Origin of the sequence: Ramlibacter sp. WS9, assembly GCF_003797765.1 — a bacterium.
Lineage (GTDB): Bacteria > Pseudomonadota > Gammaproteobacteria > Burkholderiales > Burkholderiaceae_C > Ramlibacter.
The window spans coordinates 1-55,903 of record NZ_RKMB01000010.1 but is presented as its reverse complement, the minus strand read 5'-3'; the positions used below and the strand labels follow the sequence as shown (position 1 = coordinate 55,903).

54 protein-coding genes, 3 tRNA genes and 1 pseudogene (1 of these 58 cut by a window edge) are annotated in these 55,903 nt (G+C 63.9%); 24 read left to right on the top strand and 34 right to left on the bottom strand.

All coding sequences use genetic code 11. The annotated features are described in order from the left end of the window. A protein-coding gene (locus EEB15_RS16320; RefSeq protein ID WP_141510933.1) for a hypothetical protein crosses the window boundary here: on the top strand, nt 1–720 show its 3' portion. It extends 414 nt beyond the left edge of the window; only the last 720 of its 1,134 coding nucleotides appear in the window; its start codon lies beyond the left edge, outside the window; the stop codon is at nt 718–720. A gap of 78 nt (nt 721–798) precedes the next feature. Here the strand turns inward: EEB15_RS16320 and EEB15_RS34620 are convergent, their stop codons facing one another. Together EEB15_RS34620 and EEB15_RS34615 are read right to left on the bottom strand one after the other, a co-directional pair. Then, the gene (locus tag EEB15_RS34620) at nt 799–1,470 is read right to left on the bottom strand and encodes a LuxR C-terminal-related transcriptional regulator (RefSeq protein WP_370283660.1); all 672 of its coding nucleotides are present in this window, start codon (nt 1,468–1,470) and stop codon (nt 799–801) included. 142 nt (nt 1,471–1,612) lie between these two features. After that, nucleotides 1,613–2,104 (bottom strand): annotated as a pseudogene (locus EEB15_RS34615) (helix-turn-helix transcriptional regulator); the annotation flags it as partial. A 1,565-nt stretch (nt 2,105–3,669) separates the two neighbouring features. On the opposite strand from EEB15_RS34615, the gene EEB15_RS34240 reads away from it, so the two are divergent. The 3 genes from EEB15_RS34240 (at nt 3,670) to EEB15_RS16295 (ending at nt 6,690) form a co-directional block, all read left to right on the top strand. Then, nucleotides 3,670–4,320, top strand: coding sequence for an ATP-binding cassette domain-containing protein (locus EEB15_RS34240; RefSeq protein ID WP_233259511.1), 651 nt, complete (start codon nt 3,670–3,672; stop codon nt 4,318–4,320). Nucleotides 4,321–4,556: 236 nt separating this feature from the next. After that, the gene (locus EEB15_RS16300; protein ID WP_141510932.1) at nt 4,557–5,036 is read left to right on the top strand and encodes a hypothetical protein; all 480 of its coding nucleotides are present in this window, start codon (nt 4,557–4,559) and stop codon (nt 5,034–5,036) included. A 16-nt stretch (nt 5,037–5,052) separates the two neighbouring features. Next, the gene (locus EEB15_RS16295) at nt 5,053–6,690 is read left to right on the top strand and encodes a 3-(methylthio)propionyl-CoA ligase (RefSeq protein WP_141510931.1); all 1,638 of its coding nucleotides are present in this window, start codon (nt 5,053–5,055) and stop codon (nt 6,688–6,690) included. A gap of 136 nt (nt 6,691–6,826) precedes the next feature. On the opposite strand, the gene EEB15_RS16290 is transcribed toward EEB15_RS16295, so the two are convergent. The 4 genes from EEB15_RS16290 to EEB15_RS16275 all read right to left on the bottom strand — a co-directional run bounded on the left by EEB15_RS16290 (nt 6,827) and on the right by EEB15_RS16275 (nt 10,977). Next, nucleotides 6,827–7,183, bottom strand: a complete 357-nt coding sequence (locus EEB15_RS16290) for a hypothetical protein (RefSeq protein WP_141510930.1) — start codon at nt 7,181–7,183, stop codon at nt 6,827–6,829. A gap of 212 nt (nt 7,184–7,395) precedes the next feature. Then, entirely contained in the window at nt 7,396–8,628 is a 1,233-nt protein-coding gene (locus EEB15_RS16285; RefSeq protein ID WP_141510929.1) for a hypothetical protein, read from the bottom strand. Nucleotides 8,629–8,816: 188 nt separating this feature from the next. Continuing rightward, nucleotides 8,817–9,458, bottom strand: a complete 642-nt coding sequence (locus EEB15_RS16280; protein ID WP_158290128.1) for a GIY-YIG nuclease family protein — start codon at nt 9,456–9,458, stop codon at nt 8,817–8,819. 37 nt (nt 9,459–9,495) lie between these two features. Next, a complete protein-coding gene (locus tag EEB15_RS16275; protein ID WP_141510927.1) occupies nt 9,496–10,977 on the bottom strand; it encodes a phage integrase N-terminal domain-containing protein in 1,482 nt (493 codons plus the stop codon). Nucleotides 10,978–12,067: 1,090 nt separating this feature from the next. On the opposite strand from EEB15_RS16275, the gene EEB15_RS16270 reads away from it, so the two are divergent. From EEB15_RS16270 to EEB15_RS16250, 5 genes are all read left to right on the top strand, one after another. Continuing rightward, nucleotides 12,068–13,144, top strand: coding sequence for a plasmid segregation protein ParM domain-containing protein (locus EEB15_RS16270; protein WP_141510926.1), 1,077 nt, complete (start codon nt 12,068–12,070; stop codon nt 13,142–13,144). 12 nt (nt 13,145–13,156) lie between these two features. Beyond that, nucleotides 13,157–13,465, top strand: coding sequence for a hypothetical protein (locus EEB15_RS16265; RefSeq protein WP_141510925.1), 309 nt, complete (start codon nt 13,157–13,159; stop codon nt 13,463–13,465). A gap of 84 nt (nt 13,466–13,549) precedes the next feature. Then, nucleotides 13,550–13,864 carry a hypothetical protein gene (locus tag EEB15_RS16260; protein WP_141510924.1) on the top strand — a complete coding sequence of 105 codons (315 nt, stop codon included), beginning with the start codon at nt 13,550–13,552 and terminating at the stop codon, nt 13,862–13,864. 400 nt (nt 13,865–14,264) lie between these two features. Beyond that, nucleotides 14,265–15,563 (top strand): IS1182 family transposase, encoded by a 1,299-nt coding sequence (locus EEB15_RS16255; RefSeq protein WP_141510923.1) that lies wholly within the window; start codon nt 14,265–14,267, stop codon nt 15,561–15,563. Between the two features lie 237 nt (nt 15,564–15,800). Continuing rightward, nucleotides 15,801–16,721, top strand: a complete 921-nt coding sequence (locus tag EEB15_RS16250) for a PD-(D/E)XK nuclease-like domain-containing protein (RefSeq protein WP_158290127.1) — start codon at nt 15,801–15,803, stop codon at nt 16,719–16,721. A gap of 195 nt (nt 16,722–16,916) precedes the next feature. On the opposite strand, the gene istB is transcribed toward EEB15_RS16250, so the two are convergent. The 7 genes from istB to EEB15_RS16215 all read right to left on the bottom strand — a co-directional run bounded on the left by istB (nt 16,917) and on the right by EEB15_RS16215 (nt 24,847). Further along, nucleotides 16,917–17,717, bottom strand: a complete 801-nt coding sequence (gene istB / locus EEB15_RS16245) for an IS21-like element helper ATPase IstB (RefSeq protein ID WP_141510921.1) — start codon at nt 17,715–17,717, stop codon at nt 16,917–16,919. Then, nucleotides 17,714–19,207 (bottom strand): IS21 family transposase, encoded by a 1,494-nt coding sequence (gene istA / locus EEB15_RS16240; protein WP_141510920.1) that lies wholly within the window; start codon nt 19,205–19,207, stop codon nt 17,714–17,716. The genes istB and istA overlap by 4 nt, the downstream gene beginning before the upstream one ends. A gap of 407 nt (nt 19,208–19,614) precedes the next feature. After that, nucleotides 19,615–20,346, bottom strand: a complete 732-nt coding sequence (locus EEB15_RS16235) for a hypothetical protein (RefSeq protein WP_141510919.1) — start codon at nt 20,344–20,346, stop codon at nt 19,615–19,617. A 26-nt stretch (nt 20,347–20,372) separates the two neighbouring features. After that, nucleotides 20,373–21,554, bottom strand: coding sequence for an SAVED domain-containing protein (locus EEB15_RS16230; RefSeq protein ID WP_141510918.1), 1,182 nt, complete (start codon nt 21,552–21,554; stop codon nt 20,373–20,375). Continuing rightward, the gene (locus EEB15_RS16225) at nt 21,529–22,035 is read right to left on the bottom strand and encodes a Mov34/MPN/PAD-1 family protein (RefSeq protein WP_141510917.1); all 507 of its coding nucleotides are present in this window, start codon (nt 22,033–22,035) and stop codon (nt 21,529–21,531) included. The genes EEB15_RS16230 and EEB15_RS16225 overlap by 26 nt, the downstream gene beginning before the upstream one ends. Continuing rightward, nucleotides 22,032–23,765 carry a ThiF family adenylyltransferase gene (locus EEB15_RS16220; protein WP_141510916.1) on the bottom strand — a complete coding sequence of 578 codons (1,734 nt, stop codon included), beginning with the start codon at nt 23,763–23,765 and terminating at the stop codon, nt 22,032–22,034. The genes EEB15_RS16225 and EEB15_RS16220 overlap by 4 nt, the downstream gene beginning before the upstream one ends. Then, nucleotides 23,762–24,847 (bottom strand): nucleotidyltransferase, encoded by a 1,086-nt coding sequence (locus EEB15_RS16215; protein WP_199236554.1) that lies wholly within the window; start codon nt 24,845–24,847, stop codon nt 23,762–23,764. Before EEB15_RS16215 ends, EEB15_RS16220 begins: the two co-directional genes overlap by 4 nt. A gap of 174 nt (nt 24,848–25,021) precedes the next feature. On the opposite strand from EEB15_RS16215, the gene EEB15_RS16210 reads away from it, so the two are divergent. Together EEB15_RS16210 and EEB15_RS16205 are read left to right on the top strand one after the other, a co-directional pair. Next, nucleotides 25,022–26,089: an XRE family transcriptional regulator gene (locus tag EEB15_RS16210; RefSeq protein WP_141510915.1), complete on the top strand. Its 1,068-nt coding sequence runs from the start codon at nt 25,022–25,024 to the stop codon at nt 26,087–26,089. 9 nt (nt 26,090–26,098) lie between these two features. After that, a complete protein-coding gene (locus tag EEB15_RS16205) occupies nt 26,099–26,584 on the top strand; it encodes a hypothetical protein (protein ID WP_141510914.1) in 486 nt (161 codons plus the stop codon). A gap of 1,171 nt (nt 26,585–27,755) precedes the next feature. On the opposite strand, the gene EEB15_RS16200 is transcribed toward EEB15_RS16205, so the two are convergent. From EEB15_RS16200 to gltX, 4 genes are all read right to left on the bottom strand, one after another. Next, nucleotides 27,756–27,832 (bottom strand) — tRNA-Asp (locus tag EEB15_RS16200). A 91-nt stretch (nt 27,833–27,923) separates the two neighbouring features. Then, nucleotides 27,924–27,999: transfer RNA gene (locus EEB15_RS16195), tRNA-Glu, on the bottom strand. Nucleotides 28,000–28,031: 32 nt separating this feature from the next. Continuing rightward, nucleotides 28,032–28,107 (bottom strand) — tRNA-Ala (locus tag EEB15_RS16190). 70 nt (nt 28,108–28,177) lie between these two features. After that, nucleotides 28,178–29,584 carry a glutamate--tRNA ligase gene (gene gltX, locus EEB15_RS16185; RefSeq protein WP_141510913.1) on the bottom strand — a complete coding sequence of 469 codons (1,407 nt, stop codon included), beginning with the start codon at nt 29,582–29,584 and terminating at the stop codon, nt 28,178–28,180. A 75-nt stretch (nt 29,585–29,659) separates the two neighbouring features. Here gltX and EEB15_RS16180 point away from each other — a divergent pair, with 75 nt between their 5' ends. Continuing rightward, nucleotides 29,660–29,941 (top strand): AbrB/MazE/SpoVT family DNA-binding domain-containing protein, encoded by a 282-nt coding sequence (locus EEB15_RS16180; RefSeq protein ID WP_141510912.1) that lies wholly within the window; start codon nt 29,660–29,662, stop codon nt 29,939–29,941. A 4-nt stretch (nt 29,942–29,945) separates the two neighbouring features. Here EEB15_RS16180 and EEB15_RS16175 read toward each other — a convergent pair whose 3' ends face one another. From EEB15_RS16175 to EEB15_RS16135, 9 genes are all read right to left on the bottom strand, one after another. Beyond that, nucleotides 29,946–31,157, bottom strand: a complete 1,212-nt coding sequence (locus EEB15_RS16175) for an O-succinylhomoserine sulfhydrylase (protein ID WP_141510911.1) — start codon at nt 31,155–31,157, stop codon at nt 29,946–29,948. A gap of 2 nt (nt 31,158–31,159) precedes the next feature. Further along, a complete protein-coding gene (gene purF, locus EEB15_RS16170; RefSeq protein WP_141510910.1) occupies nt 31,160–32,668 on the bottom strand; it encodes an amidophosphoribosyltransferase in 1,509 nt (502 codons plus the stop codon). 29 nt (nt 32,669–32,697) lie between these two features. Then, complete coding sequence (locus EEB15_RS16165) at nt 32,698–33,186, bottom strand: CvpA family protein (RefSeq protein WP_141510909.1); 489 nt, start codon at nt 33,184–33,186, stop codon at nt 32,698–32,700. Nucleotides 33,187–33,199: 13 nt separating this feature from the next. Next, the gene (locus tag EEB15_RS16160) at nt 33,200–33,922 is read right to left on the bottom strand and encodes an SPOR domain-containing protein (RefSeq protein WP_141510908.1); all 723 of its coding nucleotides are present in this window, start codon (nt 33,920–33,922) and stop codon (nt 33,200–33,202) included. 26 nt (nt 33,923–33,948) lie between these two features. Beyond that, entirely contained in the window at nt 33,949–35,232 is a 1,284-nt protein-coding gene (gene folC, locus EEB15_RS16155; RefSeq protein WP_141510907.1) for a bifunctional tetrahydrofolate synthase/dihydrofolate synthase, read from the bottom strand. Between the two features lie 48 nt (nt 35,233–35,280). Continuing rightward, the gene (locus EEB15_RS16150) at nt 35,281–36,123 is read right to left on the bottom strand and encodes a carbohydrate ABC transporter permease (RefSeq protein ID WP_141511078.1); all 843 of its coding nucleotides are present in this window, start codon (nt 36,121–36,123) and stop codon (nt 35,281–35,283) included. A 32-nt stretch (nt 36,124–36,155) separates the two neighbouring features. Further along, complete coding sequence (locus EEB15_RS16145) at nt 36,156–37,055, bottom strand: carbohydrate ABC transporter permease (RefSeq protein WP_141511077.1); 900 nt, start codon at nt 37,053–37,055, stop codon at nt 36,156–36,158. Nucleotides 37,056–37,129: 74 nt separating this feature from the next. Further along, on the bottom strand, nt 37,130–38,458 hold the full coding sequence (locus EEB15_RS16140) for an ABC transporter substrate-binding protein (RefSeq protein ID WP_141510906.1): 1,329 nt from the start codon (nt 38,456–38,458) through the stop codon (nt 37,130–37,132). 39 nt (nt 38,459–38,497) lie between these two features. Continuing rightward, nucleotides 38,498–39,571: an ABC transporter ATP-binding protein gene (locus EEB15_RS16135; protein WP_141510905.1), complete on the bottom strand. Its 1,074-nt coding sequence runs from the start codon at nt 39,569–39,571 to the stop codon at nt 38,498–38,500. A 186-nt stretch (nt 39,572–39,757) separates the two neighbouring features. Here EEB15_RS16135 and EEB15_RS16130 point away from each other — a divergent pair, with 186 nt between their 5' ends. The 5 genes from EEB15_RS16130 to EEB15_RS16110 all read left to right on the top strand — a co-directional run bounded on the left by EEB15_RS16130 (nt 39,758) and on the right by EEB15_RS16110 (nt 44,612). Next, complete coding sequence (locus EEB15_RS16130; protein WP_233259510.1) at nt 39,758–40,546, top strand: FadR/GntR family transcriptional regulator; 789 nt, start codon at nt 39,758–39,760, stop codon at nt 40,544–40,546. After that, nucleotides 40,543–41,559 (top strand): D-erythronate dehydrogenase, encoded by a 1,017-nt coding sequence (gene denD / locus EEB15_RS16125; protein WP_141510904.1) that lies wholly within the window; start codon nt 40,543–40,545, stop codon nt 41,557–41,559. The genes EEB15_RS16130 and denD overlap by 4 nt, the downstream gene beginning before the upstream one ends. After that, entirely contained in the window at nt 41,556–43,358 is a 1,803-nt protein-coding gene (locus EEB15_RS16120) for an IlvD/Edd family dehydratase (RefSeq protein WP_141510903.1), read from the top strand. Before denD ends, EEB15_RS16120 begins: the two co-directional genes overlap by 4 nt. Before the next feature lie 12 nt (nt 43,359–43,370). Further along, the gene (locus tag EEB15_RS16115; protein ID WP_141510902.1) at nt 43,371–43,724 is read left to right on the top strand and encodes an ArsC family reductase; all 354 of its coding nucleotides are present in this window, start codon (nt 43,371–43,373) and stop codon (nt 43,722–43,724) included. 105 nt (nt 43,725–43,829) lie between these two features. Further along, entirely contained in the window at nt 43,830–44,612 is a 783-nt protein-coding gene (locus tag EEB15_RS16110; RefSeq protein WP_141510901.1) for a glycine zipper 2TM domain-containing protein, read from the top strand. 728 nt (nt 44,613–45,340) lie between these two features. Here EEB15_RS16110 and EEB15_RS16105 read toward each other — a convergent pair. Beyond that, complete coding sequence (locus tag EEB15_RS16105) at nt 45,341–45,916, bottom strand: hypothetical protein (RefSeq protein ID WP_141510900.1); 576 nt, start codon at nt 45,914–45,916, stop codon at nt 45,341–45,343. Between the two features lie 102 nt (nt 45,917–46,018). On the opposite strand from EEB15_RS16105, the gene EEB15_RS16100 reads away from it, so the two are divergent. Beyond that, nucleotides 46,019–46,336, top strand: coding sequence for a pyrimidine/purine nucleoside phosphorylase (locus EEB15_RS16100; RefSeq protein ID WP_141510899.1), 318 nt, complete (start codon nt 46,019–46,021; stop codon nt 46,334–46,336). A 44-nt stretch (nt 46,337–46,380) separates the two neighbouring features. Beyond that, on the top strand, nt 46,381–47,721 hold the full coding sequence (gene argG, locus EEB15_RS16095) for an argininosuccinate synthase (RefSeq protein WP_141510898.1): 1,341 nt from the start codon (nt 46,381–46,383) through the stop codon (nt 47,719–47,721). Between the two features lie 4 nt (nt 47,722–47,725). Here argG and EEB15_RS16090 read toward each other — a convergent pair whose 3' ends face one another. After that, on the bottom strand, nt 47,726–48,790 hold the full coding sequence (locus EEB15_RS16090) for a hypothetical protein (RefSeq protein WP_141510897.1): 1,065 nt from the start codon (nt 48,788–48,790) through the stop codon (nt 47,726–47,728). A gap of 86 nt (nt 48,791–48,876) precedes the next feature. Continuing rightward, on the bottom strand, nt 48,877–49,542 hold the full coding sequence (locus tag EEB15_RS16085; protein ID WP_141510896.1) for a TetR/AcrR family transcriptional regulator: 666 nt from the start codon (nt 49,540–49,542) through the stop codon (nt 48,877–48,879). 66 nt (nt 49,543–49,608) lie between these two features. On the opposite strand from EEB15_RS16085, the gene EEB15_RS16080 reads away from it, so the two are divergent. Then, nucleotides 49,609–49,962, top strand: coding sequence for a DUF1304 domain-containing protein (locus tag EEB15_RS16080; protein WP_141510895.1), 354 nt, complete (start codon nt 49,609–49,611; stop codon nt 49,960–49,962). Nucleotides 49,963–49,977: 15 nt separating this feature from the next. Here EEB15_RS16080 and EEB15_RS33695 read toward each other — a convergent pair whose 3' ends face one another. From EEB15_RS33695 to EEB15_RS16060, 5 genes are read right to left on the bottom strand one after another with little or no spacing between them, the layout of a single operon-like run. Next, nucleotides 49,978–50,136: a hypothetical protein gene (locus EEB15_RS33695; protein ID WP_158290126.1), complete on the bottom strand. Its 159-nt coding sequence runs from the start codon at nt 50,134–50,136 to the stop codon at nt 49,978–49,980. Continuing rightward, nucleotides 50,133–51,209, bottom strand: a complete 1,077-nt coding sequence (locus EEB15_RS16075) for an MBOAT family O-acyltransferase (RefSeq protein ID WP_141510894.1) — start codon at nt 51,207–51,209, stop codon at nt 50,133–50,135. Before EEB15_RS16075 ends, EEB15_RS33695 begins: the two co-directional genes overlap by 4 nt. Continuing rightward, a complete protein-coding gene (locus EEB15_RS16070) occupies nt 51,206–52,021 on the bottom strand; it encodes a hypothetical protein (protein WP_141510893.1) in 816 nt (271 codons plus the stop codon). The genes EEB15_RS16075 and EEB15_RS16070 overlap by 4 nt, the downstream gene beginning before the upstream one ends. Next, a complete protein-coding gene (locus tag EEB15_RS16065) occupies nt 52,018–53,808 on the bottom strand; it encodes an AMP-binding protein (protein ID WP_141510892.1) in 1,791 nt (596 codons plus the stop codon). Before EEB15_RS16065 ends, EEB15_RS16070 begins: the two co-directional genes overlap by 4 nt. Further along, nucleotides 53,805–54,452 (bottom strand): acetyltransferase, encoded by a 648-nt coding sequence (locus tag EEB15_RS16060; protein ID WP_158290125.1) that lies wholly within the window; start codon nt 54,450–54,452, stop codon nt 53,805–53,807. The genes EEB15_RS16065 and EEB15_RS16060 overlap by 4 nt, the downstream gene beginning before the upstream one ends. A gap of 275 nt (nt 54,453–54,727) precedes the next feature. On the opposite strand from EEB15_RS16060, the gene EEB15_RS16055 reads away from it, so the two are divergent. The 4 genes from EEB15_RS16055 to EEB15_RS16040 are packed head-to-tail and all read left to right on the top strand — an operon-like array spanning nt 54,728 to nt 55,900. Next, entirely contained in the window at nt 54,728–54,925 is a 198-nt protein-coding gene (locus EEB15_RS16055; RefSeq protein ID WP_141510890.1) for a hypothetical protein, read from the top strand. A 45-nt stretch (nt 54,926–54,970) separates the two neighbouring features. After that, nucleotides 54,971–55,240, top strand: a complete 270-nt coding sequence (locus EEB15_RS16050) for a RebB family R body protein (RefSeq protein WP_141510889.1) — start codon at nt 54,971–54,973, stop codon at nt 55,238–55,240. Between the two features lies 1 nt (nt 55,241). Continuing rightward, nucleotides 55,242–55,499, top strand: coding sequence for a RebB family R body protein (locus EEB15_RS16045; RefSeq protein ID WP_141510888.1), 258 nt, complete (start codon nt 55,242–55,244; stop codon nt 55,497–55,499). After that, complete coding sequence (locus tag EEB15_RS16040) at nt 55,496–55,900, top strand: RebB family R body protein (protein ID WP_141510887.1); 405 nt, start codon at nt 55,496–55,498, stop codon at nt 55,898–55,900. Before EEB15_RS16045 ends, EEB15_RS16040 begins: the two co-directional genes overlap by 4 nt. Nucleotides 55,901–55,903 lie beyond the last annotated feature (3 nt).

Below are 55,903 nucleotides of genomic sequence, written 5' to 3'. Positions count from 1 at the left end.
CGACCCGGGTTGTCCAATCCCGCGCTGCTCTACTTATTAGCTCACGAGCTGGGGCACATCCTGCAGCGGCGCCCGGGTGAATATGCTGGGCGTGTGGAGCCTATTGACCTCGCGCTGCCGCAGGCCGGAAAGCTAATGTTGCTGCGCGAGTCCTGCGAGCCTGGTATGACGAAGGCCGAGGAAGACGCCGATCGACTTGCGGTGCAGGTACTTGCCAGGTTGCTACCCGAACCACCCTATCGCGAACCGATGTTCTCCGCTCGCGGGTCCGTCCTTTGGGGAGCAGATCAACTGAACCTGGCCGCGAACACTTGGCGCAAGACCAGTCTGGAGCGCGAGTTCATCAGCCAATCCAAGCCGCACAAGAGCTTCCTGGCTACGGAGTTCCCAACGCCGGCGAAGTCGGTTCAGGCGAATGCCAAGCGATTTGTCTGTGACGTGCTGACGAAGAAGTCGGGCGTCATCAACTATCCCGGACGGGCTGCAACGCATCCCGTGCTGGAAGTGCGCATTCAGCAGGTCGCAGAAACCTTGCGCCCGCTCGCTGCGGAACTGCCGCAGGCGGGCGCCCGGCAGGAGTATCAGCCGGTGGCTGTACTACAGGAGCAGCTGAGCGGAATCTTCAGCTTCATGTATCGGGAGAACGGGGTCTATCTTCAGGCGGTGCAGGGGGCGATTTGCACTCGGGTGAACAGCGAGAAGCCGGCGGCAGGATGTTAAGGTTGACTCGCGCAAAAGGTTGAACGCCCTCGGGCCGCCGAACACGGAGCGAGCCGCCGACACCAGCCAGCCCGCTGCTCAGGTAATCAACCCCAGCTTGCGTGCGATCGCAACGGCCTGCGTGCGGCTATGCGCGCCCAGCTTCATGTTGATGCTGCGCAGGTGGGTCCGCACAGTGCTTTTTGACACGAAAAGTCTTTCGGCCATGGCATTGTTGGAGTAACCCTCGACCAGTAATTGCAGCGCAACCAGTTCCTTGCGCGTCAACGGGTCCAATGCGCCCCGGGGGCGTTCGGTCAATGACTCCGCCTCCGAGGGCAACGGACCGAACGCTTGCAGCAGGCGCTGCAGGTAATCGCTCAGCAGCGGGTCGCGGGCGGCTGCGCTCTCGTGCACGGCCTGGAAGCGTTGCACGAGCGCGCCCATGGCAGGCCCTTCGTCCAGCACCAGCCGCATGAAGCCCTCCTGCGCGGTGAACTGCATGGCCGCGGCCATCAAAGCCAATGCGGCCGGGACGTCGCCGGTGCGCTGCAAGGCCAACGCGCGAAGCAGGCGCAACACCAGCAGGCGACGCTGCCGGCCTGAGGCGTTGGCGTGCTGGATCTCGGCGTCCAGCCGAGCCAGGCAGCCGGCGGTGTCGCCAAAAGCGATGTCCCACCGCAGCCGGGCCAGCGCCATGTACTGGATGTCGTGGGAGACCAGCCGTTGCCTCTGCTCTCGCGCCCACAGTGTCGGATCGGCCGCGCGCACGAGTTCGTCGTGCGCGGCCGGGCCATTGCCCTGCAGGATCAGCAGCCGCGCCCGTTCCAATGGCCGCCGCCGTTACGCGCGGCAGCTTGCGCTGGCTGCCCAGTGACTCCAATTCGGCCAACGTCAGCAATGCGGCGTCCACGTCGCCATTGATGAACGCTATCCGGGAGCGCACCGCGTGGCACTCGATCATGTGGTCGGGCAGTCCCACATCACGCGCGAGCGGCAGGTAGACGTTCAGCAGATGATCGGCCTGGTCGATCTGATTGGCCTCGTAGACCACGCTGGCGTAGAACACACCGGCCCAGGCATTGCCGTGCGTGTGGTGAAAGTTCACCGCATGTGTTGCATCCACGGCCAACCGGAAGCGTGCCGTCGCGAGGCGCAACCGCCCCTGCAACAGGTCCAGCAGCCCTTCGGTGGATTCGCTGTACATGCGGTTGAAAGCGCCGCTACCGCTGTGCTGCCGGCGAGCCGCGTCCAGCAGCTGCTGCGCTTCGCGTGGCTGCCCGGCGATAGCGGTGAGGTGGGCCATGACATTGAGCAGCGTCGTGTCTGGGAATTCATGGCCCGTCGGCAGTCGCTTGAGCGCCTCGCGTCCGACCTCCAGTGCCTGCTCGTTGCGGTCCTGCATGGCCAGCAGCATGGGGCGCATGCCGTTGCCATGGGCGCGAAGGAAGGTATCTTCGCTCTCTCCCAGGCCGGAGCGCTCCAGCATCTCCATTGCCTCCCACGGGCCGCGTGTGAAGCCCGTTGCCCACATGGCGATCATCGCCAGCCGCGGCCGCTGGCGCAGTTGCTCCGCCGGCAAGCAGGCAAACCAGCGCGAGAGCAGGCGCATGCGGCCCGCGGCGAGGAAGTGCTCGGCCTGGCCTTGCAGCAAGTGCATGGCGTGGGGGAAGTCACCCCCCTCGATGGCGTGGTCGATGGCGGGAACGGGTCGGCCCTGCGATTCGTACCAGGCTGAAGCACCCAGGTGCAGCCGCGCCACCTCGGCGGGTTGCTCGCGTTCCAGCCGCTTGCGCAGGTAGTTGGCGAACAGGCTGTGATAGCGCCAGGTCGGCTGCACCCCGGACACTTGGGTCAGGAACAGGTGGTCGGCATCCAGCTGCTCCAGGATCGCGGTGGAGTCGACACGCGGATTGAGCGCGGCACAGACCGAGGCGTCCAGTTGCCGCAACACACTGGTTCGCAAAAGGAAGCTGCTGATGTGTGAGGGCTGGTGCGCCAGCACCTCCTCTGCCAGGTAATCAGCTACCCCGCGGTCCGACCCTGAGAACCGCTCGATGAACTCGTCCGCGTCGGCGGCACGCTCAAGCGCCAAGGAGACAAGCCACAGCGCGGCCACCCAGCCCTCGGTCTTCTGGTCCAGCCGGAACAGCTGGTCGGCGGAAAGGGTACGGGGCTTCAGCCGCTGCTCAAATAAGGTCTGCGTGTCCTCCAGGCCGAAGCGCAGCCGCGCCTCGTCGATTTCCACCAACAGGCCGCGCACCCTCAGGCGCGACAACCCCAGTTGCGGCAAGCTGCGCGAGCCGATCACCAGATGGCCGCCACGGGGCAGGCGTCCGGCAATCTCGCGCACCAGGCCCAGCACTGCGGCCTCGTGCACGCTTTCGCACTCGTCGACAAACAACGCAAACGAGGCATCCGCGCCAGTGAGCGAACTGACGGCGTCGCTTCCGGCCTCAGTGAGCCCCAAGCGAGCCACGGCTTCGTCAAGGCAACTCATGAAGCGAGACACGTCATTGTCCGCCCGGTCCAAGGCCAGCCACACCGTGGGAACGCCGGCATCTTCCATGCGAGCTCGCGCCTGCATCATGAGCGTGGTCTTGCCGAATCCCGCCGGCGCGCTGACCAACACCAGCTGGCCGGCGGCGCGCCAGACGGTATCGCACAGGCCTGGACGCAGTACTTGGCCAGCCACGCGGGTGGGCGGGTTGAACTTGCTGTCCACGCCAATGGTGTTCAACGGTCGGGCGTTGGATGGTTCGTTGGCGTGGATGGCGTGCATGGCGTGGATAGGAAATTCGTAATGCTCGCCGCAAAGGGCTCGTGTCGTGCCGTCGGTTCGGACAATTCGCGTGTTCATTGTCCGCGATGGAGCGGCACGGTTGGATCGCCCAATTTCGTCCCTTCGGACGACGCGGAGTCTCTCGCCGGCGACGAAGAATCACCGGTTGGCAACCCCAAGGAAAGTCCATGCCCCGAGCCCGGACGGATCATGGAGAAAATACGCTGCTGCGCATCGAAGGCGTGACAGTCCGGTTTGGCGGCATCGTCGCGCTGGATGGCGTATCGTTCGAGGTGCGGCGCGGAGAAATCTGCGCGCTGATTGGCCCCAACGGCGCCGGCAAGAGCACGTTGTTCAACTGCCTGTCTCGCCTGTACGATTCCAATGCAGGCCACATTGCGTTCGATGGCCATGTTTTTACCCACATGCCGCGACACCGTATGGCTGGCATCGGGATCGGGCGCACCTTCCAGAACCTGGCGCTGTTTCGCAGCATGACGGTGCGTGACAACGTTCTGGTGGGCTGCCACAGCCATCACCACGCCGGATTCCTGCGCAACGCGTTCAGGTTGCCAGGTGTTGCGGGCATCGTCTCGCGCCGGCGTCGGCCACGTGCCCGACGGCCGCGGCACATTCATGGGGCTGACAACGCTGGAAAATCTCCGCGTGGGGGCCTATGGCCGTGCCGCCAGCGACGCCCGTCGGTGTTCCTCGATCCGCACACGATGACCGGGGTGCTGCTGTACGCCTTTGCAGGCGCCTTGGTTGGCGGCATCGACAGCCCTGTGGGCGAGGCGCAGTGCTGGGCGGCTTCATCGTCGGCATGCCGGAAAACCTGATGGGCTCCTACGTACGGCCTGGTACTGATCGCCGTGATTTACGTCATGCCCGGCGGCGTGGTGGGCCTGCTGCGCCGGGTGCGAGGCTTCATAAAACGCAGCGCGTTCTAACCGCTGATGTCGGCGATGTCGCGCTGACGTCAGACCAATCTCGTCACTTCAGACGATGTTGCGACAGAGCCATCTTCCTACGATGGTTTGGTCCGAACCCCATGAAAAAGACCAGGAGACCTGCCATGACCCAACCAATCGACGCCAGCTTGCGCCGTTCCCTCCGACTCGGTGCCGGCCTGCTGCTGGCAAGCGCGCCGCCACTCTCCGTGCGCGCCCAGAAGAAGGACGACCCGGGCGCGACCGACACCGAGATCAGGCTGGGCAACCTCATGCCGTATTCCGGCCCGGCTTCGGCCTACGGCACCCTCGGCAAGGCCATGGCGGCGTACTTCGACAAGGCCAATGCCGCTGGCGGCATCAACGGGCGCAAGGGATACTCCATGGCTGCCACGATGGTGCAGGTGCTGCGCCGGGTCGGCGACAACCTCACGCGCGAGAACGTGATGAAGCAGGCCGCAAGCCTCAGCTTCGCCCCGCCCATGCTGTACCCCGGCATCGAGGTGAAAACCTCGGCCGACGACTTTTCCCCGATCGCCAAGAAAGTCCTGCAGCGCTTCAATGGCAAGTCGTATGAAGCCATCGGCGCGGCGATCAGTGGCTGAACCTGGAGAAAAACCTATGCAAGGACTGATGCAGGACCGGCCGCTGTTGATCTCGTCGCTGATCGAGCACGCCGCCACCTTCCACCCCCACACCGAAATCGTCTCGCGCCTGCCAGAGGGGCAGGTGCACCGCACCACATGGCAAGGCATCTGCCTGCGCTCGCGGCAAGTGGCCAACGCGCTGCACCAGCTCGGCATCCAGCAGGGTGACCGCGTCGGCACGCTGGCGTGGAACTCTTACCGCCACCTGGCGCTGTATTACGGCGTGTCGGGCAGCGGCGCGGTGCTGCACACGGTGAATCCGAGGCTGTTTCCCGAGCAGATCGACTACATCGTCAACCACGCGGAGGACCAGGTGCTGTTCTTCGACATCAACTTCGCCAAGCTGGTGGAGCAACTGGCGCCATCGATGAAGTCGGTGCGGGCTTTCATCGCGATGACCGACCGAGCACAAATGCCGGACATCCAGGTGCCCAACCTGCTGTGTTTCGACGAACTGTTGGACGCCCAGCCCACCGAGTACGCTTGGCCGGAGTTCGACGAGCGCAGTGCTTCGTCGCTGTGCTACACATCGGGCACCACCGGCAATCCCAAAGGTGTGATGTACACGCATCGCTCGACCGTGCTGCACTCCCTGATGGCGCTGGCGCCGGACACCTTCGGCCTCAGTGCATCCGAGACATTGCTGCTGATCGTGCCGATGTTCCATGCCAACGCCTGGGGTACGCCCTACGCGGCCGCAATGGTCGGAGCCAAGCTGGTGCTGCCCGGCCCTTACATGGACGGCGAGAGCGTTTATGCGCTACTGCGAGACGAGCGGGTGACGTTCTCGCTAGGGGTTCCCACCATCTGGATGATGCTGTTTCACTACCTGGACCAGCATCCCGAGCTCGACCCAAAAACGTTGGGAGTGCGGCGCATCCTCATCGGTGGTGCCGCAGTACCCCGCGCGATGCTGGAGCGCTTCGAGCAGACCTTCGGTGCCGAGGTGATGCAGGGCTGGGGCATGACCGAAACCAGCCCGATCGGAGTCGTCAGCAAGCTGCTGCCCAAGCATGCCACGCTGGGCGATGAGGATCTGGTCAGGATCAAGCTGAAGCAAGGTCGCGGCGTCTGGGGTGTGGAACTTAAGATCGTGGACGCCGAAAGCAAGGCGCTGCCATGGGATGGCGCGGCCTTCGGCCACTTGCACGTGCGCGGTCCCTGGATCGCGGCGGGCTACTTTCGCGGTGAGGGTGGCGATGTACTGGATGCGCAGGGGTATTTTCCGACAGGCGACGTAGCCACCATCGACCCCGACGGCTATTTACAGTTGGTTGACCGCGCCAAGGACGTCATCAAATCCGGTGGCGAGTGGATCTCTTCCATCGACGTCGAAAACGTGGCGGCGTCGCACCCCGGCGTGGCCGAGGCCGCAGTGATCGGCGTTTCACATCCGAAATGGCAGGAACGCCCGCTGCTGTTGCTGGTGCGCCGCCCCGGCGCCACAGTCACCAAGGCCGAGGTGCTGGACTACCTGAGCAACCGGGTCGCCAAGTGGTGGCTGCCCGACGAAGTGCTGTTCGTTGACGCGCTTCCGCATACGGCCACTGGCAAGCTGTTGAAGACCAGGCTGCGCGAGACTTATCGCGACTACAAGCTGCCCACTGCATGATCGATCAGCGCCGCGGTTAAATGTGGACGGCGATTGCGTCATTTTGCGTCGCTATTGCGAGCGCCGGAGTGCACGCCGTAGCGAATTCGGCGAGTGCCGTGGCACTGTCTTGCCGGCGCGCAGCCCCGTTGTTGACTCATCCGCGCCTGGAGTGAATGATGTAGATGTAAAGCAGGCTAATCGGCGCAATGAGCATCGCGCCGAACCAGCAGAGATACATCGTGAGGAGTTTGAAGAACAGCAGCACGCCGGCATTCATGTAGAACACGCTCCTGCCCAAGACGAAGTCCACGATGGACTCGTAGAGGAATCTGGCGTACGGGTAGAGAAGAGTGTTGACCGTGACGAAGGCGTACGTCCAGAGCAAAGGCGGTTCCTGCACGTTGTCGCGCAACGCGAAGTACGCCAGCACGGGAATGAGCGCAAAGAACAGGTTACGGAAGTAGTACGCCGCTGTAATCCCACCGAAGGTTTTCCAGAACAGAGGTGCCATTTGTAGAAGTTCCCTTTGAGAGTTGTTGACCGCGAGGCGCGGTGAACAAATTTCTACAGGACACTTCACGAAATTCAACCCAGTGCGTTTGCATGAGTTTCGTTCATTGGCTATCGGGAGACGTCGTTCTGCTCGACGTTGGTAACGAAGATATCAAGGCCTTCTTCGCCGCCCGTGACGGGTGGGTTCCGTGGGCTGAAATCGATCCAACATCAGCGCCAAGCATACGTAGGGTCTTTCTCCCAATAGATGAGGTCGAACCCGCGAGCGACTGCTTCCGCTGCCGCCGCCGCCGCCGCGAGTGCGTGCTCGAAAAACATACTTCGATTGGTCCAGAGCTCGTCAACCCGATCGGTTCCATCGGGCAGCGTGCAGAACTCGGCGAGATGAGAAACGTCATAAGCCCGATCCTGACCAATTTCCTCGGTGACAAGCAGCAGATATCGCCGCGGCAGCACGGAACCCGCTGCCCGCTCCCTCGCTGCGCCGATCACTGCCAGAATCGCTTCCTGGAATAGGTCCGTTGCATAGTGGTGGACCGATACGATCGCACCCGCGGGTTGCCGGGTAGCCCATACCTGCCAGCCGGCATAAGTTACCGGCAGCGCCACAAACGGCTTCAGTTGGCTCTCCTGTCTGGCGTCATTCTCCTTCCTGAGCCAGTCGTTGTGGGATGTACCCGATATCAATCGCGGTTCATGACGGTGAAATTCCGACCACTCGTGCAAGCTCAATGAAGCGAAGGTCGTCGCAACGCGCGGGCAGGAATCAATGCCAGTGGAGTTTCTTCGCGGCCTTCCATTCAGGAAGAACTTCGATTCGTTTCCCATAGGTGGGGTGGGCATCACATAAGCCACGCCGTCAAGCCGAAATGCGACGTCAACGACTGGCCCTTTCGTGTCGGCCGCAGTTGGCACCTCCCGCACTACTGAATTCATACGCTCCATCACGAAGGCATGCCAAGCCTCGCGCAACGCCTCAAATTCTCTAAAAGGCCGGTCAACCCAAATAGGAACGTAATCGATGGGCCATAGGAAATAGCTGTCGAACGTGTCACTGTAGATGTAGCCGCCCGAAACAATCACCGCGTCGATCTCGCTCGAATCATTCCGCGCTCGCCTTGTGACGAGGTCGATCAATGCGCTGTGATTCAGCGACGTGTAGCCGTTGTTGACAATCCACAGAACGGTCGTGGTCACGTCGTGCTCCGCTCGCGATTGCTCGAGTTGCTTTCGCGCGGAGCCGACGGCTGCCTTCACCGGCCCTTCCACGATCCTGTCGTACGTGCGCTGTCCGTCCGCCGTAAGCAGGCTTCGATCCAGAACGATCGTTGGTCGATCAGGGAATTGACTGCGAAAGAGCGTCGCCACTTTTGCCTGGCGCTCGGGCTTGTCAAGGCCTTCGTCTTCAAGGATCTTCAGTTCGATTACGCTTGAGCCAAGCACGAAGTCAGCCCCCCGTCTATCGCGCCTATCCCAATCTGCGTGGGCACGCTTTCCACCTGCATTGCAGGTCAAGCGCTCGATTTCAGACTCCGTGATCGGCCGGATCCTGAACGTTGGCAATCCCGAAGAGGAAGAGCTGTCTTGCCCACGTTCTGTCCGCTTGGATTGAGGCGGTCTCTTAGGCATGGCTAGTTCTCGAGCGGCCCTGGCATTTGGGTGTCCAATGATTGCTCCGCGGCTACTTCACGGCGTATGTAGCGACGGTGCTCGATGACTCCCAGCCGTACCAGCCGGGACGCGATGGCTACGGGAGTCCGCTGATGAAGTGCCGCCAAGGCGTCCGCGTGCATGCCTTGGAGATACCCAATCCGCACGCGCTCTGACTCGGCGCTGGTCCAGGGTTTATGGGCTCGCGCGAACGGCGGTGAGTCCGGCGCTGATACCCGTACTTCCAGGGACCGACTGGGCAGTTCCAGCGGCACGCTGCACTCAAGCTCGGCATGTCGATCATGCGCAAGCAAACCCTTCCGGGTGGCTTCCTCATCGATATTGCACCAAAAGCCGCCGCGAACTCGCTGCCAACCGTGTTGGCGCATGAACGTCAGTGTGAGTTCGTTCTCAATGGACTCAGCATCTTTCCAATCGCGCGTCCCAGCAGGGCGTCGCTCAACGAGGCGAATCGGGGGATGCTTTCTGGTCCATTGCGAGCCCTTTCCACCGATGTGGTCGTTGATCCGCCCCTCGGGGGCGGCCGACTGGCCGATGTAGTAACACCCGTCCTGAAGTTCCAGGACGTAGAGGGTGATCCACTTCTTGCCAGGCGCGTTCACGAACGACAGTATGCCCCGAGCCCGGTGCGCGGTGTCTTTAACCCCTGGCCAGGATTACTTCAGTTCCCACTTCGGGGCGGCGGAGCGGGTCATACGACACGATCACGTTCACGCGCAGGCCTAGCACCCGCTCCATGGCCTGCTGAAGTTCCCCAATCAACTCCGGCCTCGCCGAGGGCTGCAGGAGCACCTGGACCTCCAGGGCGTGCTCACGGCCAAGCTTTACGCCATATGCGATTCGGCCGACCAACCAAGCGGTTTGCACTCCAGCCTGGTCGAAGGCCTTGGCGATGTCGAGGCTTTGTCCAATCGCAGCCAGCATCGCCTGCTCCGCACCTTTTGCCGCCTTCGTCATTGCGATCTCGTTCCCGAGGTAGTAGTGGCTCGCATCTCGAGAATGACCGGCATCTTCGGAAGTTCGTTTCTTGGCCACCTTGACCGCAGCCGCGTTCTCGGCGTAGGCTAGCGGCGGTGCGAGCCTTAGAACTGGAGCGGGAAGCTCCGCGCTTGCCTCATATCGGGCGTGCAAAAAGCCGTGCCGAAGGCCGTGCGGCACGATCCCTCCCTCATTCATCGTGATGCCGTGCTTGCGCATGACGTAGTAGAAGTGCTGGCGCATCTGCTCCAGATTCTTTCCGGGCAAGCCGAGAATTCTCCGCGGCAAACCGCTGGCAACTTTTTTGACCCGCTCAAGCGCGGCACGCGCTCGTTCGAACTCCTCTTCAGTCACCGCAAGACGGAGGTCGCGCCTTCTTCGGCCTTTGGTTCCTTTCTCCAAACGGAGAAAGTCTTCGCAATCCATGGTCATCGGCGAATCCGAGAGCGACTCATTGACGCGCAAACCACCGATCAACTGCAGGAGCAGCGCCGCTCCGCATACCGGGGAGTCGGCCCACACCTCTTCGATCTTCAATAGAGGGTCGACCCCAGCGTCGATCCAGGACTTGCTGACTTCCGCAACGTAGGTGCGTTTGAAATGCACGGGTTCCAGCCCAGCTTCTCGCAGAATCTGCGTCCAAACGGCTCCTCTGGGCATTGCTTCCGGCTTGCCGATCAATGTCAGAAATCGCCTCACCACGCTGACCTTTGTCTGAAGCGTTGCCGGTGCTTGCGATTTGTTGATCCAATACCTAATCGCCGCAACGACGTGCTTCCTGGAGAAATGGCGGACATCCTTCAATTTCATGCCCAACTTGCTCAGATCGTCAAACAGGTTTTCCATCGTCTCACTGTGCTTGGACCGGGTTTCGTGGCCGACCTCGCGCACGCGACCAATGCCCGCCATGAGTACCCCGTGGGCGTAGAGATAGTTCAACTGCGCTTTTACGTCGTGGGCTCGTTTCTGAGCGCAGGCGCCTTCAAGAAGATGGGCCCACGCGCCTTGGTTCCGGCGCGACACAGCTTCACGCGCCTTCGCCAGCTTGGCTTCCTGCTTGATCCGTCGGTTCACCTCGCGCGGGTCAGGCAACTCAATGTCGCCAACGCGCAGATCGGCCTTGTTGCGATTTTCATTTGTCATTTCACGCTCCAAATTGTTTAAGGAAAGGAGAAGCGGCTACGAAAACAGGGGCAAAAAGGCAAGAGTCGGATGCATCGCCTCCAGTCTTGAGCTGGCTGACCCGTCCAACGTGGAAGGCGAACTCCACGCGGCACCCCCGAAGAGGCTTCCTGCGCAATGAGCGGCAGGAGAGGCTAACGCCCGGCTTTCGCCGTACGAGCCCTTGATGGGGGCCAAGCAAGGAGATGCGGCATGCCGCATCTGCAGATTCATCTCCTCCGTCTGGACTCTCAGACGTTCCAATCTCACTGCGTGTATGCGCTGGCGATCTGCCATCAGGCAGCCTGCTCGTGAGCAGCTATGCGCCCGCAGACCCGGTTGCGCTAAGGCACTCCGGGACATCAGCGAGAGGGAAGGAAAAGGTTTGCCAATGCGTCGAGGCGACGCGCCACGTGGGCTCCCGTAGCCGGGGAGCCGCCACTTGGTGGCCCTTACGGGCCTGGGATGCCAGCTTAGGCAGCCCTATTGCAGGGTTGCCGCCCAGCCTTACGAGGCTGGATGCTCGGACGTTCTCGTCCTGGTGAATGGCCATACGGCCGGTGATGGACGGCATGTTGCCGTCTGCTCCCCATCGGGAAACGTTCACGCACTTTAACGCGAGCGCAATTCATACGCAATCGATGACGTCGACTTGTTGTGAACAAGTCTCATACGAAACGGATTCAACACGGAACTGGTGCCGTATTCATCTGTTCAATCCCGTCGCGCACGTCAATGCGGAAGCCCCTATCCGGATCACTCTCCCTTCACTGGTTCTGTTGAATGGCCTGTGCATACCTTGTGCGTCACCAACTTGTTGCATCCCGCGCGGCGCCCATCTGGAGGCCAGAACTCCGACCGCGGGTAGACGAATGCCGCGGCCGGTACCAAAGCGGTTGCCGTCACCCAGCGGCGCTGCGCCATGACGGCAAGCGCCGCTTCTTCGCACAACCGTCATGAGCGATGACGTTTGCATGACGGGAACTGGTCGCCAACGTTGGACATGAAATCGGACATCGGAAACCATCTGCGCCGTGCACACCCTGGTGCATGAATACACGAAAGGTTCCGAATGCAACAAGACACAAAGGTCAAGCGAGTGGCTGTACGGGCGATCGACATCGGCCATTCCAATACCAAGTACACACTCGGCCGCAAAGACAGCGGCAACGGCAATGCCATCAAGACCGCAATGTTCACGTCCATTGCGCCGCGAGTTGCCAAGACTCAGACGATCAACACCACGGGCGCCCAGCGCAGCTCGGCTTCGATCATCGGAGTCGGGGACGCGGACTACTGGGTTGGCCCCGGTGCCGCGAGTCAAGCGGGCGGAAGCGAGCCACGGTTCGTTAATGATGACTATTGCCTGTCCCCCAAGTATCACGCGCTGATGCTCGGCGCCTTGAACGAGATGGCACAAGAAGAAGGCGCCGGACACGAGCTCATGATCGAGCAGCTGGTGCTCGGGTTGCCTTTGACCACCTACGTGCGGCACGCGGATGCATTGCGGTCCAGGATGACGGGGGAGCACCGAATCGGCCGCGCCGGAGAATCTACCCTGAGGCAAGTGACGATCAAGGACGTGAGCGTTCTCGTTCAACCGCACGGCGCGCTGATGAATCTGGGCACGTCGCGGTTCGCGGCGCTCTCGGGCTTGAATCTGGTGGTTGATGCCGGCGGTGGCACCCTGGACTGGTTCATGACGCGTGGTACGGAGCCCAATTGGGCAAAGTCAGGCGCCCATGCCAAGGGCATGCTTCACTGCGGGCTCGCCGTGGCTGACGGCATCAAGAAGAGCTGGCGCAACCAGTTCGAAGTCATGGACACCATCGACTTGGCCCTACGCACCAACGCAGAGAGTTTCACAGTCAGCGGGCACGACTACCCCCTGGCCGCACATCGCGCCGATGTCGAGGCCGTTCTTGCGGAATCCGTGAACAGCCTGCTCGAGAGCACCGGCGACCTGGATGGTGTGAGCCGGATCCTGTTTGTTGGCGGCGGCGCCCGGCTCTTTCACGACTACATGAAGCGAGCCTTCCCCCGCTTGCAGCGCGTGATGACGATTGATTCCGATCCGGTGTTTGCGAACCTCTTGGGGTTCCATATCGCCGGCGAATATCAATTGCGTCGCGCCGTGGCGGCCCGCTAGAAGGAAACCACCATGTCAAAAGTTCAGACTCGTCAGCGCTACAGTGGCAAACACATCCAGTTCCGCATCACCATCGATGTCGATACGGGGCCCGTGTACGAGGCGCTGCTGCAGATGCAACCCGGCGCGCGCTCGCGCGAATTCGGCGCATGGGGCCGCGCTGGATTCGCCCAGTGCCGGGGCGGCGCACTTTGGTCTCGCGACTCAGTTCCAGCAGCCGCAGAATCGGACCCTGTGTCGGCGGTACAGAGCGCGGAGAGCAACGCACTCGAAGCCTTTGCATTCGTGGCACCACCGACCACCGTGCGTAAGTCCACATGAGCGGTTTTCGACCTGCTTGTTCGACTATTGACTTGGGCCAGTTTCATGCAAATCTGATTGAACATTCACTTGTATGGAGTCAATATGGAAATGCATGAAACCCCGCCGCTGTTCTGTGCCGACTTGGATGAAGCTGTCGCGTCGCGGCATTGGCTGCTCGACGCCATGTACGGGCGTGAGCTACTGAAGACGCGGTTGCGCCAGCTTCGGCCCGACATGCGGATTTCGCGATGGTGTGAGCAACCAGAACTCGACCCAATGCTGGACGCGGTCATCGACGATCTGAACTTGCGGGAATGGCACAAGCCGTCTGGGCTCAAGAGGCGTCTCGCGTACTTGGTCACTGTGTTTGCGATGATGAACGCCGTCCGGTGCGGCGAGCTGTTGCCGGCCTGGTGAACGCGGCCACCGGTGCTAATCTGCCCCGCGGGTCGGCCGACGCCCGCCCGCGAGGTTTGTGTACTGATATGGGCGAGCTACCTCACGCAGCGACTACTTCCTCTGCGCATTCTCTCTTCGTCCGCTCGATCCTCTGCCTCCATTGCAATGCGCCTCGCTTGGACTTCTTCAAAAACGATTCGCGCCTGCCTGCCCATCCACAGTTCCAGCGCAATGATCATCACCGCGACTGCTGCCAGCACTTCGCCAACTGTCATTCCCACTCTCCAGCGCCCCGATACAAGGGGCGTGTCAAAAGGCTAGGAGTCTGCGCGGCAGAAGATGCATGTCATGCCGGACTTGATCCGGCATCCATGTTGGCGTGAGTCATCGCTGGAGGCTGGCAAACCGTTGAGCATGCATGCCCGCCAGCTACATCCCCTACGAGCCCGATCAGGACTTTCTGCTGCCACCGTCGTTGAAGGAGTGGTTGCCCGAAGGGCACCTGGCGTACTTCATCAGCGACGCCGTCGACAGCCTGGACTTGGGGGCTTTTCATGCCCGCTACGCCGCAGGCGGTCCTCGCAACCAGCCGTTCGACCCGGCCATGATGGTCAAGGTGCTGGTCTACGCCTATGCCACGGGGGTGTTCAGCTCGCGCAAGATCGCGCGCAAGCTGCATGAGGACGTGGCGTTTCGGGTGCTGGCCGCTGGCAATCATCCGGCGCACCGCACGATCAGCGACTTCCGCGCGTTCCACCTGAAGGAGTTCAGCGAGCTGTTCGTGCAGGTGGTTCGCTTGGCTCGGGAGATGGGGCTGGTCAAGCTGGGCACCCTTGCGGTGGACGGCACGAAGGTCAAGGCCAATGCAAGCCGTCACAAGGCCATGAGCTACGGTCACATGGTCAAGGCCGAGGCCGAACTCAAGGCGCAGATCGCCGGCCTGATGGAGCGCGCCAAGGCGGTGGACGCGGCCGAGAAGCACGAGCCCGAGCTGGACGTGCCGGCCGAAATCGCGCGGCGCCAGGACCGACTGCAGGCCATTCAGCAGGCGCGCCTGCGGCTGGAGCAACGCCAGCGCGAAGCCGAACTGCAGCGTGGCCGTGACCCGGACGATCCACCTCGTGGGGGCCGCTACAAGCGCCCCTTTGGCGTACCCGAAGACAAGGCGCAGGAGAACTTCACCGACCCGGACAGCCGCATCATGAAGCGCTCGGGCGGTGGCTTTGACGCGAGCTACAACGCGCAGACCGCGGTGGATGAGGCCGCGCACATCATCGTGGCGGCCGAACTGACCAACAGCGGCAGCGACGCGGCTGAGTTGCCCCGGCTGCTGGCAGCAGTCAAACGCGACCTGGGCCAGGCACCTGCGCAGGTGCTGGCTGACACGGGCTACCGCTCGGAGGCCGTGTTCGAACGATTGGCCCACAGCGGGACCGACTTGGTGGTGGCCATCGGCCGAGAAGGCAAGGGGCAGCTGCCCTTCCACGCAGAGCGCAAGCCCCATTCAGCGGCCATGGCCGCCAAGCTGCGCAGCCCCGAAGGAAAGCAGGCTTACCGCAAGCGCAAGTGGATTGCCGAGCCGCCCAACGGCTGGATCAAGAGCGTGCTGGGGTTCAGGCAGTTCAGCCTGCGAGGGCTGCATCGGGTCACCGCCGAATGGAAGCTGGTGTGCATGGCGCTGAATCTGCGAAGGATGTGCACTCTGAGTGCCGCTTGACGGGCAAAGGGGCCCCAGATCCTGTCCCTGACCCAACGGCTGCAGCTGCGCACAGGACCAATTCACCCTCTTCGATCAAACATCTACGTGCTGCAATGGATGCCGGGTCAAGCCCGGCATGACAGCCTACGGTCTGCCGCGCAGGCTCCTAGCACGCAACCAGTCGGCGTCAAGCCAGTCGAACTCGAACTCTTGACTGCGGACCAAAGTGTGTTTCCATAAATGCAGGAGAAACACATGGAACAATGGATTTCACTGGAAGATGCCCTGAAGGACGTCAGGGCGCTGGCCCAAGCCGCATTCAACGCCTACGACAGCCGCGCGGGCAAAGACGCCGAAAGCGTCATGTTTCCGAAGATGCCGGCGACTGTGTACCACGCGGACCGTGATGCGCTCAGCTGCTCAATGCTGAAGCCGCTGCTGATCTCCCCCGCTCACTTTCAGGCTTCGCTGGTAGCGACGGGCAGTTCGACGGCGGCGAAGGATATTGGCTCCCTCGTCCACCTTCTGTTGCTGGAACCGGAGCTGATCTGCAGTGAACTCGCGGTCTATCCGGGTGTCGCCTCCACCCGTGACCGGGAGTACAAGAAATTCCTGGCCAACAACAGCCACAGGCTCGCCGTGGACGAGCCCACCCTTGCTTCCGCTCGCCGGCTGGTGCAGAAGGTAGCCGGCACCCTCTTTCGCGGTCGCCCTCTCATCCGGTTCATCGAGGAGTCGATGACGGAGTGCAGCGTGTACTTCACCGAGCCGGTCACCGGACTTCGGTTGCGCGTGCGGTTCGATGCCTACCACCCCGACTTCAGCTTCGACCTGAAGACCACCCGCCATGCAACGCCTGCCGCCTTCACCCGCGACGCGGTGGACTTTGGCTACGACCTCCAGGCGTATTTGTACAGCCTGGCTCGCTGCGCCTTCGAAGGCCGCACAGAGACAGCGCCCTTCGTTTTCATCACCGCTGAAACCGCCACGCCGCACTCAGTTTGCGTCCATACCGCCGGCTCCACGTTCCTGGAAAACGGCGCGGCAAAGCTTCGGGAGTGCCTGGCCACGTTCAAGGCGTGCACGACGGTGGCTCATTGGCCGGATCTGAGCTGCCAGACGACGCTGGAGATCGGTCACTGGCAGCAGTTTGTGCCTGGGCAGGAGTGGCGGTGATTGGCGTCAACTATCTTGGCCACTCGGCGTCAATTATTCTGGCCGGTGAGAGGCGGGAACGTTTTTGGTGTTCTGTCTTCGGTTTTCGGTTTTCCTCCTTTTCAGCTTCCACGCGCGGTGGTCAAGTCACGGACCCCGGAGGGGCTGTCCACAGGCTTGCCCTGTGGGCAGGTGACTTGTCCACGGCGCCCCCCTTCAGGCCACGGCCTCACGAGTGCTTGAGGGCTGCGCGCGCCGCGTCGAATTGCCCTGCGCCGTGCGACGGCGGTAACTCTCCACGTTCATCTCCAGGATCGTGGCGTGATGCACCAGACGGTCGACCGCAGCCAGCGTCATGGCCGGCTCGACGAACACATCGCCCCACTGCGAGAAGGGAGTGTTCGCCGTCACGGCCAGGCTCTTGCGCTCGTAGCGCTCGGCGATCAGTTCGAACAGCACCGAGGTCTCGGCTTGGTCGCGCCGCACGTAGCTCAGGTCATCCAGAATGAGCAGGTCGAAGCGATCGAGCTTGGCGAGTTCCTGCGGCAGCCGCAGTTCCTGGCGTGCGGCCTGCAAGCGCTGCACGATCTCGCTGCAGCGTGCGAACAGCACTCGCCGGCCCGCATCCACCAACGCATGGCCGAGCGCACACACGAGATGGCTCTTGCCGACGCCAGGAGGCCCGAACAGCAGCACGTTGGCACCGCGGTCGAGCCACTCATGCCCCTCGGCCAACGCCATCACCTGCGCTTTCGACACGCTGGGCACGGCGGCGAAGTCGAAGCTGGAGAGGCGCTTGTCCGGGCTCAGGCAAGCCTCGGCGCGATGGCGGTCGATGCGCCGGGTTTCGCGCTCTGCCAGTTCGTGTTCGAGCAGCGCCTCCAACAGCCGGTGAGCCGGCCAGCCTTCGCGATCGGACTGCGTGCACAGGCTCGTGGCCAGCCGCTTCATGGTGGGCAGCCGCAGCTCGGTGAGCATCAGGTCCAGCCGACCTGCAGTGATGGTCGCGCCACTCATTGCGTCACCTCCAGCAGCGCGTCGTAGCCAGCCAGTTGCGGCAACTGCACCGCCACTTCGGGCAGCTCGCCGCGCCGCGGCGCCACCAGTTGCGTCAACGCGTGCAGGTCCGGCAACTGGCCCATTTCCAGCAACTGCTCCAACTCGTTGGCAACTTGCGCCTCATGCCCGTCGGCAGCCAGCGCCAGCAGCCCTACCATCGTCTTGCAGGCTTCGCGCTCGGGCAGTTGCGCCGACAGGCGTTCCCAGGCCCGGCGGTACACCTCGCGCGGGAACACCGCATCACGCAGCACCCAGCGAGCGAACGCGCCGGGCTTGCGCTTGAGCGCGGCCACCAGGTGGCGATAGTCGATGTGGCGCGGATGCCGCTGGCCGCCCCGGCTGGTCGCCCGAGGCAGGCTCAGCACGCACTGGCCACCCAGCCAGCACTCCACCTGCTGGGGGTACAGGCGCACCATCACCCGGTGGCCGATCAGCTGGCTCGGCGCACTGTACTGCACCCCCTTGACGGTAAAGATGGCGTACTTGCTCACCCGGGCAGGCAGTTCCTCGTACTCGGCCGTGCGCCGCGCCGGCAGCAGCCTCAGCATCGAGCGCTCCACAGCCAGCGCCTTGCTCACGCGGGCGTTGAAGCGCTGCACGATCATGTCGACGAACCGTTCGTACTCTGCTTGCGCGTCGAAGCTGCGCGTGCCGCGTAGCCGCAGCGCCTGGTCCAGCGCCGTCTTGAGTGAATCGTGGCGCGACTCAATGGCGCCGTTCTCGTGCGACTGGCCGGGGTTGCAGCGGCTCGCGCGCATGCCGTAGTGGCGGCATAGGTCGTCGTAGCGACGCGTGAGTTCCTGCTCTTCGGCCAAGTTGTTGAAGGCCGCGGACAGGCTATCGGTGCGGTGTTCCTCCGGTACCCCGCCCAGCTTCCACAGCGCCGCCTGCAGGCCGGTGGACAGCGCCAGGAAGCTCTCGCCCCCGGTGACCAGCACGGCGTGGCGCCAGCCGGAGTGCGTCAGCGTGAACTGGTACAGCCGATGCGGGAACGCGGCGCCCTCGATCTCCACGCCCAGGTCATCGGCGACAGTGAAGTCCGACAGACCCAGGCGGCCAGGCGGGTGCTCCTGCGCGAAGAAGACCTCGCGCTCGGCCCCGTGGACGGCGCGCCACTGGCGCATGCGCCGCTGCAGCGTTCGCAGCACGTTGGTGCCGTATTGCCCCGGGTAGCGACGCTGCAGTTCCTCCAGCAGGGTGACCCCGTTCAGCAGCGGGTCGTGCTGCAGCAGGGGCACGACCTCAGCGTCCCAGACGGCTGCTAACGGGTCTTTGCGGGTTCGCCAGTCACGCGCTGGCCTCTGGGATGGCAGCGTGTCGCTACCTTCGATGCGACGAGCGCTGCGCTCGCTGATGCCAGCCTTGGCGGCGGCCGCCGCCTGACTGAGCTGGTTGCGGTGTTGCTTGTACTTGTGCACTTGGTGGTCTGTGATCTTCTTGCCGGGCATCCCGTGGGTCTCGCGTATTCGTCGCGACCACGGTAACCCCGCCTCCCGGACCTGCCCGGCACCGGTCTTAACCGGCCAAGATAGTTGTCGTCAGCCGGCCAAGGTAATTGTCGTCAACCAGTGGCGGTGTGAAGCGGAGCGGTAAGCAAACCAGAGACTTCGGCCCCAATGGAATGGGCACTGGCCCAATCAAAGCTACGCTAACCGTTTTGCAAGTACGTGCCATACGAAACAGAACGGCCGCTTGGGGTCGGGGCTGTGTGAAAACTCGGCGCGAGGGTTGACGGCTCGCAAGTCGACCTCTAGATCACTCCATAAGCGCCGATCGGCCTTCAGGTAAGGGGGCGGCGACCCTCGAAATCGTCGTGATTCGGAGTTTTCACACAGCCTCGGTCGAAAGCAGCCATTCAGCGGGAGGTCGCAGGCAAGACCGACTCTGCGGGTTGTTGCCAGAACTTTGCGCTGAAGTTGTTCAAACCTCCCGTATGCGTGTCCGCTTTGACCCGAAAGGTCTTCGGGATCAATGCACCGTCGCCACCGTCTTGCAAGTAGTCCCGGACGGACCAAAGCGCATGCCGCTTCAGCTGTTCCCATTCGGCGTCCAGTCGATCCTGGCGATCCCTTGCTTGTTGGGAGGCGCTGCGCTTGCGCGCGGGCTGTATGTGGAGCAGGTTGAAGTGCGGGTCGAACCGGTGAAGAAACTCAATGCTCGCGTACACCCATTCGCTTTCCGCGTCGGGGCGCCAGCGATAGTGCACTGCCACCGATAGTTGATCGGTGCACTTGAAAGGCGGCCGGATGTGATCCTCAATGTAGAAGCGTTCGGCCTGTTTCGCTTCGATTTCAACCCGGGTTTTCATCTCTTCTACGGCAAACAGCAAGTCTGAACCTGCGCGAAGCGCGTCGGTCCGAGTAGTCTCGAGCTTTCTCGCTGACTTGGACTGACGGTAGTCGAGCAGTGCCCTTTCGAACCTTCGGAGGTTCGAGCCGAAATAGAGCCCACAACTATGAAGCCGATATGGCGCCAATGCGCTTGCGTGCCCGTCACCTACACACTGGTCGATGTGACGACTGAAGGTGGGGGAGTCGATGGCCCAGAGAGCCGCTTGCTCGCTAGGAAGAATGTTGATTTCGCTCATCTCGACCTCATGGATGTTCCGGGGGGTCACTTCACGCGCAGGGCTGGCTTCCAGTTTGGTGCTTGCCACTCCCAGACATGAATCTCTTCGAATGTCTTTGGCAATAGCATCCGGCCGATCTCGACGCTCGCTGCAAGCGGCGTGGCAGGGTGGAGGTGAACAACGCGGGCCCCCGCACTGGTCACCCGTTGCAAGAAGGCGTTGAAGCTGCTGCGGAATGCCTGCAGATGCGACTCCTTCCGGATGATGCCGCGATCAGGCGTTGCTGCCTGAAATTCGATGACGGGTCGGCCTTCAGGATGCACCGTCTTGCCCGAGACACTCACAACGATCGATATCTCGCGCGGAAGTGAGTAGGGCACGTCATAGGTAAACGTGGGCTCGGTGCACACGTCTCGTGTGTCCCAGAGCCACCCGTCATTCGGCAGGTCCAGCACATTGGCGCGCGTCTTGTCGCCGATCAGTGCGCCCAGCTTGACGAGCATCGGGATGGGGGCGAACCCTGCAATGGTTAGATGTGCGTCGCCCGCGCCCTCGACAAGAATCGGCTCGATGCGCCGAGTGTAGTGGTCGCAAAGCGCCTTTTCCGCACGCAACCAGAATTCTGGGTCGTTGTCCTGAAAGTCGAAGTCGCTGCGATTGATGTGAACGTGGGAGCCTTGCGCCGGAAACAGCCTGTACTGGCTATTCTCGAGCATGGCGAAGTGGATCTGCTCGACATCGATGTTGGGTACATGCGCGCCGATCGGAAACGTCATCAGGATCGGAACACTCTCCGCAACACCGGTCGCGGAGTAGATGCGTTGGATGCGAGCTTCGTGTTCACGCTTCATCGCCTGCAGCTGCGGCGTCGTAAACCGGTTGTTCTTGCCGTGGCGATCGATTCGCGCATGACAGTCGTAGCAGGCAAGCATCAAGTTGCGCACGTCCTTGGCAAGGCGCTCCGATTCGCCTTTCACTCCTCGCGCGCCACCGGGACTGTCGGCAATGATGTGCGCGTGCTGGCCGGTGAAAGCGCGCTCCTTGGTAAGGAAGTCGCGGTCGACGGGCTTGCAGCAGCCGCGGAACTCGCAGCGACCCGCGGCTGCCACCCACAGGTCGCGGCGAACATCGACCGGAATGCGAGAGCGCTCCTCCGTGCGAACTTCCTTGATCGTGGGGGAGTTGGTGGATGAGGGTGTCTTAGTCGAGGCTGTCGTCTTGTTCATGGTCTTTGTTCGTCTGCAACTTCAGTTCGCGAAACATGCCGCGGCGGCTCAAGGTCCAGATGCGGATGTTCTGTGTGCCCATGATCGGGAAAAACAGCCGGTCTCCTTCGAACGTATCCCGAGATACGGCCTGAATCCAGTCGCTGCGGTCGACGCTGCTGGGCGTGGGGTCGGCCTCCGGGTGGGTGTGCCACAGCCCGAGGTAGGCCGACGTGCTTCTTTGGTCGATCCAGCGCTGGCGGGCGATATGCTCGTGCTTTGCCGAGCGGAAAAAGCTGTAGCGGCTGCGGCGGTCGCTGTCTTGGGGTGTCGTGACGTCGTCGACGACGATGTCATGCGAGTCCAGCAAGTGCCGGCCTAAAAGGACGCCACCCGCTTCACGGTCCCACCACCGGTGCTGCGCGAACCCTTGCATTTTCTGCACGGCGTGTTCGACGAGGATCAGGCGTCGGCGCTCGGTGACTCGGTAGACGAGATTCAAGCCGGCTCCCGCGGCGTACGGCAGTACTTGCACGCGCGGCCGAAGGCGCGGCTGGAGGCTTCCTTCCAGGACGTACTGCCCGCGCCCGAAAACCAAGGCGTCGTGCCGAGGCCTTGATCGGCTGCGGCGCGCCCTTCGCCGACCCAGAACCGATAACTTGGCTCACGCACTCCGTCGGCCTCAGTGCCTGCGGAGATCGCAGACAGTATGTGCTCGGCCGCGAGGAGGCCGGTTCGCCGTGCCTGCAAGGCGCCGAAGGGCACGAACGCGCCGGCGCAGCCCGTGAGGTTGCGGGTCACTGGTTGATTCGGTACAAGGAACGATGTGCGCGAGGCAAGTGACGGATGGCCTTCGTCGTCACGATAGAGGCAATCGAGGCATCCTTCACCTTTCGACCACATGAGGACGGAGTGGCCGCCGACGTCAACAGCCTCCAGCCAGGTGAACACGATCGGGAAGTTGTCCCGCCGGCCCTTGAGGGCGCGGGAGAAAGAACGCTCCAAGGTCGGCGCTCCGAAGGCCAGGACGATGCCGTCGTAGTGGGTCAAGTCCGCGGACGCCAGCCACTTCTGCGCCGTCGTGCAGACCGGTGTGATGGTCAAGCCGGGATAGCGCCGCTGCAGCTGGAGTTTCACCCCGAGCGGCTTGGGCAAGCCGATATACAGCGGCTCCAGCAGATGGCGGAACACGTTGTCTTCCGAGTACTCGTCGTTGTCCACGACCGTCATTTGGCCGATACCGGCGGCTGCCAGGGTGTCGATGACCACGCATCCGACGGCCCCAGCTCCGAGAACGGCCACGTGCTTGCCCAGTAGGTCGAGCGAGGCACCGCCGCGCTCACGCATGTAGGTCGGCGTATGGCGGCGCATGGTGAGCGGCGCCACGACCGCCGAGTCGTCGATCAGGCCTCGCTTCGCACGGAACGCAATCGCAACCAATGAGCGACCGCCGGCCTGACGCGGCACCGACACCAATAAAGCTACGCGCTTGGGTGAGTTCTTTGAGGACCCAACCAACTGCTCCCAAAGCGTCAGCTGCTCTGCGGACAGTCTTCGATGCACCTCGTGGACGAAAGCGGAGGTGAGCCTCTGCGGCTTGACCGGCGGCAGGTCGATGGCGTCAAAATGGACATAAAGCGCGCGGTGCGCTTCGAGCTTGTCCGACTTGACGTCCCACGGCAGTTCGGCGCCGCGATCGGCGAAGTACCACGTCTCAGGCTTTGCATCGGACTTGAAGAAGGCCTGAACCATGCGCGAGTTGCCGTCGACCTCGAAGTATGCGCGTGACCGCAGTGAGTCAGGCAAGTGGGACCAGTAGCCTTCAAGCTCGTTGAAAAACTCGAGATAACCCGTGGCGGCATCAATGGCGGAATTTTCTAGCAAGTCGAACGCCTTTATGACCGTGTGCGCGACGATGGCGGCCAGCCGCTCCGGGTCGAGCGACATGCCTTGGCCGTCGTCAATGCAAATGGTGCCGCCGTAGCTGACATGTGCCAGTGGCGACGTCGGTGCGAGGGTCCACACGTGCGGCAGCCGAAGAAGCTTCTCGTCGCAGTCGACGTTGATTGGCCACGTGCGCGTTGCGCCCGTCAATTCCACGGCCAGGCAATGAAGCGTGGACGTGCTCAACCGGCCGCAAGCAATGCCTCGACGAGCGCAAGCGGCTTGCACCTCTCTGAAGGCGGCATCGACTTTAGTGGTGTCGATCGGGTCCGCGGATGGCTGGGTCAAGCCGAGTTGCCCGTGCTGATGGCGGCCGGTGAAACGGCCTTGGCAGTTTCGGACTTCTCGGGGACCTTGAAGTCGTCGCCAAACTGTTTCTTTAGCACCTTGCAGGCGTCCTCGGGCAGCTCCTCGTCGTACGCCTCCTGCAACGCGTCTCTCAGCGCCTCGAGTTTCTCCTTGAACGTCTTCATTTGAGCCGCGGTGCGCTTGGCCATCAGATCCGTATACGGCTCCACGGGAAGCGCCACTTTCACGCGAACGTGGAACCCGTCGTCCTGGTTGTAGTCATTGCTGAACTGCTCCAGGACGGAATTGACCCACCCGAACATGGCGAGAAGGTCGACCGGCTTGCCTGATGTGCTGAAGTTCGGCGTGAACCAGTGGTACGCCGCCACCGTAAGGGCGATGCTGAGAGGCGCGCCGGAGTTTTTGAACTGCACCTGGCGCCACCGCTTGAGGTAGCGGATGCATCGACGGTATTGCGCGAGCTTTTCGGCATCATCGAACGCGCTGCAAACCTCCTTGGTCAGGCCCTTGGGGTCGGACACCTCCCAGATCTTGTGCTCCTCGTTCGAATTTTCCTTGCCCTTAGCGAGATACAGCTTGCCATCGGAGCCGGTGGTGTAGATCGCGAGATCCACGTGGTAAGCGATTTCGCCGCCGCTCATGTAGTTGACGGTCACGCAGGGCCGGCGGATCTCCACGGTGCGAAAGTTCGAGTTCACCGCGTCGCGGACTTTTTTCTTCAGCTCCACCGGACCGTACTTGTGCTGATCGCAGTCGAAGATGATGCCCACGTCGATGTCGAAGTTACCGTCCAGCGGCACTACCCCCGTGTGCATTGAGTAGCTGCCCTGGTTGAAATTGACGAACGAAGGTACGTCGTCGGGCAAGTTGTCCTTGAGCGCCTTGACGATGATGCCCCGCTTCTCGCGAAGGGTCGCTTTCTCATCGTCTTCGTCGAAACAAATGGCGCTGTGGAAGTCTTCGAACTGTCGCTGCACTGCAGGCATCTTGCTTTCCTTGTCCTTGTAAAGAAGCCAATACACGAGGCCTGCAACTAGTCCTGCGAAAGTTAGAGGATGCATGTCGCTGAAGGTCTCGACCGGTCGATAAAAAAAGGCCGAGAGCGCTGTTGACGGGCGTCATTCGGGTCGCTTTGGAGTGTCACCCCCCTTGGGCCTCACGCTGAGCTTGACGGCGACGAGTTTACAAAAGATAATTCAAACGGTCAATATGTAAACCACTTCCCGGAGAGCTCCATGATCGGTGAACGCCTCAAAAGGGCTCGGGAGGCGGCTGGCCTATCGCTACGTGACCTCGAAGCGGCGATTGGTGAGCTCGTGTCCCCCCAAGCAATCGGCAAGTACGAGCGCGATGAAATGATGCCGAGTTCAACGGTACTGCTCGAGCTCGCGCGTGCCTTGAAGGTCTCGCCCGAGTACCTTCTAAGTTCACGCCATATCGAGCTCGCTGGCATCGACTTCCGTAAGGCGCCGCAAGCCTCCGTGAAGGAGGAACGTGCAGTGGAGTCCGTAGTCCTTGACCAGGTCGAGCGCTATCTGAGCCTTGAAGAGCTATTGCCTGGGACGGATGTGGCTTGGAGCGGCGTCGACCACAAAGATCTTGAGGTAGATGCGATCGCGAGCGCCGAACGGGCTGCCGACCGGCTGCGGGAGCTATGGTCGCTTGGGCTGGATCCCATCCCCAACATGGCGGAGCTCTTGGAAGACAAAGGCGTCAAAGTGATCGCGATCGAACTTCCCGAGAAGGTGAGTGGCTCGAAAGCGCACGTCGTCAGACCGAACCATGGCGATGTACCCGTCATTGTGGTCAACGCATCTCACAATGGCGAGCGGCAACGTTTTACTTTGGCACACGAACTCGCGCACTTAGTTTTGCGCTTCCCAGGCCTGAGCGAGGCGGAGGAGGAGAAGGCCGCGGACCGCTTCGCCGGTGCCTTCCTCATGGCGGCAGACATGATGCGGCGGCTCCTCGGGCCGCATCGCACGACGATCTCACTCGGAGAGTTGGTGGAACTCAAACGCGTCTTCAAGGTGAGCGTCTCGGCCTTGGTGATGCGTTGCTCCCAGCTCGGCGTCTTGACGAAGGCTGCCGCTGGCAGGCTCTGGGCACAGATCAGCAAGCGGGGCTGGAACGGGCCGAAGTCGACGGAGCCACTCGGGTTCCCCGCTGAAGCTCCGCAACGCATGGAACGGCTGTGCTTGCGAGCCGTGGCGGAAGGTGCGATCTCAGAGGCGAAAGGTGCTGAACTTCTTCGCATCAACGTCCGAAGACTGGACCAGATGCTGATGGGCCAAGCAGCTTGAGCGTGCCACGTGCTGCTGGTTTCGGACACCTCCATTCTCATTGACCTCGAGAGGGGCGGATTGCTTGCCACGGCGTTCGCGGCAGGAATGCCGATGGTCGTGCCGGACATCCTCTACCAAAGGGAGATCGCCGAGTACAACGGTCCGTACCTTCGAGAGTTGGGCCTGCAAGTTGTCGAGCTCACGCCGGCCGAAGTGCAATTGGCCCAAGAGGTCAATCAAGCGCGGCCCACGCTGTCGCTGACCGATTGTTTTGCTCTTAGCTGCGCCACGCGCGCCGGCCACATTCTGGTTACGGGCGACAGGGCGCTTCGCACCGAAGCCACCTCGCGTCAGGTCGAAGTCGTCGGTCTACTGTGGCTTCTGGACCGCCTTGCCGAGGTTGGCGTGGATTTGCCCACGTTGCGAGCGGGCTTGGATCAGATCGCGAATCACCCGCGGTGCAGGGTGCCGTCGGGCGAAGTACGGGCGCGATTGGCGGCTTGGGATTCCTAAAGAACTCTGGCGAGGGTCGTCAACCAGCAGCAGACGTTGATCTGTTGATGCTCGAATATAAGTGACCCACCGTGCTCAATTCAAAGTGACCCGCGGTCACTGCCATGCGACGACGCCTTGATCCTGGTTGGGCAGCTTTCACACAGGCACCCTCGTGCCTATCGTGCTTTCAGCGTGCTCGCCGCGAGAGGTGCGGCATCATGCTCGTGGCCGGTCCGACCAAGTGCCCGGTGCCGCTGGCAGGACTTCAAAACACCCACTCATTTCGTCGAGGCAGCGACGAAAAGGTTGCGCCACGTCGAGTGTCCAATGATCCGCTCGCGCTCCGGTGCGGTCTTGTTTCGCTTTTGCCGATGTTGGACCAATGAGGCGCAAGCGGCTCGCGGTTCTCAGCGCCGCTCATTTTGGCACCTTGCGCGGCCTGCCCCGTCGACGCGCTTTACTCGCCGGCGCGACTTCGACTTCCTCGACGACGACTGGCGCAGCGAAGAATTCGCCGCTGGCCCAAGACTCCAATTGTCTCTTGCGGATCGTAATTTTGACCCCTATCCGCACAACCGGCGGAAACCCGGGCGGGGGCTGATGAATCCACCGGCGTACGCTGTCAAGGGGCTGCCCCAAGAATCCAGCGACGTACCGAAGGTCCACAAGCGCACCCGCTTGCTCAATGCTCATCTCCATAACATTCACCTTGAACCGTTAGTTGCGCACCACCCCAATCTGGGATGAACCAACGGCGAATCGCCTGCGCAGCACTGTGCATCGGAGTGCACAGTGCCGGCATCGGGCGAAATGTCTGCCGCAAGACGTGGGCGATTCGGCGCTGTTGCGCTCGAGCCCTAGGTTGGACAGGCGCTGCGCCTGCCGGAGCAAGGAGCGTTTGAGTGCGCCCTTTGCATCGTTGATGTCGGCCAAGTGCCGGCCGAGATGAAGCACCTGGCTTCAACAGATCAAAGAATATCGATGCTGTCGGCGCCTGACAAACGATGCAGGTCATTTTCCGTTCGCGGGGACACCACGGGGACAGTAAGGCACAACAAGCCAACTCAAGCCGAGTCAACGCGACACAGACGGGGACAAAACGGGGACAGTGCGGGGCCAAAAATGACTAAAGCCCGACTGTTTAGGTCGGGCTTTAGTGCTTCTAAGTTATTGATTTACTTAGATATTCTGGCGGAGTGGACGGGACTCGAACCCGCGACCCCCGGCGTGACAGGCCGGTATTCTAACCAACTGAACTACCACTCCTGGTAGGCTGCTTTCGCCCTTACGGGCCAAGTGCTGCCGGCTTGTTGCCTTGGCGCGCCCGGCGAGTCATTTCTGACTTGCCAGGGCAATTTGGCGACCCTACGGGGATTCGAACCCCGGTACTTACCGTGAAAGGGTAATGTCCTAGGCCTCTAGACGATAGGGTCAAAACCGTGATCTTCTCTGATCTTTACTTCGGTGGTGGAGGTAAACGGGATCGAACCGATGACCTCTTGCATGCCATGCAAGCGCTCTCCCAGCTGAGCTATACCCCCATTATTGGCAGGCCCCGTCCTTACGAGTCCCCGTCAATTTCCGAGCCTTGAATTATAGCCCGAAATTTTCTCAAGCCGCCTTCAACCGTTCAACCACCGTGTCGCGATCGCACAAAGCCAGCACCGCGTCGAGCGAAGGCGTCTGCGCCGTGCCCATCACCAGCACCCGCACCGGCATGGCCAGCTGCGGCATTTTCATGCCGGTGGCGCGCAGCACTTCCTTGATCGCCTCGGTGATGGCGCCCTTCTCCCAGGGGCAGCCTTCCAGCATGCGCGCCAGCATGCTCACTGCGGGGCGGACGCCCTCGACCACGTGCTTGGCCACTTCGTCTGGGTTGGGCACCACCGGGGTGTAGAACTTGGCGGCCCATTCGGCCAGGGCGACCGTCGTGTCGCAACGGTCCTTGAACAAGGCGCAGATGGCGGGCAGGCGGTCATCGGCCGCGACGCCGCGCTTTCGCATCTGCTGCGCAACGAGTTGCGCCAACGGTTCGTCGGCCATCGCCTTCAGGTGCTGGGCGTTGACCCAGCGCAGCTTGGCTTCGTCGTACTGCGCCGCGCTCTTGCCCAGGTGATCCAGGTTGAACCACTCGATGAACTGCTGCCGGCTGAAGATCTCGGCGTCGCCGTGCGACCAGCCCAGGCGCGCGAGGTAGTTGACGACCGCCTCGGGCAGGAAGCCTTCGTCGCGAAACTGCGTGACGGGCTTGGCGCCGCTGCGTTTGCTCATCTTGCCGACGTGCTTCTCGCCTTTTTCGTCCACGGTCTCGGTCAGCACCGTCGGCAGGTGCGCATACACCGGCGGCTCCTTGCCCAGTGCGCGGAAGATGTTGATCTGCCGCGGCGTGTTGTTCACGTGGTCGTCGCCGCGGATCACGTGCGTGATCGTCATGTCGATGTCGTCGACCACCACGCAGAAGTTGTACGTGGGCGTGCCATCGGGCCGCGCGATCACCAAGTCGTCCAGCTCGTCGTTGCTGATCTCGATGCGGCCCTTGACCTTGTCTTCCCACACCACCGATCCGCCGATGGGGTTCTTGAAGCGCAGCACCGGCTGCACGCCCTGGGGCACCACGGGCAAGGTCTTGCCCGGTTCGGGGCGCCAAGTGCCGTCGTAGCGCGGTTTTTCCTTCGCGGCCATCTGGCGTTCGCGCAACGCGTCGAGTTCGGCCATGCTCATGTAGCAGGGATAAACGAGGCCGGCGGCCTTCATCTCCGCCAGCACTTCCTTGTAGCGCTCCATGCGCTGCATCTGATAGAACGGCCCTTCGTCGTGGCCCAGCCCCAGCCAGGCCATGCCTTCGATGATCACGTCCACCGCCTCCTGCGACGAGCGTTCGACGTCGGTGTCTTCGATGCGCAGGATGAACTTGCCGCCGGTGGCGCGGGCGAACGCCCAGGGATACAGGGCCGAGCGGATGTTGCCCAGGTGGATGAAGCCCGTGGGGGACGGGGCGAAGCGGGTGCGGGTTGTCATGGGCGTCATTCTAGTTAGGGCGTGCTGTGGGCACTCTGCACTACACTCGAGTCGCTACCTGGGAGGAGGCTCCGCATGACCATCATGATCGTTTCCAACAAGGGCCAAGTGGTCATCCCGGCTTCCATTCGGAAGGCCCTGGGAATCAAGGTCGGATCCGAACTCGATGTCGAGTTGGATGGGTCGTTGATCCGCATCAGCCTGCGCCGCAGCGTGGCCAGAACCAGCATTGAATCCGGTTACGGCATGCTGCGCGCCGAGTCAGCGGCAAAACGCCGACGCCTTCACAGCTTCGATGCAGCACAGGCCACGCGCCGTGCCCCCACCCCTGCCCTCCCCCGGAGGGGGAGGGAGTAAGAATCTAAAGAGTATCCAGGCCGCGCGAAAGATCGGCCTTCAAGTCATCGAGATGTTCCAGCCCCACCGCCACGCGGATGAGGTTCTGGCGAATGCCGGCGGCCGTGCGCTGCTGCTCGGTCAGACGGCCGTGCGAGGTGCTGGCCGGGTGGGTGATGATGGTCTTCACGTCGCCGAGGTTGGCGGTGACGGACATGAGCTGCGTCGCGTCGACGACATGGAAGGCGTTCTTCCGCGCCGTGTCGGCGTCGCCGGCCTTCACGTCGAACGAGACGACGGCGCCGCCACGGCCCGACTGCTGCGCCATCGCCAGTTCATGCTGCCCGTGGCTCTTGAGGCCGGGGTAGTAGACGCGCCCGACTTTCGGGTGGGCTTCCAGCCACTGCGCCAGTTCCAGCGCGCGCTGCGACTGCGCTTCCATGCGAATGCCCAGCGTCTCCATGCCCTTGAGCACGACCCACGCGTTGAAAGGCGACAGGCTCATGCCGGCGCTGCGCATCACGGGGATGAACTTGTCCTTGATCAGCTTCTCCGGGCCGACCAGCGCACCCGCGATGACGCGGCCTTGCCCGTCCAGGTACTTGGTGCCGGAGTGGATGACGATGTCGGCGCCGAACTTCGCAGGCTGCTGCAACGCCGGCGAGCAAAAGCAATTGTCGACGGCGAGCAGCGCACCCGCGTTGTGCGCCACGTCGGCCAGCGCGCGGATGTCGCACACATCCGTCAGCGGATTCGTCGGTGTTTCGGCGAACAGCAGCTTGGTGTTGGGTTTGATCGCTGCCTTCCACTCGGCCACGTCGGTCTGCGAGACAAACGAACTCTCCACGCCGAACTTGCCGAATTCCGTGCCGATCAACTTGATGGTGGAACCGAACACCGACTGCGAACACACGACGTGGTCGCCGGCCTTCAACAGCCCCATGCACAACAGCAGGATGGCACTCATGCCGCTGGACGTGGCGATGGCGTCTTCCATGCCTTCCAGCGCGGCGAGGCGCTTTTCCATGCTGGCGACGGTGGGGTTTGTGAAGCGCGAGTAGATGTAGCCCTCTTCCTCGCCGGCGAAGCGGCGCGCGGCCGTTTCGCTGTCGGGCTGGGTGAAGCTGGACGTGAGGTACAGCGCCTCGGAGTTCTCGCTGTACTGGCTCTTGTCCACGGCCGCACGCACCGCGAGGGTGTCGCGGTGCAGGCCGGGCGGGAGTCTCTCCTCTGCCACTGTCACGCGTCCTGGGCGTTGGGCAGCGCGAGCCGCGAGGTGTCGTCTTCCTGCGGGTCTTGTTGGCCAACGCGCGCTTCGTTGATGCGCTCGATGTCGCCGGCGTTGATGTCGCCCGTGACGTAGACGCCATCGAAGCAGGACGCGTCGAAGCCGTCGAGCTTGGGGTTGAGCGAGCCAATGGCGCGCTTCATGCCGTCCACATCCTGGTAGATCAGCGCGTCGCAGCCGATGATCTCGCGAATCTCATCGATGGTGCGGCCGTGGGCCACCAACTCGCTGGAGGTGGGCATGTCGATGCCGTAGACATTGGGATAACGCACCGGCGGTGCCGCGCTGGCCAGGTAGACCTTCTTGGCGCCGGCGTCGCGCGCCATCTGCACGATCTCGCGGCTGGTGGTGCCACGCACAATGGAGTCGTCGACCAACATCACGTTGCGGCCCTTGAATTCGCTGGCGATCACGTTGAGCTTCTGGCGCACGGACTTCTTGCGCACGCCCTGCCCCGGCATGATGAAGGTGCGGCCGACGTAGCGGTTCTTGACGAAGCCTTCGCGGTACGGAATGCCCAGCAGGTGCGCCAATTGTGTGGCGCTGGGTCGGCTGGACTCGGGGATCGGGATGATCACGTCGATCTCGTTGGGCGGCACCGTGGAGACGACGCGCTTGGCCAGCGCCTCGCCCAGGTTCAGGCGCGCCTGGTAGACCGAGATGCCGTCCAGCACGGAGTCGGGCCGCGCCAGGTAGACGTATTCGAAAATGCAGGGGTTGAGCTTGGGCGAATCCGCGCATTGCTGCGAGTGGACCTTGCCTTGCAGGTCGACGAACACCGCCTCGCCCGGCGCCACGTGGCGCTCGAACACATGGCCCGTGCCTTCCAGCGCAACCGTTTCGCTGGCCAGCATCACCGCGCCGTCGCTGCTGCGGCCCATCGACAGTGGACGGATACCGAACGGGTCGCGGAACGCCAGCACGCCATGGCCGGCAATCATCGCGATGACAGCGTAGGAGCCGCGCACGCGGCGGTGCACGTTCTTGACGGCGGTGAAAACGTCTTCCGGCTGCAGCGGGACGCCGCGGGTGGATTTTTCCAGTTCGTGCGCGAACACATTCAGCAGGACTTCCGAATCGCTCTCGGTGTTGATGTGGCGATGGTCGGTGGTGAACAGTTCCGCCTTCAGCGCTTGCGCGTTGGTGAGGTTGCCGTTGTGCACCAGCACGATGCCGAAAGGCGCGTTGACGTAGAAGGGCTGTGCCTCTTCTTCGCTGTACGCATTGCCCGCGGTCGGGTAGCGCACCTGGCCCAGGCCGGCGCTGCCCGGCAAGGCGCGCATGTTGCGTGTGCGGAACACGTCGCGCACCATGCCCTTGGCCTTGTGCATGAAGAACTTGCGCTCTTGCTGCGTGACGATGCCGGCCGCGTCCTGGCCGCGGTGCTGCAGGAGCAGCAGCGCGTCGTAGATCAGCTGGTTGACTGGCGCGCCACTGACGACGCCGACGATTCCACACATGTTGATGCTCGCTTTTCGTACTGCTCTTGCTAACCCGGCAGGTAGTGCCCAAAACGCTCGGGCAACACCGGCTTCAAACTCTTGAGCGCGACCACGGCCATGACCGCGCCCTGCGACTCCTTCCACCATTCGCCGCTCTTGAGCGGTGTCATGTGGACCACCACGGCCAGTGCCATCAGCAGCACGGCCCCGCGGAGCAAACCGAACACCGCGCCCAGTAGGCGGTCGACCGGCCGCAGGCCCACGGCCTCGACCAGCTTCTTGGTCACCCAGGCCAGCAGCGCCCCCGCGAACACCACCGCGATGAACACCAGCACGAACCCCGCGGCATAGCGGATCGGTTCGGCCGAGCCCTTCATCGGCAGCCAGGCCGCCGCATCCGGCGCCAGCCACTGCGCGACGATGAAGGCCGCGATCCAGCTCATCACCGACAACACCTCGTATACGAGCCCGCGCCACGCACCCAGCAGCAGCGACAGCGCCAACACGCCGGCAAAAATCCAATCCAGTGCGGCCATCCGGGAGCGACTCTTACAAGGTGAGGATGTTGGCCGGTAAATCCAGCCCCTTGATCTTGTCCGCCGCCTTGTCCGCCTCTGCCTTGCTTCCGAAAGGCCCCACCCGCACGCGGATGCGCTTGCCTTCCTTGGTCTCGGCCACGTTGGTATAGGTCTTGAGGCCGGCTTTTTCCACCTTCAGGCGCGTTTCGCGGGCCTTGGTGGCATCGGCGAAGGCGCCGACCTGGACGACAAAACGCCCTTCGGCTGCGGCGGCCGCGGCTTCCTTGCCTTCGAGCAGGGCCTTGGCCTTGGCGCCGTCATCGGATTTGGCCGCCACCTTGGCGTCGGGTTTCGGCTCCGGCTTCGGCTCGGGCTTGGCCTCTGCCTTGGGTTCCGGCTTGGCGGACGCCGCTTCGGCCACCTTTTCAGGCGGCGGCGCCGGCGTTTCCTTCGCGGGCGCGGATGCCACTGTCACCGGGCCGGACACAGCAGGCGCTTGCGCGGCGGCGGGCTGAGCGGGCGCGGCCAAAGGCTTGACCTTGTTGCGGTCCGGAATCTCGATGGGGATGTCGACCGCGATCGGCCGGGGCTGGGTGTCGAACAGCAGCGGGAAGCCGATCACGCCCAACAGCACCAGCACGCCGGCGCCGATGAGGCGGTGCCTGGCGCGCTTGCGCATCGCCTCGATACTTTCGGGCTGGGAGCGGGTGGCTGCCGGCTCGTCGCCACCTTTGCGCATTTTGAAAAAGGCCATGAAACCTGTCGCTGTGGGGGCTGGGCCTACAGATGTTTGGCCTGGAGTCGGGGCACGCCGTGCTCCAGAACGCCCCCCACCGTGTAGAACGATCCGAAGACGACGATTCTATCAGCGGGGTCCGCCGCGGCGACCGCGGCGTTGAACGCTTCCATGGGCGCGGAGTGGGTGCTCGCAGCCACGTCGCTCCGCTTTTCCTGCGCCTGCCACTGGGTTTGGAGGTTGGCGGCCGTTTCGGCGCGGGGCGTTGGCAGGTCCGTGAAGTACCAGCGATCGACCAGGGGCCCCATCTTCTTGAGCATGGGCGCCAGATCCTTGTCGGCCATCGCGCCGAACACGGCGTGCGTGGTGGGAAAGAAACCCATGGCGTCGAGATTCGCCGCCAGCGCCGCGACGGAATGCGGGTTATGCGCCACATCCAGCACCAGCGCCGGCTGGCCGGGCACGATCTGGAAGCGGCCCGGCAATTCCACCAGGGCCAGCCCGTTGCGGACCGCCTGCGCCGTGACCGGCAGCTTGTCGCGCAGCGACTCCAGCGCAGCCAGCACGCCCGAAGCGTTGATCAACTGGTTGGCGCCGCGCAATGCCGGATAGGCCAGCCCGGCGTATCGCCTGCCGCGCCCGGCCCAACCCCACTGCTGCTTGTCTCCGGAGAAATTGAAGTCGCGGCCCAGCGTCCACAGGTCCGCACCGATCTCCAAGGCGCGGTCGATCACACTTTGCGGCGGCACCGGGTCGCCGACGATGGCGGGTTTGCCGGTGCGCATGATGCCGGCCTTTTCGCGGCCGATGCTCTCGCGGTCCGGCCCCAGGTAGTCCATGTGGTCCAGGTCGATGCTGGTGATGATCGCGCAGTCGGTGTCGATGATGTTGACCATGTCGAGGCGACCGCCCAGGCCCACTTCGAGGATGGCAACATCGAGCTTCGACGCGGCCAGCAGGCTCATGATCGCGAGCGACGTGAACTCGAAGTAGCTGAGCGATATGTCGCCCCGCGCCTCCTCCACCCGCGCGAAATGCGGCACCAGCTCCTGCGCCTTCACCGTTTCGCCATGGATGCGGCAGCGCTCCTCGAAGTGCACCAGGTGCGGCGAAGTGAAGACGCCGCTGCGCCAGCCCGCCTGCTGCACGATGGCTTCCAGCATCGCGCAGGTCGAGCCCTTGCCGTTGGTGCCGGCCACGGTGATCACGGGGCATTCGAAGCGCAAGCCCATGCGATCGGCCACGGCGCGCGAGCGCTCCAGGCCGAGTTCGATGGTCTTGGGGTGCAGCCGTTCGCAGTGCGCCAGCCAGTCTTGCAGGGTTTCCATGCGGGTATTGTCCCAAATGGGAGCAACCCGCCCGGAGCGCAGCCCGCGCTACTCTTTCACCGACCCCGTCATGCCCGAGACGTAGTACTCGACGAAGAACGAATAGACGAAAGCCACCGGCAGCGAGCCGAGCAGCGCGCCCGCCATCAGCGGCCCCCAGTGGTAGACATCGCCTTCCACCAGCTCGGTGACCACGCCCACGGGCACTGTCTTGTTCTCGCTGGACGAGACGAAGGTCAGCGCGTAGATGAATTCATTCCAGCTGAGCGTGAATGCGAAGATGCCCGCGGAGATCAGGCCCGGCACCGCCAGCGGCAGCACGATCTTCACCAGGATCTGCCAGCGCGTGGCCCCATCGATCAGCGCGCACTCTTCCAGCTCGTAGGGAATCGACCGGAAGTACCCCATGAGCAGCCACGTCGAGAACGGAATCAGGAAGGTCGGGTACGTGAGGATCAGCGCCATCCGGCTGTCGAAGAGCCCCAGCTTCACCACGATCGCGGCCAGTGGGATGAACAGGATGGATGGCGGCACGAGGTACGCCAGGAAGATCGCCCCGCCCGCCGGCTTCGCGCCCTGGAAGCGCAGCCGTTCGATGGCATAGGCCGCCAGGATCGAGGCCACCAGTGAGATCACGGTCGACACCACCGACACGATCACGGTGTTCCACAGCCAGGCCGGGTACTCGGTCTTGAACAGCAGCTTCTCGAAGTGCGCGAACGTCGGGCCGATGATCCAGAACGGGTTGCCGCTGCGAGACAGCAACTCACTGTCGGGCTTGAACGAGGTGATCGCCATCCAGTAGAACGGGAACAGCAGCACGATCACGAACAGCACGATCGGGATGTAAAGCGTCACCCAGCGGCGCGGCATGGACTGCAGGAAGTCCATGCCCTGCGATGCGTCGTTGTTCTTGCTTTCCTTCACTTGTCGCCTCCCTGCTGCCAGGCACGGCGCTGGAGGCCGAAATAGCTGAACATGACGGCCGCCAGCAGGAACGGCACCATCAAGGTGGCGATCGCGGCGCCCTCGGCCAGCGCTCCGCCGGATATCGCGCGCTGGAAGGCCAGCGTTGCCATCAAGTGGGTGGCGTTGAGCGGCCCGCCGCGGGTCAGCACATAGATCAGCTGGAAGTCGGTGAAGGTGAACAGCACCGAGAACGTCATCACGACGGCGATGATCGGCGTCAGCAACGGAAGCGTGATGTGCCGGAACTGCTGCCAAGGCGTTGCGCCATCGATGGCCGAAGCCTCGTAATACGAAGGCGAAATGGTCTGCAGCCCGGCCAGCAGCGAGATGGCAACGAAGGGGATGCCGCGCCAGACATTCGCGATGATGGTGGAGATGCGCGCGTTCCAGGGCTCACCCAGGAAATCGATGTACTTGTCGATGAGCCCCATCTTCATCAGCGCCCAGCTGATGATGGAAAACTGCGCATCGAAGATCCACCAGAACGCGATCGCCGACAGCGCTGTCGGCACGATCCAGGGCAGCAGGACCACCGCCCGGAAGAAGCTCTGGAACGGCAGCCGCTTGTTGAGCAGAAGTGCAAGGTACAGGCCCAGGCCGAATTTTGCGATGCTGGCCACCACGGTGTAGAACAGCGTGTTGAACAGCGCGAGCTGGGTGACGCTGTCTGTCACCAGGAACTTGAAGTTCTCCAGGCCGATCCATTCGCCCGGGCGCCCGATCTTCGCGTCTGTGAAGCCGAGCCAGGTGCCCAGGGCCAGTGGATAGGTCAGGAACAGCAGCAGCAGCACGGACGCCGGCAACATGAACGCCCAACCCAGGGCGTTCTTGTTGTTCTGGAACCTCTCCAGCATCGACGGCTGCCTGGGCGCGCGTGCCTGCGGCGCACCAACGCGCGTGGTTTCTTGCACCGCAGGTTGCGCCATGCTCAGACCTTGTAGTAACGCTCAGCGCGCTTCTGTGCGCGTTCGGCGGCTTCCTTGGGCGTCTTGGAGCCGCTGGCCGCCTCGGCCACCATGTTGCAGACGATGAAGTCGGCCCCGGCACCAGCCGACGCGTAGCCCAGCTTGCCCGCATAGCCCGACGGGCGCATGTTCTTGACGGCGTCGCGGTAGGGGGTGTGCTTGGGATCGGAGGTCCAGATCGCGCTCTTGGCATATTCGGCCAGCGGCGGCGCAATGTAGCCTCCGGCGCCCGTCAGCCACGGATCGAACTGCTCTTTTTCCATCATGAAGCGCAGGAACTCCTTGGCCGCCTGAGGATACTTCGTGTACTTCATGACCATCTGGTTGAAGAACAGATGCGACTCGGTCGGCACACCCACCGGGCCTACCGGATACGACGCGTGCTGCACATCCTCGCGCAATGCCTGGACCTTCGGGTCGGCGGATGTCTTGGTCGCGTAATAGATCGAGATGCCATTGTTGGTGACACTGACCTGCCCGTCCAGAAAGGCCTTGTTGTTGTTCGGGTCCAGCCACGACAGCGTGCCGGGAATGAAGGTGGCGTACAGCTCCTTCGCGTACTCGAGCGCCTTGATAGTTTCGGCACTGTCGATGATCACCTTGTTGTTCTTGTCGACCAGCTGGCCGCCGTGCGACCAGATCAGCCAATTGGTCCACAGACCGTCGCCGGTGGCATTGCCCAGCGCGAAGCCGCCGGGTGTGCCCTTGGCGTGCAGTGCCTTGAGCATGTTCAGGAAACCGGCGGTGTCCTTGGGGAAGGTGTCGAAACCGGCAGCCTTCAGCTGGCTTTGCCGATAGACCATCATCGCGCCGGCAGCCCCCAGGCCGATGCCGATCCAGCGCTTGCCGTCGGGCCGCAGGTAAGCCTCGTTCGCCGGGTACCAGCCGCCGTATTTCTTGCCCAGGTAGTCGGCCAGGTCGGTCACGTCCAGCAACTTCTCGGGATACAGGTTCGCATCGTCGTTGGTCGAGAGGATGATGTCCGGACCCGCGCCGGTGTTGGCGGCCACGGCAGCCTTGGGTCGAACGTCTTCCCAGCCTTCGTTGTCGATCCGCACCTCGATGCCGGTTTTCTCGGTGAATTTCTTGACATTGACCATGTAGGCGTCGATGTCGCCCTGGACGAAGCGGCTCCAGCGCAGCACGCGAAGCTTGGCGCCTTTTTCAGGCTTGAAGGCGAGCGTCTGCGCATGGATGGCCGGCGCGAAGACGGCCGCGCCGGTGCCCATGGTGGCCGCAGCCGCCACGCCGGCGGAGCCTTCAAGAAATTTGCGGCGATTGAAGTCACTCATGTCTGTCTCCTGTGTGTGTGAACGGGCGAAACAAATCAGTCAGGCCACCAGCCGTTCGCCAGTGCCTGCGTCGAAAAGGTGGGCACGCTGCAGGTCGGGCTGCAGGCGGATGAGCGTGCCGGGTGCGAAATCGTGCCGCTCGCGGAACACGGCGGAGAGATCCGCGCCCTCGTGCCGGCAGGCGACGAAGGTGTCCATGCCGGTCGGCTCCAGCACCACGACCTGCGACGGGATGCCGCCGTTGTCCGACAGCGACAGGTGCTCCGGCCGCGTGCCGTAGACGACGGGCTGGCCGTCCTGGCCGCCGGCCTGCAGCGGCGCGTCGAGCAAGGTGCCGTCCTGCAGTTCCACGCGCGCCGCGCCGCCGCTGCGCCGCAATGTGCCCGGAAGAAAGTTCATGGCGGGTGAGCCGATGAAGCCGGCGACGAACTGGTTGGCGGGCCGGTCGTAGAGTTCCAGCGGGTTGCCGGCCTGCTCGATGCGGCCGTCGCGCATGACGACGATCTTGTCGCCCATGGTCATCGCCTCGATCTGGTCGTGCGTGACGTAGATGGACGTCGTCTTCAGGCGCTGGTGCAGTTCCTTGATTTCGCTGCGCATCGCCACGCGCAGCTTGGCGTCGAGGTTGGACAGCGGCTCGTCGAACAGGAACACCTGCGGGTCACGCACAATGGCGCGCCCCATGGCAACTCGCTGCCGCTGGCCGCCCGAGAGCTGGCGCGGGTAGCGGTCGAGCAAGGGCGTCAGGCCCAGGATCTCGGCCGCGCGGCCGACCTTCGAGTCGATGGTCGCCTTGTCCGTCTTGGCCAGCGCGAGCGCAAAAGCCATGTTGTCGCGCACCGTCATGTGCGGGTACAGGGCGTAGTTCTGGAACACCATCGCGATGTCGCGCTCTTTCGGCGGCAGGTCGTTGACGCGGCGCTCGCCGATGCGGATTTCGCCGCCGCTGATCTTCTCGAGCCCCGCGATCATGCGCAGCAGCGTCGATTTGCCGCAGCCCGACGGGCCCACCAGCACCGTGAACGAGCCGTCCTGGATGTCGATGTCCACACCATGCAGGATCGGGACCTCGCCGAAGTTCTTCTTGACTGCCTGGATCGTGACACTTGCCATGCGTTGAAGTCCTCAAGAATCGCCGCGGGCGTGCGCAAGAGGGCACGATTCGGCAATCGCAGCGCGCAGTATCCGCACGTCGCCGCCGCGCCGTCACTAGGGAAACTCGCTAGTTGAAGTGGCCGAAAATTTGTATGATGACCTGATAACCGTATTTCAATTCCCCGCCATGCGCAGGTTTTTTCCGTGACCGCCCCGATCCGGCTGGCCGTCGAACGGCTGTCTGACCGCCTTGCGGTCCAGCTGGCTATGCAGATCGAATCGGGCATCCTGGCGCCCGGCGACCGCCTGCCCACCGAACATCAGCTCGCCGCCGCCCACGGCGTTTCGCGCACCGTCGTGCGCGAAGCCATGCACCAGCTCGCGTCGCGGGCGCTGGTGGTGGCGCGCCAGGGCTCGGGCGTGTTCGTTGCGCCCACGCCGGCGCACCAGCCGCTCGCTTTCGACCATTCGGTCCTGGAGTCCGTCCAATCGGTGGTCCATGTGGTCGAGGTGCGCCGCGTCCTGGAAGGTGAGATCGCGGCGCTGGCGGCCGAACGCGCCACACGCGCGCAAATCGCCGAGCTGCGGCGCGCGCTGAAAAGCATCGACGTGGCCGTAGCCGAAGGCCGCGACGGCGTCGCCGAAGACCTGGCGTTCCACCGCATCATCGGCGAAGCCACCGGCAACCCGCAGTTCCGCCTGCTGCTGAGCTTCTTGGAACAGTACCTGCGTGAAGGCATGCGCATCACGCGCGGCAACGAAGCGCGCCGCCGCGACTTCATGCTGGCCGTCCAACGCGAACACCGCGCCGTGCTCGAAGCAATCGCCGCGCGTGACCCGGCCGCGGCCCGCCGGCACGCCACCGAGCACATCCTGCACGGCGAACAGCGGCTGGTCGAAGGCGGCGTCATTTCGCGGCAACGGCGGCAGGCAGCCCTGCGCGTCGTCGCACCACTCAATCTTGCAAAGAAATCCTTGAAGGGGGTTCCGTGAAACTGCTGATCACCGGAGGTGGCGGCTTTGTCGGCTCCCGCCTCGCTCGCGCTCTGCTGGCGCAGGGCACGCTGGCGGGCGAACGCATCGAGCGGCTCGTGCTCGCCGACATGGCGGCGCCGCCGCCCGACCTGCTGGCCGATGGACGGGTCGAGGCCCGCACCGGCTCGCTGCTGGCGCATACCGATGCCTTACGGACCGAACCATTCGACGGCGTTTTTCACCTCGCCTCCGCAGTGTCCGGTGAGTGCGAGGCCGACTTCGATCTGGGCCTGCGCTCCAACCTCGACAGCACGCGCGCCCTGCTCGACGCCCTGAGAGCCCACGTCAATGCGGGCGGCAAGCCGGCCCGCGTGGTGTTCTCCAGTTCCGTTGCCGTGTTCGGCCCCGACCCGGCCGTTCCGCTGCCCAAGCTGGTGGCCGACGACACGCTGCCCGCGCCCCAGACTTCGTACGGCACGCAAAAACTCATTTGCGAGCACCTGGTCGCAGATTACACGCGCAAGGGCTACATCGACGGCCGTGCCGCGCGGCTCATGACCGTGACAGTGCGCCCCGGCCGGCCCAATGGCGCGGCGTCTTCGTTCTTCAGCGGCATCATCCGAGAGCCCCTGGCGGGCGTGGAGTCGGTGTGCCCGGTTTCGCCGGATGTGTCGCATCCGATGTCATCGCCGTCGCACACGGTCGACGGGCTGATCGCGGTGTACGAAGCCTCGCGCGAGCATTTCCTGGGGCGCACCGCCATGAATCTGCCGGCGCTCAATGTGCGCGTGAGCGACATGCTCGACGCGCTCGAAGAGGTGGCCGGCCCGGCCGTGCGCAAGCTGGTGCGCTTCGAGCGCGACGAACGCATCGCCGGCATCGTCGCCAACTGGCCCGGCGGCGCGACCGCGGCGCGGGCGGCGCGCTTGGGCCTGAAGCCCCACGAAAACTTCGCGGAGATCGTTCGACAATACATCGACGACTGCAAGGCGCTGCCCACGGCGGCGCAGACACTCAAGGCCCTGCAATGACTTCCCAGAAAAACACCCCTCCCCCGCGCCTGCGCTCGCAAGCCTGGTTCGACAACCCGGCCAACGCCGACATGACCGCGCTCTACCTGGAGCGCACCATGAATTTCGGCTTGGGCTTCGACGAGCTGCAGTCGGGCCGGCCGATGATCGGCATTGCCCAGACCGGTTCGGACATCGCGCCCTGCAATCGCCACCACCTGGTACTGGCCGAGCGCGTCCGCGAAGGCATCCGCGACGCAGGTGGCATCGCTTTCGAGTTCCCCATCCATCCGATCCAGGAAACCTGCAAGCGCCCTACCGCCGCACTCGATCGCAATCTGCAATACCTGTCCCTGATCGAGGTGCTTTACGGCTACCCGATCGACGGCGTGGTGCTCACCACCGGCTGCGACAAGACGACGCCGGCGCAGCTGATGGCGGCGGCCACGGTCGACATCCCGGCCATCGCGCTCAATTCCGGGCCCATGCTCAATGGCTGGTTCCAGGGCGAGCGCACGGGTTCGGGCACCATCGTCTGGCGCGCGCGCGAAATGATGGCGGCGGGCGAGATCGATTACCAGGAATTCCTGAAGCTGGTCGCATCGTCCGCGCCTTCCACGGGCCACTGCAACACCATGGGCACGGCCTCCACGATGAACTCGTTGGCCGAGGCTCTGGGCATGACCTTGCCCGGCAGTGCGGCCATTCCCGCGCCCTACCGGGACCGCCAGGAGATGGCGTACCTCACGGGCAAGCGCATCGTCGAGATGGTGCGCGAGGACCTGAAGCCCTCCGACATCCTGACGCGGGCCGCTTTCGAGAACGCGATCGTGGTGAACTCCGCGATCGGCGGATCGACCAATGCGCCAGTTCACCTGAACGCGATCGCCAAACACATCGGCGTGGAGTTGAGCACGGCCGATTGGGAAAAGCATGGCTACGAGATTCCGTTGCTCGTCAACCTGCAGCCGGCCGGCGAATACCTGGCCGAGGAGTTCTACCGCGCCGGCGGAGTGCCGGCCGTGGTAGCCGAACTGATTGCACAAGGAAAGATCCAGCCGGCCATTACCGCCAATGCCAAGACGCTGGCCGAAAACTGCGAAGGAAAGTTCACCAGCGACCGAAAGGTCATCTTCCCGTATGCGCAGCCGATGAAGCAGAACGCGGGTTTCCTGAACTTCAGCGGCAACCTGTTCGACTCCGCCATCATGAAGACGAGCGTGATCACGCCCGAGTTTCACAAGCAGTATCTCGAGAACCCGCAAGACCCGATGGCGTTCGAGGGAACGGCCGTGGTGTTCGACGGGCCGGAGGACTATCACCGGCGCATCGACGACCCGGCGTTGGAGATCACGCCCGCCAGCGTCCTGTTCATGCGCGGTGTGGGGCCGATCGGCTATCCGGGCGCGGCCGAGGTGGTCAACATGCGCGCGCCGGACTATCTGTTGAAGAAAGGCGTCACGGCGCTCGCTTGCATCGGCGACGGGCGGCAGTCGGGTACTTCCGGCTCGCCGTCGATCCTGAACGCATCGCCTGAAGCGGCCACGGGCGGCGGCCTGGCGCTGCTGAAAACCGGCGACCGGGTGCGAATCGACCTGAAGAAGCGCACGGCGAACATGCTCGTCAGCGATGAAGAGCTGGGCAAGCGCCGCGCCGCCTTCGAGGCCGCCGGCGGCTACAAGTACCCGGCCAGCCAGACGCCGTGGCAGGAGATCCAGCGCGGCATCGTCGACGAGCTGTCCCAGGGCATGGTGCTGAAGCCGGCAGTCAAATACCAGCGCATCAACACCACGTTCGGCCTGCCGCGCGACAACCACTAGCGCGGAACTCGCATGGGCATCACCCTCTACGGCATTCCCAACTGCGACACCGTGAAGAAGGCGCGCGCCTATCTCGCCGAACAAGGCGTCGCACATGAGTTCCACGATTTCAAGAAGCAAGGTGTGCCGGTGCCTCACCTGGACCAGTGGCTCGGCGAAGTCGGCTGGGAAAAGCTCGTCAACCGCAAGGGCACGACCTGGCGAAAGTTCGACGCCGCCACGCAGGAGGCCGTGAAGGACGCCGCCAGCGCCAAGGCGTTGATGTTGGCGCAGCCCAGCGTGATCAAGCGGCCGGTCGTCGAATGGGGCGGGCAGACCACGGTGGGTTTCGATCCCGAGGCCTGGGCGTTGCTGGCGCACCGCTGAAAGCGTGCGCAATTTCGCGGTTTTACCGTCGCTTTACGGTAAAGGCGGCGGCTTTCGCGGCGTTTTGCCTAAAATTTGGGCATTGACGTCACACCGGAAGCCATCATGAAACAAGCAGTTCTTTTCTCCGCGATGGGCATTCTCGCGTCCGCGTCCAGCCTGGCCAGCGCCGACGAATTCGGCCGGGTACTGTCCACGACCCCCGTCATGCAGCAAGTGGCCGTGCCGCGCCAGGTGTGCAGCCAGCCCATGGTTGTGCAGCAGCCCAGTTCCGGCGGCGGTGCGGTGATTGGCGCCATCGTCGGCGGCCTGCTGGGCAACACCATCGGCCACGGCATGGGCCGTGCCGCCGCGACGGGCGTGGGCATGGTGGCCGGCGCCGCTGTCGGCGACAGCATCGAAGGCCGTAGCCAGCCGCAAGCCATGCAGCAGTGTTCGACGCAGACGTTCTACGAAAACCGCACCACCGCCTACAACGTGGTGTACGAATACGCGGGCAAGCAATTCAACGTGCAATTGCCCTACGACCCGGGCCAGACCATCCGCCTGCAGCTCACACCCGTGGGCGCCGGCAGCGCACCACCCAGCACATTTCCCAGCACATTTCCCAGCGCGGTGGGTACACCCGTCCCGTCAACTGCTCAACCGGTGATCGTCGCGCCGCCGGTCGGCTCCGCCGTCGCACCGATGGTGCAGTCGGACCAGGCGGACCAGCCCGGGCAGGCCGTGGCGCACGTGGTCGCGATGCCGGTCGCGTATCCGGCACCTGTCGCCTATTACGCGCCGGCCTACTATGGCGCTGCGCCGTACTACCCGATCGGTTTGTCGCTCGGCTTCGGCTTCTCCGGCGGCCACCGTCATCATCACGGTCATCGGCACTGGCGCTGAGACGCGCGGCTAGCGCGTCCCGTAATTTCTCCAGCGCCGCATTTTGAACATCCGGCGCTCTGAGACCGCGCGACAACGCCGTGCATGGCCGGGCCGCGGCGCGATGGCTACGGCGTCCGGCATCGCCTGCTTCGCAAGCTCCTGCCGGAGTCCCCGCGCTGAACGGTCTTGCGGCCCGCGCGGCCCAACTCACCGCGCTTTGCGCGGTTCAAACAAGTGCCGCGAGCATGAGACGGTCGCGTCGCAAGCGACGCTGGGCCGCAAGACCGTCCACCGCGGGCGCCTGGGCTTTATTCGCGCCGCGGCCCGGCCATGCACGGCGTTGCAGTGAGATGATGGCGTGCGGCAGAGGCGTGCCGAGATCCTGGCGGACGACCAAAGCGGTGGCCTTCCACCGGAGGCGCGCCAACAGTGTCCCTGCGAAGCTGTGCGTGGGCGGGCTGCGGCGCGAATAAAGCTCAGGCGCTTGCGGCGGGTGACCCCGCGACCCAGCGTCGCTTGCGACGCGACCGTTTCATGCTCGCGAAAATTGTTTGAACGGAGCAAAGCGGAGAGAGTTTTTTCGCGCGGGTCGCGGGGTCTCCCGGCGCAAGGGATTCGGCTGCAGGTGCGAAGCACCGAAGCCGAACGCCGTAGCCATCGCGCCGCAGCCCGCCCACGCACAGCTTTGCCGCGAAGTTCACCGAACACAACCGATTCGCTGACCTCGAACTTGTTGGGACAGCAGCCTACCGCTCCGGCGGGATCGCGCCTTCGAAGCCGACCGTCATCGGGTGCTTCAGCTCTGCCGTGTTGTGGACCCCATTGGGCTGCAGCACCACGTCGCGGAACTTGACGTACAAGAAGCCGTTGACCTGCGAGACGGTGACGGTGCCACCCTTGTCGGCGCTGGTCCAGTTGCGAATCTTCTGCCCACTGACGTCGCCGAACGACACCTGCACCTTTTTCTGCGCGGCATCGGGCTTGGCGCTCGCGGCGTAGGTGCCTGGCGCTGGTTTGTCGGTTCCGAAGTCCAGCCCCATGACTTTCAGCTTCGTCTCCGAATCCACCGCGGAGAACATCTTGTTGTAGCTGAAGCTGCCGCGGTATTCATAGGCCGGCGTCTTGGCCGGGTTGTTGACCACGGCGCGCACCTGGCCCGTCCCCCACCAGCCGTTGGGCCCCGCGTAGACCTTGCTCTTCGGGTTGGAATAGCGGTCATCGCTGGCCTGGGGCATGGCGCTCCAGGTGTCGGGGGCGGGGGCCTGCGCATGGACGAGGCCGAAAACCAGCAGGCAAGCGCAGGGAACGAGCAGCTTCTTCATCGGATTCCTTCGAGTTGCTGCAGCGCTTTATACGCGGAAGGCGCAGGGCCGGAAAGCCGTTGAAGGGCCAGAGGCTAAAATTGTCCCTTTTTCCCTTCAGCGATGACCACCGAAAAAATCGACGGCGCCAGCGTCTCGGCGCAGGCCAATGTGTACTTCGACGGCAAGTGCGTGAGCCACACCGTCACCCTGGCCGACGGCACCAAAAAGTCGGTCGGCGTCGTGCTGCCCTCGCAGCTGACGTTCAACACCGGCGCAGCCGAGATCATGGAATGCGTGGCGGGCGGCTGCGAATACAAGCTGGCGGGCAGCGACAGCTGGCAAAAGAGCGGGCCTGGCGAGAAGTTCAGCGTGCCGGCCAATTCGAGCTTCGACATCAAGGTGGCCGAGGCTTACCACTACATCTGCCATTTCGGCTGACACCCCGGCTGAACTCCTCGGCTACACACCCTCGCTGAATCTTCATGTCCACGATCCTCGAAAACCTTCCCTCCGGCCAGAAAGTCGGCATCGCCTTTTCCGGCGGCCTGGACACCAGCGCCGCGCTGCACTGGATGCGCAAGAAGGGCGCCATCCCCTACGCCTACACGGCCAACCTGGGCCAGCCCGACGAGCCCGACTACGACGAGATCCCGCGCAAGGCGATGCAATACGGCGCCGAGAAGGCGCGCCTCATCGACTGCCGCGTGCAGCTCGCGCACGAGGGCATCGCGGCGCTGCAAGCCGGCGCCTTCCACATCTCCACCGGCGGGCTGACCTACTTCAACACGACGCCGCTGGGCCGCGCCGTCACCGGCACCATGCTCGTAGCCGCGATGAAGGAAGACGACGTCCACATCTGGGGCGACGGCAGCACCTTCAAGGGCAACGACATCGAGCGCTTCTACCGCTACGGCCTGCTCACCAACCCGCACCTGCGCATCTACAAGCCCTGGCTCGACCAGCTGTTCATCGACGAGTTGGGCGGCCGCGCGGAGATGTCGGCTTTCATGACGGCCGCCGGCTTCGGCTACAAGATGTCGGCCGAGAAGGCCTACTCCACCGACTCCAACATGCTCGGTGCGACGCATGAGGCCAAGGACCTGGAAAGCCTGAACACCGGCATCAAGATCGTCAACCCGATCATGGGCGTGGCCTTCTGGAAAGACGAAGTCGCGGTGAAGGCCGAGACGGTGTCGGTGCGCTTCGAAGAAGGCCAGCCGGTCGCGTTGAACGGCAAGACGTTCGACTCGCCGGTGGATCTGATCCTGGAAGCGAATCGCATCGGCGGCCGCCACGGCCTTGGCATGAGCGACCAGATCGAGAACCGAATCATCGAAGCCAAGAGTCGCGGCATTTACGAAGCCCCAGGCCTCGCCCTGCTGTTCATCGCGTACGAGCGCCTGGTCACCGGCATCCACAACGAAGACACGATCGAGCAGTACCGCGACAACGGCCGCAAGCTCGGGCGCCTCCTGTACCAGGGCCGCTGGTTCGACCCGCAGGCCATCATGCTGCGCGAGACGGCGCAGCGCTGGGTGGCGCGGGCTGTCACCGGTGAAGTGACACTGGAACTGCGCCGTGGCAACGATTACTCGCTGCTCAACACCGAGTCGCCCAACCTGACTTACGCGCCGGAGCGGCTGTCGATGGAGAAGGTCGAGAACGCCCCCTTCTCGCCGAAGGACCGTATCGGCCAGCTGACCATGCGCAACCTGGACATCGTCGACACGCGCGAGAAGCTCGGCATCTACGCCAAGGCCGGCCTGCTGACGGCAGGCGGCACCAATGGCCTGCCCAGCCTGGGCAACGACGAGAAGAAGTAGGGCTTCAGTTCGCCGGGGGGTACTTCTTGAACCAGGCCGCGAGCGTCGTGCCCATGCGACGCAGCGCATCTTCAGCCGCCGCCGCGTAGGCAGCGTCACTGGTTTCGGCCACTGAACGTGTCGTGCTGCGCGCGGCGCCGCCCGCGTTGGCCAGCCCTGCCGCCTTGCCCAGCACGTCGAAGACGCTCTTGACGCCCACGTTGTCTTCTTGGGCCGTCTTCTGCAAGGTGCCGAACGTCAACGGGCTGGCGATCGGCGCGATGAGGCTGAAGCCGCCCTGGTCCCCGCCCATCGCCATGCCGTTGCGGAACTCGTCGGCGCGCGAGTAGAAGCTTTGCAGCGCGGCGACCGACATCGACAGCTCGGCGCCGGTCTCGGCCGTGCGCGCCACGAGCCCGGACTGGTTGCCGCTGGAGCTCATCTTCGCGAAGTTCACGACCAGCAGCGGCGCGATCACCGCGGCCTTCCACTTGTACGAGTACTCCTCGAGCCGGCGGTAGTTGTTCAGATCGAAAGCCCCGCGGTCACCCCAGGCGCCGTCGAAATGCGTGAACACCAGCGGCATGCCCGACGGCGCAAAGAAAGCGGCGGTCTGGCCGTTGTGCGTCTTCGTGTACGGCCGCGCCGCATCGGAAGGCGTCGCGTTCACGCTGGCGAAGAAATCCGTCATCTGGTCCATGGGCACCACCTCGCGCCCGCTGGCGGCCAGCTGGGTGAGCAAGTCGGCATAGGCCTTGTCGGCGATGGCCTGGAACGTCTTGGGTTCGACACCCTTCAGCGCCACGTAGAGCGATGATCGCGCGCCGCTGGTGTCGCGCCCGGGGAGGTAGGAGCCGCGCACTTGGGCGGACACGCTGTTGTCGGTGATGAATGCCACACGGAATGAAGCGACGGCAACCCGCTTGGCCGCAGGCATGACGTCGATGATGTTCTTGCCGAAGGTGCCGCCCATCTGGCCCTTGAAGTAGGCATCGGGATCGGCTTCGGCGGCGGCTGCCGGTGATTGCGCGGCCGCGGCCTGCGTGAACGCAGCCAGGGCGGCGGCGAGAATGAAACGATAGGTGGCCATGGCGGCTTGCCTTGATGCTGGGGGAGGTGCGGCAATTCTAGGAATGCCGGAGCGCCCGGGGTACCCCGCAATCCGGGGGGGCAGGGTCAGCCGCCCAGCACTGCCAGCGTGAACTCGGTGATCGGCCCGGCCAGTTGGGGCAGGCCCCTGGCGCCCTGGCGCCGCAGGCGATCGCGCACCAGTTCCTCGATGCCGCCCACCATCGCCAGCAGGCTGCTGTCGGCGACCGGCCGCGCCTTCGGCTCCTCGCGCTCACGCCGGACCAGCAGTGCCCGCCACTGCGCAACCCATTGCTCCAGCACCCAGCCGCGCTGCTGCAACGCCTGGTTGCCCGCGCCCAGGCTCTCGACGGAAAACGTCCAGCTCAATTCCGGCGCGGCCGCCAGCGTGCGCAGATAGGCATCGATCGACAGGCGCACGCGCTCGCGCCAATCGGCGTCCGCGCGTCCGCGCAGCGCTTCCCTGATCGCGGCAAACAGGTTCTGCATCCCATCCTGGTAGGCCGCCAGGAAACAGGCTTCCAGGTCGGTGAACTGCTCATAGAAGGTCCGCCGGGACACGCCGGCCAGCGCGATCACGTCGGCCACGGTGGCGGCCTTGAAGCCTTTGGCGGCGACGACATGGCCGACTGCGTCCAGGAGGCGCGCCCGCTGCGACTGCGCCACAGCCTCCTGCGTGAGAGGGTGGCGCCCGCCGCGCGGCAGGGCGCGAGGCGGCGGTTTGGGGCGGGCAGGACGGCGGGTTGCGGGCATCGCTTGAAAACGTTATTATACCGACTGAAAACACTAATGTTTCTCAATAATCCGGAGGGTTTCCCCATGATCGCCATCGTGCTCGTCGCGCTTGTCGCGCTGCTTCACTTCTATTTCCTGGTGCTGGAGATGTTCCTCTGGACCCAACCCATGGGCTTGCGCACGTTCAACAACACGCCGCAGCGCGCTGAGGACACCAAAGTCCTCGCCGCCAACCAGGGCCTCTACAACGGTTTCCTCGCGGCGGGCCTGGTGTGGGGCCTGCTGCTCGGCACCGCGGCGGGCCGGCCGGTGCTGACGTTTTTTCTCGGTTGCGTGATCGTGGCCGGCGTCTACGGCGCCATCAGCGTGAGCCGGAAGATCTTCTTCGTGCAGGCGGTGCCGGCGCTGCTGGCCCTGGGCGCGCTGTACTTAGCGTAAGGGCCGACCAGCCGTTCATCGCTTCCCCTTGACATCGACGTAGACGTTGTCCTCGATGCCATGGGTGCCCGCCAGCAGCACTGCGAACAACATCGTCGCGTAGAGAACGGCCAGCGCGACGACCGCCCAAGGTTTCGGCAGCTTGCTGGAGAGCAGTCGGTGGAGTGGCGTCATCGGATGAATTGCAGCCCGCTGTCGATCACGGGCCGCGCGAGCGAAAGCCAGGCCAGGACCAGAAGGGGGCCGAGCCCGGCGGCAAGCCTGCCGGGCAGGCGAAACCCCGGCATCCAACGCGCGGCAAGCCGCGTCGCCATCACGCCGAGAACCTGCCAGAAAGACCAGAGCACGTAGTAGGCCGAGAACTCGTGCCACAGGCCGATCACCAGCATCGCCGCCAGCAGGCCCAGGAAGGCGTTGCGCCCAAGCGCCATCACGGGCCTGAAGACGTAGTCATGCACCCAATTGGTCAGGCTCATGTGCCAGCGGGTCCAGAACTCCAGCAGCGAAGTTGCTTGCCATGGACGATTGAAGTTCTCTTCCAGGCGCAGGCCGATCATGAGGCTGGCACCCAGGGCAACGGCCGACAGGCCCGCGAAGACGAAGTAGAGTTGCACCCACTCCACTGCGGAGGCGATCCACAGGCGAGGAAACGCATGGAGTCCAGCCAAGGAATCGCGCGCCCCGCGGGCCACCACCCCGATCAGCCACCCACCGACGACGAAAGCCATGAAGGCGCCGACAAGAAAACGTTCGGCACCGCAAAGAAAGTCCGGGGCATCCCATCGTCGCCGCAGGCATTGCCGGTTGAAGTTCTCGATGCGATGGATCGGGCCCACGAGGATCACGGGCAGGAACAACTGGTACCGCAGGTGCTCGCGTATTCCAGGGGGCGGCAGGCGCTTCATCCACCATTCGCCGATAACGTGCAGGTGCCGCAGCGTGAAGAACGACGCGCCCACCCACAGCAAGCCCGGCGTGAGCCTGGCGTAGACAAAGGCCGCCAGCAGCACCACAGACCACCCCGCTGCGACGGCGCTGCGGAACCCCACCCGATCGCCGGCCTGCAGGACAACCGGCGTCAGGACAGCCGCCGCGAGAAGCCAGACAGCCGACAACGGTGCGAGCAAGGCCAGCGCGCAAACCGTCCAGCATGCAATGCCGTCCATGGCCCAGGAGCGAGGCAGAGCCCAGGCGATCGGCACCGCGCCCAAGGTGAGCAGGACCAGCATGCTGGACGTGTCGATCATGGGTGGCGCCGCCACCAATGGCGAAGTTCCCGCAGGAAACGCTCGCGCCCGGACGAGGCCAGATGGGCATGGTCGACGAACTCGTGGTCGGGCCAGGGGCTGCCTGCGTCGAACAACGGCGTTCCGAGCTCGTGGGCAAGACGCCGGGCCCTCAGTTCGAGTTCGACAGCCTGCGACTGGCCCAGGTATGCATGGGCCGTGTTCGATCGCGGCGGGAGCACCAAGACCACCTGCGCGCCTTGCCGGTGTGCGGCCGCCACGATCCGGTTCAACTCCTGCCGGCACCGGGGTTCACGCAGGTGAAGCGGGTAGTGCAAGGCAAGTTGCCGTTCAATCTGAGTACTGCGTTCGTCCAGTCCGATGGCTTCTGCCATCGCGGGTTCGCGCGCAGCCAATCCGAGCGCCCGCCTCGTCGCCCCGGCGATCGCCCTTCGTTTCAGATGGACCGTTGTGCGCAGCGAGGTCAGCCAGTCGGTGCAGCTTTCGTCGTCAGGACCCGGGAAATCCCGGATCAGCGGATTGACCTCCAGAAGAACGAGCGCCGCACGTTCGTCCAGCGCTCGCGCTGCCAACGACAGCAGTTCCTTTTCACTGATAGAACGCACGCCGATCCGCCGGTGCGAACGCCCGTCCCCCAGCACTGCGTCGCGGTTCAGCCCACTTGGCGGGATGGCGTGGAGCATCAGCGACGACCCGACGACGGCGATCTGAGCGCCGTCGAACCTCGTGTCGGAAAGAACGACCGCCGTCGACACGGCAGAAACGACGGCGATGGCGGCGATCCAGGCCCAGACGATCTCCGCAGCCCTCACGTTCGCGATTCCCGGACCGCCCGCGTCATGTCCCTGATGGATCGGATGGCGGCAAACCGCGCCGCGGAAATGCTCACGGAGAAATGGGTCTCGATCTCGAACAGGAAGTTGAGATGCGAGAAACTGTCCCAACCGGGAACGTCGCCGACCCCCGAGTCCAGCGTCAACTGGTCAGCAGCGACGCGGAACACGCGGGCCGCGATCGCCAGGACTGCGTCGTCGAGGACTTGTTCGCCTTCGCCAACGCGCGCATGCGGGCCAACGGCCGCCATCAAGGCCGTGGTCAGCTGCGCCAGCGTCGGTTTGCCGGACAGGCCACGCGGAATCTCGGCCAGCGCGATGATCCGCTTCGGGACCTTCCGGGCCTCCAGCCGCGTCCGGGCGTGCTCAGTGAGGTCGTTCTCGCCCACTGGCTCGCTGCACACCACGCCCGTGACCGGCACCTCCCCAAACATCTCGTCCTCGATCGCGACCGTCACGCTCTCCCGCACGGCGGGATGGGCCAGCATCGCCTCGTCGATCTCGTCCGGCCGAATGAGGAAGCCGCCCATCATGATGACGCTCTTGAGGCGGCTCAGGTACTCGAAGGGTCCATCGGCTCGCTGCCGCACCAGGTCGCCGGTCTTCAACCAGCCGTCGGCGGTGAAAGCGGACTTCGTCCGTTCTTCGTCCTGCCAGTAGCCCGGAAAGATGTTCTCGCCGCGCAGTTGCAGTTCGCCTTCCTGCCGGTCGGGCGACAGGGGGTCGATCCTGGCTTCGCAGTCGACGGGCAACCCGATCGTGCCGAAGCCGCCCATCTCCGCGAGCGGGCCGGCATAGAGGGCACTGGCCACCGTTTCCGTCAGGCCGTACTGGTTGCAGACGGGACGGCCGAAGCGCTTTTCCAGCCGCCTCCACAACTCGTCGGGCAACTTGGCTGCGACCGACAACAGCAACCTGCACTCGGGCGCATCGAAGTAGTCGTCGAAACGGGCATACGCGTCGATCATCGCCCACACGGTAGGGACGGTGATGACATGCGTGGCGCGTTCCGCGCGAATCCGGTTCAGCCACTCTTCGGTGGTCGGGATCGTGAAGCCGCCCGCGCGAATCACCGCGCAACCGCTGGCGAGCGCGAGCAGGGGGCCTTGCACCATGCCATCCGCGTGGGCCAGCAACATATCGTTGAAGATGCGGGACTGCTGCTGGTAGCCGAACAGCCTGGTGAGGGTCTCCAGGTTGGCGTACAGATTGCCCTGGCTGATCATGACTCCGCTCGGCGACGCGGTCGTTCCGGAGGTGAACAGGATGTACCCCAGCTCGGAACGGCCGGACGGCAGGCGAGGTGCGCGTGTGGCAGCCCCGGACCTCAGATGCGAGAAGGCGTCAGCAGGTTCGGCACGCCTGAAGAGCCCGCGCTTCGCCGGCCCGGCTTCGGCGAGTTGCACCGCCCTGGCATGGCTCAGGCATTGACCGGCGGCGCCCTCATCCAGGACGAGGCACGCCGCGTCCACCTTTGCGTGAATGGCCTGGACGCGCAAGTCGGGTGTGTCGGCGGCCAGCAGGACCGGGACGATGCCATCCAGCAGCGCCGCGATGAAGCCGGACACCATGGCAGGTTCGTGCCGGGTTCGCATCACCATGCGGTCGCCCGGGCGAAGTCCAGCCGCATCGAAACAGTTCAACCACCTGCGGACACCTTGTTCCAGATCGGCGTAAGTGAATCGTTGACCCGGCGTGACCATGAACTCCGACCGGCCGCCGGAACACACCCGGTCCCAGAGGGTGCTGGCCGTGATGCGGGTCATTCCCCATCCTCCACGTTCAGCGAACTGCGGCTCGCGTCGAACCGCTTGGCCTCGGCGGGATTGCCCGCCACCAGCGTGCCATCCGGGACATGCCTGCGCACCACCGCACCGGCCGCAACGATGGCGCCCGCACCGATGCGCACATCCGGCAGCACCACGGCTCCGACGCCGATGATTGCGCCATCGCCCACGTGGACATTGCCTGCCAGCGTCGCCCCGGGACCGATGCTCACGTAGTCGCCCAGGACCGTGTGATGTCCAAGCGACGCGGACCGGTTGACCAGCACGCCCTCCCCCAACATCGACAGGCCGCCGATCACCACCCCGGCGTTGACGAAGCTGCACGCCCCGACGCGAATGGACCGGGGCAGGATGGACGTCGGATCGAGCAGTGCGCTGGCTTTCTTCAGGCCGAGGGACAGAGCCAATCGGACCAGTTCCGCACGACGCTGGGGCGAGAACGCGCAGGCGATGAACGCGTCTCCGGCCTGCGGCCTGAAGGCAGACAGGTCGACCAGGTGGCTGCGGTCGTGCAGGCGGGGAACGCCGTTGACGCTGACCGCCGCCGTGACCGGGATGCCGAGCCGCAGGAGCGTCTCCTCGATCTCGACGATCAGGGGAGAGCGTACGCCGAACAAAATCATGGTTGTGCTATCTCGCTTTCGGGCCGCGCAACGGAGCACCCGGCATCTCGTTGGACGGACAGGCATTTCAACCCCATGCGGTCGAGTATCGCACCCTGGATGAGCTCGCGATCCGCTGCCGGCGCAGCCACGAACCGTTCCTCGCCCCCTGAGACTCCTGCATCACATCGACTGCCGGCCCCTGTCAGGCTTGACAGGGCTTGACGGCGGATCGGCCCCCCCGTAGATTCAGCCCAACAACAAAGGGAGGAGGCGCGCCACGCGTGCCGATTCGCATGGCCACTACTGCCGACACACCCGATTCGACCGCCGTACCGCAGCCGGCAGTGGATGACGACGCACCGACGCCGCCCAACCCGATCAACCCGCCGCCGGACGCCGCCCACCTCCGCGCCGTCTTCGACGCCATGCAGGACGCTGAAAAGGCGGTCTCGGAAGCAGTCCAGAACATGGCCCGGCCGCGCGCCACCTGAAGCCTTCTTCAATTTTCTCCAACCACAAGAAAGACGGATACACCCATGGCATTTCCCACCTCAGTCAACAGCCAGATCACCGATGCGGTGACCCAGGCGAACGTCAGCGTGCTCGGCGACGCCCCGGCCGTCGCGATGGGCAGCTTGTTCGAGGCCTGCGCGGTGGCGCTCTCCAATGCCGCCCATAACGCCACCAACAGCCAGCAGCAAAGCTACGTGACGGCGCAGGCTGCGACGACGATGTGCGTGGCCACTCTGCTGTCGTCCGCGCCCGGCAATGCGAATGCGCTGAACGCTGGCCTGAAAGGACTCTGACATGGCATTCCCCACCTCTGTCAACGACCAGATCACCGATGCGGTCACCCAAGGCAACGTGAGCGTCCTGGGCGACGCTCCGGCCGTCGCGATGGGAAACCTTTACGTAGCCATGGCACAGGCGCTGGCCAATGCGGCACAAAACGCCACCAACGCACAGCAGCAGAACAACATCCTGGCCCAGGCCGCCACAACACGCTGCGTCCAGGCGCTGCTTAGCGAAACTTCCGACGTCAGGGCGCCGGACATTCGGTCATGAGCGACGTCAATGGCAATGGCAACTCCGCCGCGACCGGGTTGGTAAACAGTCAGGCCGTCGAAGCGATCCAGCAGGTACTGCAGTTGATCGGTGACGGCCGGCACCCCTTTGCCGCGGCCGCCGCCAGCCAGACCATGGCCCACGCGCTGGGCATTGCGCTGCAGAACGCTGTGACGAACCAGCAGCATTGCCACATGCTGCGCAATGCGATGGCCACGGCTGCGGCCAAAGCCGTGTTGGAGGGCCGCACCGAGGTCGCCGGGGAAATGTTCAGGCTGGCCGGCTCGCCGCTGATGAATCCCACTCTCGATGTCGAATTGGCGCAGTTGCGAGCGGCGTTGGCGGAGCTGCCCGCACCGCCGGAAACGCCCGGCAGCACAGCGGCTCCCCGCGCCGCCTAGTCC

Coding starts and splice junctions, on each gene's coding strand:
- EEB15_RS34240 (WP_233259511.1), top strand. CDS start 3,670: ATGCCCCGAGCCCGGACGGATCATGGAGAAAATACGCTGCTGCGCATC.
- EEB15_RS16300 (WP_141510932.1), top strand. CDS start 4,557: ATGACCCAACCAATCGACGCCAGCTTGCGCCGTTCCCTCCGACTCGGT.
- EEB15_RS16295 (WP_141510931.1), top strand. CDS start 5,053: ATGCAAGGACTGATGCAGGACCGGCCGCTGTTGATCTCGTCGCTGATC.
- EEB15_RS16290 (WP_141510930.1), bottom strand. CDS start 7,183: ATGGCACCTCTGTTCTGGAAAACCTTCGGTGGGATTACAGCGGCGTAC.
- EEB15_RS16275 (WP_141510927.1), bottom strand. CDS start 10,977: ATGACAAATGAAAATCGCAACAAGGCCGATCTGCGCGTTGGCGACATT.
- EEB15_RS16270 (WP_141510926.1), top strand. CDS start 12,068: ATGCAACAAGACACAAAGGTCAAGCGAGTGGCTGTACGGGCGATCGAC.
- EEB15_RS16265 (WP_141510925.1), top strand. CDS start 13,157: ATGTCAAAAGTTCAGACTCGTCAGCGCTACAGTGGCAAACACATCCAG.
- EEB15_RS16260 (WP_141510924.1), top strand. CDS start 13,550: ATGGAAATGCATGAAACCCCGCCGCTGTTCTGTGCCGACTTGGATGAA.
- EEB15_RS16255 (WP_141510923.1), top strand. CDS start 14,265: ATGCCCGCCAGCTACATCCCCTACGAGCCCGATCAGGACTTTCTGCTG.
- EEB15_RS16250 (WP_158290127.1), top strand. CDS start 15,801: ATGGAACAATGGATTTCACTGGAAGATGCCCTGAAGGACGTCAGGGCG.
- istB (WP_141510921.1), bottom strand. CDS start 17,717: ATGAGTGGCGCGACCATCACTGCAGGTCGGCTGGACCTGATGCTCACC.
- istA (WP_141510920.1), bottom strand. CDS start 19,207: ATGCCCGGCAAGAAGATCACAGACCACCAAGTGCACAAGTACAAGCAA.
- EEB15_RS16235 (WP_141510919.1), bottom strand. CDS start 20,346: ATGAGCGAAATCAACATTCTTCCTAGCGAGCAAGCGGCTCTCTGGGCC.
- EEB15_RS16230 (WP_141510918.1), bottom strand. CDS start 21,554: ATGAACAAGACGACAGCCTCGACTAAGACACCCTCATCCACCAACTCC.
- EEB15_RS16215 (WP_199236554.1), bottom strand. CDS start 24,847: ATGCATCCTCTAACTTTCGCAGGACTAGTTGCAGGCCTCGTGTATTGG.
- EEB15_RS16210 (WP_141510915.1), top strand. CDS start 25,022: ATGATCGGTGAACGCCTCAAAAGGGCTCGGGAGGCGGCTGGCCTATCG.
- gltX (WP_141510913.1), bottom strand. CDS start 29,584: ATGACAACCCGCACCCGCTTCGCCCCGTCCCCCACGGGCTTCATCCAC.
- EEB15_RS16180 (WP_141510912.1), top strand. CDS start 29,660: ATGACCATCATGATCGTTTCCAACAAGGGCCAAGTGGTCATCCCGGCT.
- purF (WP_141510910.1), bottom strand. CDS start 32,668: ATGTGTGGAATCGTCGGCGTCGTCAGTGGCGCGCCAGTCAACCAGCTG.
- EEB15_RS16165 (WP_141510909.1), bottom strand. CDS start 33,186: ATGGCCGCACTGGATTGGATTTTTGCCGGCGTGTTGGCGCTGTCGCTG.
- EEB15_RS16160 (WP_141510908.1), bottom strand. CDS start 33,922: ATGGCCTTTTTCAAAATGCGCAAAGGTGGCGACGAGCCGGCAGCCACC.
- folC (WP_141510907.1), bottom strand. CDS start 35,232: ATGGAAACCCTGCAAGACTGGCTGGCGCACTGCGAACGGCTGCACCCC.
- EEB15_RS16150 (WP_141511078.1), bottom strand. CDS start 36,123: ATGGACTTCCTGCAGTCCATGCCGCGCCGCTGGGTGACGCTTTACATC.
- EEB15_RS16145 (WP_141511077.1), bottom strand. CDS start 37,055: ATGCTGGAGAGGTTCCAGAACAACAAGAACGCCCTGGGTTGGGCGTTC.
- EEB15_RS16140 (WP_141510906.1), bottom strand. CDS start 38,458: ATGAGTGACTTCAATCGCCGCAAATTTCTTGAAGGCTCCGCCGGCGTG.
- EEB15_RS16135 (WP_141510905.1), bottom strand. CDS start 39,571: ATGGCAAGTGTCACGATCCAGGCAGTCAAGAAGAACTTCGGCGAGGTC.
- EEB15_RS16120 (WP_141510903.1), top strand. CDS start 41,556: ATGACTTCCCAGAAAAACACCCCTCCCCCGCGCCTGCGCTCGCAAGCC.
- EEB15_RS16115 (WP_141510902.1), top strand. CDS start 43,371: ATGGGCATCACCCTCTACGGCATTCCCAACTGCGACACCGTGAAGAAG.
- EEB15_RS16110 (WP_141510901.1), top strand. CDS start 43,830: ATGAAACAAGCAGTTCTTTTCTCCGCGATGGGCATTCTCGCGTCCGCG.
- EEB15_RS16105 (WP_141510900.1), bottom strand. CDS start 45,916: ATGAAGAAGCTGCTCGTTCCCTGCGCTTGCCTGCTGGTTTTCGGCCTC.
- EEB15_RS16100 (WP_141510899.1), top strand. CDS start 46,019: ATGACCACCGAAAAAATCGACGGCGCCAGCGTCTCGGCGCAGGCCAAT.
- argG (WP_141510898.1), top strand. CDS start 46,381: ATGTCCACGATCCTCGAAAACCTTCCCTCCGGCCAGAAAGTCGGCATC.
- EEB15_RS16090 (WP_141510897.1), bottom strand. CDS start 48,790: ATGGCCACCTATCGTTTCATTCTCGCCGCCGCCCTGGCTGCGTTCACG.
- EEB15_RS16085 (WP_141510896.1), bottom strand. CDS start 49,542: ATGCCCGCAACCCGCCGTCCTGCCCGCCCCAAACCGCCGCCTCGCGCC.
- EEB15_RS16080 (WP_141510895.1), top strand. CDS start 49,609: ATGATCGCCATCGTGCTCGTCGCGCTTGTCGCGCTGCTTCACTTCTAT.
- EEB15_RS33695 (WP_158290126.1), bottom strand. CDS start 50,136: ATGACGCCACTCCACCGACTGCTCTCCAGCAAGCTGCCGAAACCTTGG.
- EEB15_RS16075 (WP_141510894.1), bottom strand. CDS start 51,209: ATGATCGACACGTCCAGCATGCTGGTCCTGCTCACCTTGGGCGCGGTG.
- EEB15_RS16065 (WP_141510892.1), bottom strand. CDS start 53,808: ATGACCCGCATCACGGCCAGCACCCTCTGGGACCGGGTGTGTTCCGGC.
- EEB15_RS16060 (WP_158290125.1), bottom strand. CDS start 54,452: ATGATTTTGTTCGGCGTACGCTCTCCCCTGATCGTCGAGATCGAGGAG.
- EEB15_RS16055 (WP_141510890.1), top strand. CDS start 54,728: ATGGCCACTACTGCCGACACACCCGATTCGACCGCCGTACCGCAGCCG.
- EEB15_RS16050 (WP_141510889.1), top strand. CDS start 54,971: ATGGCATTTCCCACCTCAGTCAACAGCCAGATCACCGATGCGGTGACC.
- EEB15_RS16045 (WP_141510888.1), top strand. CDS start 55,242: ATGGCATTCCCCACCTCTGTCAACGACCAGATCACCGATGCGGTCACC.
- EEB15_RS16040 (WP_141510887.1), top strand. CDS start 55,496: ATGAGCGACGTCAATGGCAATGGCAACTCCGCCGCGACCGGGTTGGTA.